At 45.0% G+C, this 57,671-nt stretch carries 57 protein-coding genes and 3 pseudogenes (1 of these 60 cut by a window edge); 20 read left to right on the top strand and 40 right to left on the bottom strand.

Translation table 11 applies throughout. The annotated features are described in order from the left end of the window. The 5 genes from guaB to AAHH42_RS06205 all read left to right on the top strand — a co-directional run. Positions 1–1,159: the 3' portion of an IMP dehydrogenase gene (gene guaB, locus AAHH42_RS06225; RefSeq protein ID WP_342221883.1), read on the top strand. 311 nt of this gene lie to the left of the window's left edge; 1,159 of the gene's 1,470 nt are visible here — the last part of the coding sequence; its start codon lies off the left edge, out of view; it ends in the stop codon at positions 1,157–1,159. A 17-nt stretch (positions 1,160–1,176) separates the two neighbouring features. Then, on the top strand, positions 1,177–2,757 hold the full coding sequence (guaA, locus tag AAHH42_RS06220; protein ID WP_342221882.1) for a glutamine-hydrolyzing GMP synthase: 1,581 nt from the start codon (positions 1,177–1,179) through the stop codon (positions 2,755–2,757). 13 nt (positions 2,758–2,770) lie between these two features. After that, positions 2,771–4,018: a membrane integrity lipid transport subunit YebS gene (yebS, locus tag AAHH42_RS06215; protein WP_342221881.1), complete on the top strand. Its 1,248-nt coding sequence runs from the start codon at positions 2,771–2,773 to the stop codon at positions 4,016–4,018. Beyond that, positions 3,987–6,329, top strand: a complete 2,343-nt coding sequence (locus AAHH42_RS06210; protein WP_342221880.1) for a PqiB family protein — start codon at positions 3,987–3,989, stop codon at positions 6,327–6,329. Before yebS ends, AAHH42_RS06210 begins: the two co-directional genes overlap by 32 nt. A 180-nt stretch (positions 6,330–6,509) precedes the next feature. Beyond that, positions 6,510–7,466: a hypothetical protein gene (locus AAHH42_RS06205; protein ID WP_072550328.1), complete on the top strand. Its 957-nt coding sequence runs from the start codon at positions 6,510–6,512 to the stop codon at positions 7,464–7,466. A 71-nt stretch (positions 7,467–7,537) separates the two neighbouring features. On the opposite strand, the gene AAHH42_RS06200 is transcribed toward AAHH42_RS06205, so the two are convergent. Next, positions 7,538–8,164 (bottom strand): hypothetical protein, encoded by a 627-nt coding sequence (locus tag AAHH42_RS06200; RefSeq protein WP_342221879.1) that lies wholly within the window; start codon positions 8,162–8,164, stop codon positions 7,538–7,540. A gap of 188 nt (positions 8,165–8,352) precedes the next feature. On the opposite strand from AAHH42_RS06200, the pseudogene AAHH42_RS06195 reads away from it, so the two are divergent. The 3 genes and pseudogenes from AAHH42_RS06195 to btuD form a co-directional block, all read left to right on the top strand. Next, positions 8,353–8,691: pseudogene (locus AAHH42_RS06195) on the top strand (iron chelate uptake ABC transporter family permease subunit); the annotation flags it as partial. A 22-nt stretch (positions 8,692–8,713) separates the two neighbouring features. Further along, positions 8,714–9,631 (top strand): annotated as a pseudogene (gene btuC, locus AAHH42_RS06190) (vitamin B12 ABC transporter permease BtuC); the annotation flags it as partial. Then, the gene (gene btuD, locus AAHH42_RS06185) at positions 9,609–10,400 is read left to right on the top strand and encodes a vitamin B12 ABC transporter ATP-binding protein BtuD (RefSeq protein WP_342221877.1); all 792 of its coding nucleotides are present in this window, start codon (positions 9,609–9,611) and stop codon (positions 10,398–10,400) included. The pseudogene btuC and the gene btuD, both read left to right, overlap by 23 nt. A 66-nt stretch (positions 10,401–10,466) precedes the next feature. Here btuD and recO read toward each other — a convergent pair whose 3' ends face one another. From recO to relA, 6 genes are all read right to left on the bottom strand, one after another. Next, positions 10,467–11,171 carry a DNA repair protein RecO gene (gene recO, locus AAHH42_RS06180; protein ID WP_342221876.1) on the bottom strand — a complete coding sequence of 235 codons (705 nt, stop codon included), beginning with the start codon at positions 11,169–11,171 and terminating at the stop codon, positions 10,467–10,469. A 3-nt stretch (positions 11,172–11,174) separates the two neighbouring features. Then, complete coding sequence (gene era, locus AAHH42_RS06175) at positions 11,175–12,086, bottom strand: GTPase Era (RefSeq protein WP_072550323.1); 912 nt, start codon at positions 12,084–12,086, stop codon at positions 11,175–11,177. After that, complete coding sequence (rnc, locus tag AAHH42_RS06170) at positions 12,079–12,765, bottom strand: ribonuclease III (RefSeq protein WP_072550322.1); 687 nt, start codon at positions 12,763–12,765, stop codon at positions 12,079–12,081. Before rnc ends, era begins: the two co-directional genes overlap by 8 nt. 193 nt (positions 12,766–12,958) lie before the next feature. Next, positions 12,959–13,936, bottom strand: a complete 978-nt coding sequence (gene lepB, locus AAHH42_RS06165; RefSeq protein WP_072550321.1) for a signal peptidase I — start codon at positions 13,934–13,936, stop codon at positions 12,959–12,961. Positions 13,937–13,944: 8 nt separating this feature from the next. Then, positions 13,945–15,744 carry a translation elongation factor 4 gene (lepA, locus tag AAHH42_RS06160; protein WP_072550351.1) on the bottom strand — a complete coding sequence of 600 codons (1,800 nt, stop codon included), beginning with the start codon at positions 15,742–15,744 and terminating at the stop codon, positions 13,945–13,947. Positions 15,745–15,892: 148 nt separating this feature from the next. Beyond that, entirely contained in the window at positions 15,893–18,124 is a 2,232-nt protein-coding gene (relA, locus tag AAHH42_RS06155; RefSeq protein ID WP_342221875.1) for a GTP diphosphokinase, read from the bottom strand. 735 nt (positions 18,125–18,859) lie between these two features. Here relA and cspE point away from each other — a divergent pair. Further along, positions 18,860–19,072 carry a transcription antiterminator/RNA stability regulator CspE gene (gene cspE, locus AAHH42_RS06150; protein ID WP_072550319.1) on the top strand — a complete coding sequence of 71 codons (213 nt, stop codon included), beginning with the start codon at positions 18,860–18,862 and terminating at the stop codon, positions 19,070–19,072. A gap of 349 nt (positions 19,073–19,421) precedes the next feature. Here cspE and AAHH42_RS06145 read toward each other — a convergent pair whose 3' ends face one another. From AAHH42_RS06145 to AAHH42_RS06135, 3 genes are all read right to left on the bottom strand, one after another. After that, positions 19,422–20,147: an amino acid ABC transporter ATP-binding protein gene (locus AAHH42_RS06145; RefSeq protein ID WP_072550318.1), complete on the bottom strand. Its 726-nt coding sequence runs from the start codon at positions 20,145–20,147 to the stop codon at positions 19,422–19,424. 66 nt (positions 20,148–20,213) lie between these two features. Next, positions 20,214–21,131 (bottom strand): kdo(2)-lipid IV(A) palmitoleoyltransferase, encoded by a 918-nt coding sequence (gene lpxP / locus AAHH42_RS06140; RefSeq protein ID WP_425286326.1) that lies wholly within the window; start codon positions 21,129–21,131, stop codon positions 20,214–20,216. 154 nt (positions 21,132–21,285) lie between these two features. After that, on the bottom strand, positions 21,286–21,909 hold the full coding sequence (locus AAHH42_RS06135) for a TfoX/Sxy family DNA transformation protein (RefSeq protein WP_342221874.1): 624 nt from the start codon (positions 21,907–21,909) through the stop codon (positions 21,286–21,288). A gap of 650 nt (positions 21,910–22,559) precedes the next feature. Between AAHH42_RS06135 and ompA the strand changes: the two genes are divergently transcribed. The 3 genes from ompA to AAHH42_RS06115 all read left to right on the top strand — a co-directional run bounded on the left by ompA (position 22,560) and on the right by AAHH42_RS06115 (position 27,099). After that, entirely contained in the window at positions 22,560–23,618 is a 1,059-nt protein-coding gene (gene ompA / locus AAHH42_RS06130) for a porin OmpA (protein ID WP_072550316.1), read from the top strand. A 169-nt stretch (positions 23,619–23,787) separates the two neighbouring features. After that, positions 23,788–24,453, top strand: coding sequence for a GTP cyclohydrolase I FolE (gene folE / locus AAHH42_RS06125; RefSeq protein ID WP_342221873.1), 666 nt, complete (start codon positions 23,788–23,790; stop codon positions 24,451–24,453). Positions 24,454–25,092: 639 nt separating this feature from the next. Beyond that, positions 25,093–27,099 carry an ankyrin repeat domain-containing protein gene (locus AAHH42_RS06115; protein WP_342221872.1) on the top strand — a complete coding sequence of 669 codons (2,007 nt, stop codon included), beginning with the start codon at positions 25,093–25,095 and terminating at the stop codon, positions 27,097–27,099. A 369-nt stretch (positions 27,100–27,468) separates the two neighbouring features. Here the strand turns inward: AAHH42_RS06115 and bla are convergent, their stop codons facing one another. The 3 genes from bla to AAHH42_RS06100 form a co-directional block, all read right to left on the bottom strand. After that, positions 27,469–28,356 (bottom strand): class A beta-lactamase, encoded by an 888-nt coding sequence (gene bla, locus AAHH42_RS06110; protein WP_342221871.1) that lies wholly within the window; start codon positions 28,354–28,356, stop codon positions 27,469–27,471. A gap of 142 nt (positions 28,357–28,498) precedes the next feature. Continuing rightward, entirely contained in the window at positions 28,499–28,969 is a 471-nt protein-coding gene (locus AAHH42_RS06105) for a DUF1456 family protein (protein ID WP_342221870.1), read from the bottom strand. Between the two features lie 185 nt (positions 28,970–29,154). Continuing rightward, positions 29,155–29,403, bottom strand: coding sequence for a GlsB/YeaQ/YmgE family stress response membrane protein (locus tag AAHH42_RS06100; protein ID WP_072550311.1), 249 nt, complete (start codon positions 29,401–29,403; stop codon positions 29,155–29,157). A 191-nt stretch (positions 29,404–29,594) separates the two neighbouring features. On the opposite strand from AAHH42_RS06100, the gene AAHH42_RS06095 reads away from it, so the two are divergent. Then, positions 29,595–30,197, top strand: coding sequence for a glycosyltransferase family 39 protein (locus tag AAHH42_RS06095; RefSeq protein ID WP_342221869.1), 603 nt, complete (start codon positions 29,595–29,597; stop codon positions 30,195–30,197). 5 nt (positions 30,198–30,202) lie between these two features. Further along, positions 30,203–31,045, top strand: a complete 843-nt coding sequence (locus AAHH42_RS06090; protein ID WP_240313842.1) for a hypothetical protein — start codon at positions 30,203–30,205, stop codon at positions 31,043–31,045. 21 nt (positions 31,046–31,066) lie between these two features. Here AAHH42_RS06090 and rhlE read toward each other — a convergent pair. Further along, a pseudogene (rhlE, locus tag AAHH42_RS06085) lies at positions 31,067–32,278 on the bottom strand (ATP-dependent RNA helicase RhlE); the annotation flags it as partial. A 479-nt stretch (positions 32,279–32,757) separates the two neighbouring features. On the opposite strand from rhlE, the gene AAHH42_RS06080 reads away from it, so the two are divergent. Continuing rightward, a protein-coding gene (locus AAHH42_RS06080; RefSeq protein WP_342221868.1) for an IS5 family transposase occupies positions 32,758–33,580 on the top strand; the annotation gives its coding sequence in 2 pieces (ribosomal slippage) (positions 32,758–33,240 and positions 33,242–33,580; 822 coding nt in all). Between the two features lie 82 nt (positions 33,581–33,662). On the opposite strand, the gene ftsH is transcribed toward AAHH42_RS06080, so the two are convergent. Both ftsH and rlmE read right to left on the bottom strand, forming a co-directional pair. Continuing rightward, on the bottom strand, positions 33,663–35,579 hold the full coding sequence (gene ftsH / locus AAHH42_RS06075) for an ATP-dependent zinc metalloprotease FtsH (RefSeq protein ID WP_342221867.1): 1,917 nt from the start codon (positions 35,577–35,579) through the stop codon (positions 33,663–33,665). A 57-nt stretch (positions 35,580–35,636) separates the two neighbouring features. Beyond that, positions 35,637–36,266, bottom strand: coding sequence for a 23S rRNA (uridine(2552)-2'-O)-methyltransferase RlmE (rlmE, locus tag AAHH42_RS06070; RefSeq protein WP_342221866.1), 630 nt, complete (start codon positions 36,264–36,266; stop codon positions 35,637–35,639). A 216-nt stretch (positions 36,267–36,482) separates the two neighbouring features. On the opposite strand from rlmE, the gene yhbY reads away from it, so the two are divergent. Continuing rightward, entirely contained in the window at positions 36,483–36,776 is a 294-nt protein-coding gene (yhbY, locus tag AAHH42_RS06065; protein ID WP_072551036.1) for a ribosome assembly RNA-binding protein YhbY, read from the top strand. A 137-nt stretch (positions 36,777–36,913) separates the two neighbouring features. On the opposite strand, the gene greA is transcribed toward yhbY, so the two are convergent. Continuing rightward, on the bottom strand, positions 36,914–37,390 hold the full coding sequence (gene greA / locus AAHH42_RS06060) for a transcription elongation factor GreA (protein WP_072551035.1): 477 nt from the start codon (positions 37,388–37,390) through the stop codon (positions 36,914–36,916). Positions 37,391–37,683: 293 nt separating this feature from the next. Between greA and dacB the strand changes: the two genes are divergently transcribed. From dacB to AAHH42_RS06045, 3 genes are all read left to right on the top strand, one after another. Next, a complete protein-coding gene (gene dacB, locus AAHH42_RS06055; RefSeq protein ID WP_342222026.1) occupies positions 37,684–39,105 on the top strand; it encodes a serine-type D-Ala-D-Ala carboxypeptidase in 1,422 nt (473 codons plus the stop codon). Between the two features lie 94 nt (positions 39,106–39,199). Next, positions 39,200–40,129: a murein hydrolase activator NlpD gene (gene nlpD, locus AAHH42_RS06050; RefSeq protein ID WP_083429664.1), complete on the top strand. Its 930-nt coding sequence runs from the start codon at positions 39,200–39,202 to the stop codon at positions 40,127–40,129. A gap of 56 nt (positions 40,130–40,185) precedes the next feature. Further along, a complete protein-coding gene (locus AAHH42_RS06045; protein ID WP_342221865.1) occupies positions 40,186–40,377 on the top strand; it encodes a hypothetical protein in 192 nt (63 codons plus the stop codon). Here the strand turns inward: AAHH42_RS06045 and AAHH42_RS06040 are convergent. The 3 genes from AAHH42_RS06040 to AAHH42_RS06030 all read right to left on the bottom strand — a co-directional run bounded on the left by AAHH42_RS06040 (position 40,372) and on the right by AAHH42_RS06030 (position 44,533). After that, on the bottom strand, positions 40,372–41,346 hold the full coding sequence (locus AAHH42_RS06040; RefSeq protein WP_342221864.1) for an IS110 family transposase: 975 nt from the start codon (positions 41,344–41,346) through the stop codon (positions 40,372–40,374). The genes AAHH42_RS06045 and AAHH42_RS06040 overlap by 6 nt on opposite strands. Positions 41,347–41,552: 206 nt before the next feature. Next, entirely contained in the window at positions 41,553–44,336 is a 2,784-nt protein-coding gene (locus AAHH42_RS06035; protein ID WP_342221863.1) for a phage tail tape measure protein, read from the bottom strand. Next, a complete protein-coding gene (locus tag AAHH42_RS06030) occupies positions 44,333–44,533 on the bottom strand; it encodes a DUF1799 domain-containing protein (RefSeq protein WP_342222024.1) in 201 nt (66 codons plus the stop codon). Before AAHH42_RS06030 ends, AAHH42_RS06035 begins: the two co-directional genes overlap by 4 nt. On the opposite strand from AAHH42_RS06030, the gene AAHH42_RS06025 reads away from it, so the two are divergent. Continuing rightward, a complete protein-coding gene (locus AAHH42_RS06025) occupies positions 44,484–44,624 on the top strand; it encodes a hypothetical protein (protein ID WP_342221040.1) in 141 nt (46 codons plus the stop codon). The two genes, AAHH42_RS06030 and AAHH42_RS06025, sit on opposite strands and share 50 nt — an antisense overlap. 19 nt (positions 44,625–44,643) lie before the next feature. Here the strand turns inward: AAHH42_RS06025 and AAHH42_RS06020 are convergent, their stop codons facing one another. The 20 genes from AAHH42_RS06020 to AAHH42_RS05925 form a co-directional block, all read right to left on the bottom strand. After that, positions 44,644–44,955 carry a phage tail assembly chaperone gene (locus AAHH42_RS06020; protein ID WP_072551181.1) on the bottom strand — a complete coding sequence of 104 codons (312 nt, stop codon included), beginning with the start codon at positions 44,953–44,955 and terminating at the stop codon, positions 44,644–44,646. Between the two features lie 11 nt (positions 44,956–44,966). Further along, positions 44,967–45,533: a phage tail protein gene (locus tag AAHH42_RS06015; protein ID WP_342221862.1), complete on the bottom strand. Its 567-nt coding sequence runs from the start codon at positions 45,531–45,533 to the stop codon at positions 44,967–44,969. A gap of 202 nt (positions 45,534–45,735) precedes the next feature. Further along, positions 45,736–46,086, bottom strand: coding sequence for a type II toxin-antitoxin system ChpB family toxin (locus tag AAHH42_RS06010; protein ID WP_162860101.1), 351 nt, complete (start codon positions 46,084–46,086; stop codon positions 45,736–45,738). Continuing rightward, a complete protein-coding gene (locus AAHH42_RS06005; RefSeq protein WP_119797406.1) occupies positions 46,083–46,337 on the bottom strand; it encodes an AbrB/MazE/SpoVT family DNA-binding domain-containing protein in 255 nt (84 codons plus the stop codon). Before AAHH42_RS06005 ends, AAHH42_RS06010 begins: the two co-directional genes overlap by 4 nt. 143 nt (positions 46,338–46,480) lie before the next feature. Continuing rightward, on the bottom strand, positions 46,481–46,888 hold the full coding sequence (locus tag AAHH42_RS06000) for a phage tail terminator-like protein (RefSeq protein ID WP_342221846.1): 408 nt from the start codon (positions 46,886–46,888) through the stop codon (positions 46,481–46,483). Then, entirely contained in the window at positions 46,885–47,340 is a 456-nt protein-coding gene (locus AAHH42_RS05995) for a hypothetical protein (RefSeq protein WP_119797405.1), read from the bottom strand. The genes AAHH42_RS06000 and AAHH42_RS05995 overlap by 4 nt, the downstream gene beginning before the upstream one ends. A gap of 144 nt (positions 47,341–47,484) precedes the next feature. Then, positions 47,485–47,835, bottom strand: a complete 351-nt coding sequence (locus AAHH42_RS05990) for a hypothetical protein (protein WP_342221845.1) — start codon at positions 47,833–47,835, stop codon at positions 47,485–47,487. A 4-nt stretch (positions 47,836–47,839) separates the two neighbouring features. Then, a complete protein-coding gene (locus AAHH42_RS05985; RefSeq protein ID WP_342221861.1) occupies positions 47,840–48,319 on the bottom strand; it encodes a DnaT-like ssDNA-binding protein in 480 nt (159 codons plus the stop codon). A gap of 1 nt (position 48,320) precedes the next feature. Continuing rightward, positions 48,321–48,494 carry a hypothetical protein gene (locus tag AAHH42_RS05980; RefSeq protein WP_342221860.1) on the bottom strand — a complete coding sequence of 58 codons (174 nt, stop codon included), beginning with the start codon at positions 48,492–48,494 and terminating at the stop codon, positions 48,321–48,323. A 513-nt stretch (positions 48,495–49,007) separates the two neighbouring features. Continuing rightward, positions 49,008–50,033: a P22 phage major capsid protein family protein gene (locus AAHH42_RS05975; protein WP_342221858.1), complete on the bottom strand. Its 1,026-nt coding sequence runs from the start codon at positions 50,031–50,033 to the stop codon at positions 49,008–49,010. A 34-nt stretch (positions 50,034–50,067) separates the two neighbouring features. Next, complete coding sequence (locus AAHH42_RS05970) at positions 50,068–50,820, bottom strand: DUF6651 domain-containing protein (protein WP_342221047.1); 753 nt, start codon at positions 50,818–50,820, stop codon at positions 50,068–50,070. A gap of 201 nt (positions 50,821–51,021) precedes the next feature. Further along, on the bottom strand, positions 51,022–52,116 hold the full coding sequence (locus tag AAHH42_RS05965) for a hypothetical protein (protein ID WP_342221048.1): 1,095 nt from the start codon (positions 52,114–52,116) through the stop codon (positions 51,022–51,024). Between the two features lie 94 nt (positions 52,117–52,210). Next, a complete protein-coding gene (locus AAHH42_RS05960; RefSeq protein WP_342221049.1) occupies positions 52,211–53,587 on the bottom strand; it encodes a DUF4055 domain-containing protein in 1,377 nt (458 codons plus the stop codon). Between the two features lie 42 nt (positions 53,588–53,629). Continuing rightward, positions 53,630–55,120 (bottom strand): terminase, encoded by a 1,491-nt coding sequence (locus AAHH42_RS05955; protein WP_342221050.1) that lies wholly within the window; start codon positions 55,118–55,120, stop codon positions 53,630–53,632. Next, on the bottom strand, positions 55,083–55,595 hold the full coding sequence (locus AAHH42_RS05950) for a hypothetical protein (protein ID WP_342221051.1): 513 nt from the start codon (positions 55,593–55,595) through the stop codon (positions 55,083–55,085). Before AAHH42_RS05950 ends, AAHH42_RS05955 begins: the two co-directional genes overlap by 38 nt. Next, positions 55,552–55,692: a hypothetical protein gene (locus AAHH42_RS14765; protein ID WP_425286293.1), complete on the bottom strand. Its 141-nt coding sequence runs from the start codon at positions 55,690–55,692 to the stop codon at positions 55,552–55,554. Before AAHH42_RS14765 ends, AAHH42_RS05950 begins: the two co-directional genes overlap by 44 nt. A 17-nt stretch (positions 55,693–55,709) precedes the next feature. Next, positions 55,710–55,922: a hypothetical protein gene (locus AAHH42_RS05940; RefSeq protein ID WP_342221131.1), complete on the bottom strand. Its 213-nt coding sequence runs from the start codon at positions 55,920–55,922 to the stop codon at positions 55,710–55,712. 376 nt (positions 55,923–56,298) lie between these two features. After that, positions 56,299–56,757, bottom strand: coding sequence for a lysis protein (locus AAHH42_RS05935; RefSeq protein ID WP_342221130.1), 459 nt, complete (start codon positions 56,755–56,757; stop codon positions 56,299–56,301). Beyond that, positions 56,750–57,268 (bottom strand): lysozyme, encoded by a 519-nt coding sequence (locus tag AAHH42_RS05930; protein ID WP_342221129.1) that lies wholly within the window; start codon positions 57,266–57,268, stop codon positions 56,750–56,752. Before AAHH42_RS05930 ends, AAHH42_RS05935 begins: the two co-directional genes overlap by 8 nt. After that, the gene (locus tag AAHH42_RS05925; RefSeq protein ID WP_342221128.1) at positions 57,265–57,468 is read right to left on the bottom strand and encodes a class II holin family protein; all 204 of its coding nucleotides are present in this window, start codon (positions 57,466–57,468) and stop codon (positions 57,265–57,267) included. Before AAHH42_RS05925 ends, AAHH42_RS05930 begins: the two co-directional genes overlap by 4 nt. Between the last annotated feature and the right edge of the window lie 203 nt (positions 57,469–57,671).

Below are 57,671 nucleotides of genomic sequence, written 5' to 3'. Positions count from 1 at the left end.
CACCCTGCGTCAAGTAAAAGAACGAACCGACCGTAACGGTTTTGCCGGTTATCCCGTGGTCACTAAAGATCGTGAGCTGGTAGGCATTATCACTGGACGTGATGTCCGTTTTGTTACCGATTTAGATCAACCCGTCACAGCAGTCATGACGCCAAAAGAACGCCTGGTCACCGTTAAGGAAGATGAAGCACGTGAAGTTGTTTTGCAAAAAATGCATGAAAAACGGGTGGAAAAAGCCTTGGTTGTGGATGAAAACTTTCATCTGCTCGGTATGATCACCGTCAAAGATTTCCAAAAAGCGGAACGTAAGCCGAATGCCTGTAAAGATGAACGGGGACGCTTGCGTGTTGGTGCTGCTGTCGGTGCTGCTGTCAGTAGTGATAATGAAAAGCGAATTGATGCGCTAGTGGCGGCAGGTATTGATATTTTATTGATCGATTCTTCCCACGGTCATTCAGCAGGCGTACTACAGCGTATCAGTGAAACACGTGCTAAATACCCTGATTTGCAAATTATCGGCGGTAATGTCGCGACCGCAGCCGGTGCGATAGCACTAGCCGAGGCGGGTGTTAATGCAGTGAAAGTCGGTATTGGCCCCGGATCAATTTGTACCACTCGAATCGTAACCGGCGTAGGCGTGCCACAGATTACCGCCGTTTCTGACGTAGTGGATGCACTGGCGGAAAGAGACATCCCGGTTATCGCCGATGGTGGTATTCGTTTCTCTGGTGATATTGCCAAAGCGATTGCTGCCGGGGCATCCTGTGTGATGGTGGGATCAATGCTCGCAGGAACAGAAGAATCACCGGGTGAAATCGAGTTGTATCAAGGGCGCTCATTCAAATCTTATCGTGGTATGGGATCACTGGGAGCGATGTCTAAGGGGTCATCCGATCGTTACTTCCAAACTGACAACGCAGCAGACAAACTGGTACCCGAAGGCATTGAAGGGCGTGTTGCCTACAAAGGTTTACTGAAAGAGATCGTTCACCAACAAATGGGAGGGCTACGTTCATGTATGGGGCTAACCGGTTGCGCGACCATCGTTGAATTACGTACCAAAGCGAAATTCGTCCGTATTAGCGGGGCAGGTATTCAGGAAAGCCACGTACACGATGTGACTATTACCAAAGAATCACCTAATTACCGTATGGGCTAATTTTGGAATACAGCAAAATGACAAAAAATATCCACCAGCAGCATCGCATTCTTATTCTTGATTTTGGTTCTCAATATACTCAACTGGTGGCACGTCGAGTGCGTGAGATTGGTGTTTATTGTGAGCTATGGGCGTGGGACGTAACTGAAGAAAAAATCCGTAGATTTCAGCCAAGCGGTATCATTCTCTCTGGCAGCCCAAAGAGCACGACTGAAGATAACAGCCCACGCGCACCAGACTACGTATTCACCGCAGGTGTTCCCGTATTAGGTATATGCTATGGCATGCAAACGATGGCGTTACAATTGGGCGGAAAAGTAGCAGGTTCCGAACAACGTGAATTTGGGTATGCTCAAGTTGAAATTAAAACAAAGTGTGCTTTGACCGATAATCTTCAGGATGCCCGCAACCCTGCCGGCGATCCATTACTGGATGTTTGGATGAGCCATGGAGATAAAGTGATCGCGACTCCGCCAGACTTTGTCACTGTAGCCAGTACGGATAGCTGTCCCTTTGCCATTATCGCCAATGAGACAAAACATTTTTATGGCGTACAATTTCATCCAGAAGTCACACACACCACGCAAGGGCAGCACCTGCTGAAGCATTTTTTGCTGCACATCTGTCATTGTGCAGCGTTATGGACACCTGCTAATATCATTGAAAATACAGTAGAAAAGCTGCGTAAGAAAATTGGGGATGACCAGGTTATCCTGGGTTTATCCGGTGGTGTTGATTCATCGGTGACGGCCATGTTGCTGCACCGCGCGATTGGTAAACGCCTAACTTGTGTTTTTATTGATAACGGTCTGTTGCGTCTAGGAGAAGCAGAGCAAGTACTGGCAATGTTTGGCGATCAATTTGGCCTTAATATTATCCCTATTGCCGCAGAAGATCTTTTTCTAGAGGCGTTGTCTGGCATTGATGATCCCGAAGAAAAACGTAAGACTATCGGACGGGTGTTTGTTGAAGTGTTTGATAAACAGGCCAGTAAACAACAAGGCGTCAAATGGTTAGCACAGGGCACTATCTACCCTGATGTTATCGAATCTGCAGCGTCCGCCACTGGCAAAGCGCATGTTATTAAATCTCATCATAATGTCGGTGGTTTACCGAAAGACATGAAATTAGGTCTGGTTGAACCGCTAAAAGAACTCTTTAAGGACGAAGTGCGTAAAATCGGTTTAGCACTGGGCTTACCGTATAACATGTTATACCGCCATCCCTTCCCTGGCCCAGGTCTCGGCGTTCGCATACTAGGCTCAGTAAAAAAAGAATACTGTGATTTACTACGACGCGCCGATGCTATTTTTATTGAAGAACTACATAAATCTGATTTATATGACAAAGTCAGCCAGGCATTTACCGTCTTTCTACCGGTACGTTCAGTCGGGGTGATGGGTGATGAACGCAAATACGATTGGGTCGTTTCTCTGCGAGCGGTGGAAACTATCGATTTTATGACAGCACATTGGGCACACCTGCCGTATGATTTTCTGGGTCGCGTTTCTAATAGAATCATTAATGAGGTCAAAGGTATTTCTCGCGTGGTATATGATATTAGTGGCAAGCCTCCAGCAACAATAGAGTGGGAATGATAGACAGAGGTTTATGAAAATAGCAGCTATTCAGCGACCATTATCCACAGAACGCATTCAGCGATGCAGCCAATGTGACCTGTTGCTTAGCTTGCCCGTTTTGCATAATAAACAAAGCGCTTATTGTCCGCGTTGTCGTGCAAAAATAGCCAGTGGACACGACTGGTCACTGATACGTTTGAGTGCGATGGCGGTGACAATGCTGTTATTAATGCCATTCGCTTTTAGCGAACCATTAATCAGTATTCGTCTGCTCGGTACCTGGATCGATGCCAGTTTGCTGACCGGCATTTGGCAAATATCTCGCCAGGGAGACCCGCTGACAGCTGGCATGGTTTTTTTCTGTACTATTGGTGCACCGGCGGTCCTGATATTTTCCATTCTCTATTTAAAGATTGGACGCCGTATTGGCCTCAATTTACGTCCGGTATTACTGATACTCGAACGGTTAAAAGAATGGGCCATGCTCGATATCTATCTTGTTGGTATCGCGATAGCTTGTATAAAAATAAAAGAATTTGCAGTTATTACCGCTGGTGTGGGTCTAATCGCTTATTTATTGTTGACACTACTGACTTTGCTGACGTTAATACATTTGAATGTCGAGCAGTTGTGGGAACGCTTCTACCCTCAGCGACAGGTTGACAGATCTGCAACGACCTTAGAGATTTGTTTGCCATGTCACCATACCTGCTGTCCTGATGAACGTGGCCGCTGCCCACGCTGTCATACCTCGCTACACCATCGTCGTCTTCATAGCTTGCAAAAAACCTGGGCGGCGCTGATTGCCGCGATGGTGTTATTACTACCCGCTAATTTACTGCCTATCTCAGTGGTCTATGTTAATGGAATGCGCGTAGAAGATACTATTTTCTCTGGCGTGGTTGCGTTGGCATCTGCGGGTCATGTGCCGATTGCACTGGTGGTTTTTATCGCCAGTGTGTTAGTGCCACTGACCAAAATTATCGTATTGGTCACGTTATTGCTCAGTATTCATCTAAAAACACAGCATAGCTTAAGAACACGGATGCGCTTGCTACGCGTGATTACCTGGATTGGTCGTTGGTCAATGCTCGATTTGTTTGTTATTGCGTTAATGATGTCGCTGATTAATCGCGATCAGCTGATTGCTTTTACTATGGGACCTGCTGCTTTTTATTTTGGATCGGCGGTTATTTTGACTATTCTTGCTGTTGAGTGGCTAGACAGCCGATTAATTTGGGATGCACATGCAACAGGAAACGCCGAATACACCGATTAAGGCTCAGATTAAGCATAAGAGCCGGATTTCTCCCTTCTGGTTATTGCCTTTTATTGCGCTTCTGATCGCGGGTGGACTAGTTTATAACAACTGGCAACAACGTGGTACAGAAGTCACTATCGATTTCCAGTCTGCTGCCGGAATTGTCGCCGGACGTACACCTATCCGTTATCAGGGGGTTGATGTTGGCGTGGTGCAATCTGTCAATCTGAATCAAAATCTGAGCAACATTGAAGTCAAGGCCAATATCAAAAATGACTTGAAAAACGCGTTACGTAGCGGTACCCAATTCTGGCTGGTGACACCTAAGGCCTCTTTGGCCGGCGTCTCTGGGCTGGATGCTTTAGTTGGCGGTAATTATATCGGTATTATGCCGGGTTCTGGCAAACTACAAACACATTTTACTGCATTGGATACCCAACCCAAATTCCATCAAAACACCGGTGAATTGATGGTTCATCTTTATGCTGATGATCTGGGATCACTGAATACAGGCTCGCTGGTTTACTATCGTAAAATTCCAGTGGGCAAAGTTTACGATTATAACATTGCACCACAGCCCCATTATCAGCAAGGCAATGATCAAAAGCACGGTGGTGTTATCATCGATGTCCTGATCGATCGCCGTTTCGCCAAATTAGTCAAAAGTGAGAGCCGTTTCTGGAATGTGTCCGGTTTTAAAGGCACACTCAGCTTGAATGGCCTATCGGTACAAATGGAAAATATGAGCGCGTTAGTCAATGGTGCTATTGCCTTTGATTCACCGCCGCACAGTAGCAACGCCGGTATGGACCAACAGTTCCAACTTTATGATGATTTAGCACAGAGTCAACGTGGGGTATCGATTACACTGGATTTACCCAATGCTAATAACCTAAATGAAGGGCGTACCCCGCTAATCTACCAGGGATTACAGGTAGGAACATTAACCACAGTTACGCTGCAAGCAGATAATAAAATCACAGGCGAACTCACCATTGATCCTTCCGTCGTTGATTTAATGCGCAGTGGTAGCCGTATTGAAATGAGAAGTCCACGTATCAGCTTTAATGAAATAAAATTAAGTGAGATCCTAACGGGTAATACCTTGGAATTATTCCCGGGTGGCGGTGAGCTGCAAAAACATTTTACTGTGCTCGATAGCATCAGTAGTTTGTTACAACAACCTAATGTGTTACAGCTACAATTGAACGCGCCGCAAAGTTATGGCATTGATGTCGGTCAGCCAATTACTCTCAACGGCATTAAAATTGGTCAGATATTGAGCCGTCGTTTGAATAATAAAGGGGTGATGTTTACTGCGGCAATCGAAGCGGCATATCGCCATTTAGTGCACCAGGACAGCAAATTTGCGGTCAATAGCCGAATTAGTGTCAAACTTGGCTTTAACGGTATCGATATTGAGGGAGCCAGTGCGCAGGAATGGATCGACGGCGGTATACTTCTACTACCGGGCAGCAACAGTGGCAAGCCATTGAAACAATATCTACTTTATGGCAGTGTGTCTAAAGCACAGCAGGGTTTGTTTGGTGCTACACCAATAACGCTCACTTTGGTCGCTAATAGCCTGCCAGACGTACAAACTGGCTCGGTGGTGTTGTACCGCAAATTTCAAGTCGGAGAAATCGTCAATATTCGTCCAAAAGCCGAGCAATTTGAAGTAGATGTGTATATTCAACCGCAATACAGTAACTTATTGACAGATAACAGTATTTTTTGGACAGAAGGGGGTGCAAAAATACAACTTGACACCAGTGGATTAAATATTCAAGCCTCGCCACTTAACAGAGTATTAAAAGGTGCTATCAGTTTTGATAATCTGGCTGGAATAACAACAAATAAAAGTGCTAAGCCCCTACTCTATATATCAGAGTCCGTTGCACGTGCCAGGGCGGTAAACCAGGCTACCGAAGGTTTAATTATCGTGCTCGATACAGTAGAAGCAGGGTCATTACAAGTTGGGACGCCGTTGCTGTTCCGTGGGATAGAAGTGGGTACGGTCAGGGCACTCAATCTAGGTGGCATGTCGGACAGGGTACAGATTACGCTATGTATCAGCCCCAAATATCAACACTTGGTGCGGCAGAATAGTGTATTTTGGTTAGCCTCTGGTTATAACCTGGAATTTGGTTTAACCGGTGGTGTATTAAAGAGTGGAACCTTTGGACAATTTATTCGTGGAGGCATTGCTTTTGCCACGCCCCCTACGGTTCCGTTAGCACCCAAGGCTCAAGTTAATCAACATTTTCTTCTAAATACCGAAGCACCTAAAGGTTGGAAAAACTGGGGGACGGCGATCCCCACTCTTTGAAATAAATACTCACTAGACTTCTTTCGAAACCGTAGTTTGTTATGTGAAGTCAAGGTACCCGGAGCACAGTAACTTTGGTTAACATATCAGTACATGGGAATTGCGAGCACCGCGTAACGCCGAATGCGTATCACGCAGTAGGTTTCTAAAGAGATCAATTAATCATCAAGGGATCATCGTATGAACTTATCACGATTTATAGGTATTAGTACCCTGTTATCTGTGCTTTCATTTTCTGGATTAGCGGCTGTACCACAAAATTATCTCTATACTGCTTCTGATGATTTAAAACAGCTTCAAACATTAATTACTAGACCTGATATTGTAGGTGTACAAATTGTTTACAATTGGAAAATTTTAGAAAAGGGCCAAGATGAATATGATTTTTCTCGTATCGAACAAGATTTAGCGTATCTCAATGGCCTGAATAAAAAATTAGTCATTCAAATCCAGGATCGTTTTTTTGAACCTGATGCTAAAAATGTTCCCGCTTATTTATTGCAACAACCCATTTATCAAGGAGGCGTAGTAGCACAATATGATAATCCGGGCGAAGGAAAGCCAATCGGTCAAGGGTGGGTGGCGCAACAATGGAACCCTGCAGTACAACAACGCTATCAAAAATTGATTGCGGCATTAGCTAAAAAATTTGATGGTCAAGTTTTTGCTGTGAATCTACCAGAAACTGCCATTGATTTGGATATCAAGCATGATAAAACCGGGTTTAGTTGCGATAAATATTTCCAGGCAGAAATAGATAATATGCGTTTTGCCAGAGAAGCATTTAAAAAATCTCACGTGGTGCAATATGTTAATTTCTGGCCTTGTGAATGGAATAATGATCATCAATATATGTCACGGCTTTTCGCTACCGCTGCGAAAAATAATATAGGATTGGGTGGGCCGGATATTGTTCCCAACAAAAAGGGTCAGATGAAAAATGCTTATCCTTTTTTTCATCAATATAAAGGAAAATTAAGCCTGGTCGCAATGGCAGTGCAAGAACCGACCCTGACTTATACTAATCCAGCCACTCAGAAACCCTTTACACGCGCCGAATTTACCGATTATGCCGAGCATTATCTTGGTGCGAATATTATTTTTTGGAGCACGTCATCGCCTTGGTTGAAGTACTAACCTGTGTAACAAAAATGTATTGTTATGCAGGTGTACACCTTTAACGGATATTTAAATATAATTGATATCTGTTAGAGTTTAGTTTCAAGTGTCTTTTCATTGTATATTTTATTTAGTTCATGAACTGTAAAGTCAATTCTTTTAACATTATTTTGCAATGTTTTTATTGCTTTTAGATCGAAAAGATTTCGTTTGTAGCTCGGAGAACCCTTTTCTGTCTTACCCCTATTTTTTATTTGCTTTTCAAGATGAATTATTTTATTTTCTAAATTTTTTTTACATTCGTCAAGTTGACTTATTGTATATTGTTTTTGTATAGTATCGATACTTCTATTTATAGTGCGACACTCATGAATCTCTTTAGTGAGTTGAGTGATTTTTCTTCCTGTGATAGTTGGATTTTGAATTTCATCTACTAATTTTTTAGTCTTAACTTTCATACTCTCTCTTAAATTATCAACCAATTTTTTTCTGTTTTCTCCAGTTTCTTTACTAGCAAGGTTGAGCTGAGAGATTGCTCTACCACCCGCTGCACGTACTTGTGTTATTCTATGATTTATGTGCATTATTGCTTGTGATTGATTTATGCTAAATAATCCTTTGATAAAAGTATCAGCTTTTGGATTCTTCTGCCGTAATAATCCTATACCATGCATTAATACAGGTTTTATTTGATTGTTTAAATTTATAATGCCCATGATTACCTCAATATTAATTTTTTTAAAAATCTAGACAATATTAAATTCAATTTCATGTAAAAAATATAAAAAAACGCCCATAAGACAGATAATAATTATTAAAAATAAAGAAAACACAGCTTTATTTTACTTATTTTTACAAATCTTTTAAAATAATAACCTTAATAGATATTGGGCAAAAAATAATTATGCAACCCCGTGAATTATTTATTTCATTGCACAAAGACCAGCGCAGACGCGATCAGCATTATCTTTGTTTATTATTGACAACAGCGATAATGACATTTTTGCTGCATTTATGTACGGGCGATGCCTGGATTTGGCCAACACAATGGTTTAGTGAACAAGGACGGTTGTTTATCTGGCAATTGCGGCTACCTCGAGCACTGGCAGTGATGATGGTAGGTGCGAGTTTGGCGGTATCTGGCGCGGTCATGCAAGCGCTATTTGATAACCCTCTAGCAGAACCTGGATTATTAGGGGTGGCTAACGATGCAGGTGTGGGTTTGGTTTTGGCGATTTTTATTGACAACAGCGATAATGACATTTTTGCTGCATTTATGTACGGGCGATGCCTGGATTTGGCCAACACAATGGTTTAGTGAACAAGGACGGTTGTTTATCTGGCAATTGCGGCTACCTCGAGCACTGGCAGTGATGATGGTAGGTGCGAGTTTGGCGGTATCTGGCGCGGTCATGCAAGCGCTATTTGATAACCCTCTAGCAGAACCTGGATTATTAGGGGTGGCTAACGGTGCAGGTGTGGGTTTGGTTTTGGCGATTTTGTTCGGTGGGAGTTTATTAACAGTAAGCCTACTCAGTACCAGTGCGGTTATCGGCGCATTATTGATGACGTTATTGTTATTAGCTTTTGCCCGATATCAGCTCACTAACTCGCATCTATTACTGGTAGGTGTGGCACTGGGCATTGTCTGTGGGGCTATCATGACTTGGGCAGTCTATTTCAGTAGCAGCCTCGATCTGCGCCAGCTCATGTACTGGATGATGGGTGGATTTGGTGGTATAGATTGGCGTCAACAAGGAGGGGTGCTGGCATTATTGCCGGTGGTTTTGTGGTTATGCTGTCAGGGACGGGCACTCAACTTCATTGCCTTGGGTGAACAACAGGCACGGCAATTAGGTATCCGCTATCATTTGTGGCGCAATCTATTGATACTGGCTATAGGTTTATTAGTAGGGATAAGCGTGGCACTGGCGGGTGTAATTAGCTTTATCGGCTTGGTGATTCCGCATATTTTGCGGCTAACGGGTCTAACCGATCAGCGGAGGTTATTGTTGGGTTGCGCCCTGGGTGGCGGTAGTGTGTTGTTGTTAGCCGATATCGTGGCGCGTGTTGCCTTATCCTCGGCGGAGATACCTATTGGTGTAGTAACAGCGACTTTGGGTTCACCGGTTTTTATCTGGTTATTAACGCGGGTACAAAATGGCAGCCAAAATACATGGTAGCACAACTGATTACAGAAATATTATGCAACTTGACAAGGTGGGGGTCCGCTCCCGTCTCGCACCTTTTTCTGCTCAAGTTGAAGCAGGGTTACAAATTCATCTTATTGGTGCGAACGGAGCGGGTAAAAGCACACTACTGGCGCGGATAGCAGGTCTGCTACCAGGAGAGGGAACCGTTCTTCTTGCGGGAAAATCATTACCAGACTATCAGGGGCATGAATTAGCGCGCTATCGAGCTTATCTCCCTCAACAGCAACCGGCGACGGCGGTAATGCCACTATTCCAATATCTTGCTTTACATCTGCCAGGCGGCACCTGTGTCGATCGGCCTACTGTAGTGGCCACTATCGGTTATCTATGTCAAAAATTACGTTTAGTAGGTAAATTGCCGCACAGGCTAAACCTGTTGTCTGGTGGTGAATGGCAACGAGTTCGGCTAGCGGCGATTTTTTTGCAGGTGTGGCCGGATATTAATAGCGATAGCAAAATATTATTACTCGACGAGCCTGCTAACAGCCTGGATGTGGGGCAAAAAGCAGCGCTGAACGACTTGGTAAGAAAATTTTGTCAGGCCGGACGCAGTGTCATTATCAGTACCCATGATTTAAATCATAGTTTGCAACAGGCCGATCAGATTTGGTTATTAGCTGCTGGTCGAGTTGTTATTCAAGGAAAGGCTAAACAAGTGATGCAGCCCAAAATCTTGTCTAAAATATTCGGCATCGAATTTCAACGACAACGTTTTCATCAACGTGATTGGATTATATAGCGGCTATTATCACCAATGGTAAATTGTCGGTCTAAATATAAATAGAATATTGACACGTACTTCGCTTTATAGAAATAACTCACGGCTTTTCAATGGCTTGTTGCCTAAATAAGGCCGCAACGCCATGCGAGTAAAACGTTTCGCGGCTCGTAAGGTTTCAACATCAGGAAATTCTCCACAAGCCAGAGCCTGTAGCTCTCGACCCGTAAAACTATCATTACTTATTACCGAACTAACGATAAAACCTTTCTTTTGTTGATAGTGGTAAATCATGCCCGCCTTCACCTTTTGTCCACTGAGTGCACAGTGAAGAAAATCGACGCCGTAACCCAGGTTGGCTAACGTCGCCAGTTCAAATTGACGTAAGGCATGTTCAGGTGATCCTTTGGTGAGGCTCTGTAAACTAAGATTTTTTAAACAATGGAGATAGGCAAAAAATAGCTCCGAATAATTGGTGCCAGGCTCCAAAAGACGCGATAATAGCTCATTTACATAGAAGCCACTGTATAACAGGTTGCCACTGAGGGGCAAAGCAAGAGAAATCGGTTCCGCATAACACAAGATTTTTATTTCTCCACGGCCACTCCAACGGGCTAATAACGGGACAAAAGGTTGTAAGCAACCTTTCAGATTAGAATTTCGTCCACGCGCACCCTTGGCGAGGACGGTTATCCGTCCTTCTTTTTCAGTGAAAAGATCCAGTAGTAAGCTGGTTTCACTGTAGGGGCGCCGATGTAAAACAAATGTGCGGTGCCAGGCTTCTCTTAGCACTGCTTATTTCAAATCATCGATGTAGCCTAGGCTACGTAATGCGCGTTCGTCATCTGCCCAGCCCGATTTCACTTTTACCCATAATTCAAGATGGACTTTAACCATAAACATCTGTTCCATATCTTGACGCGCTTCGATACCGATAGTTTTGATTTTTGCCCCTTTATTGCCAATAACCATTTTTTTCTGGCCTTCTCGCTCCACTAAAATTAAACCGTGAATGGTGTAACCACCGCGCGCATTGATTATAAATTGTTCAACTTCAACTGTTACGGAATAAGGCAACTCTTCACCCAAAAAGCGCATCAGCTTTTCACGAATGATTTCCGATGCCATAAAGCGTTGTGAACGATCGGTAATGTAATTTTCTGGGAAGTGATGTTCCGCTTCTGGAATATATCGGCGCACAATATTGGCGATAGTTGTCAGGTTTATGTTCTTTTCCGCCGCAATGGGAACAATATCAAGGAAAGACATTTGTTGGCTAATAAACTGCATATGCGGTAATAGCTTTGATTTATCGATGACATTATCAATTTTATTGATCGCCAACAATACTGGGCACTGTACATGACGCAGTTTATTAACCACCATTTCGTCATCAGCTGTCCAGTGGGTTCCCTCAACCACAAAAATCACTAATTCAACGTCTCCGATGGCACTGCTCGCTGCTCGATTCATTAACCTGTTGATGGCGCGTTTTTCTTCAATGTGTAGCCCAGGTGTATCAACATAAATAGTTTGATAAACCCCTTCAGTATGGATCCCCATAATGCGATGACGTGTAGTTTGTGGTTTGCGCGAAGTAATGGAAACTTTTTGCCCCAGTAACGCATTAAGTAGAGTGGATTTCCCAACATTCGGGCGCCCAACAATAGAAATAAACCCACAGTATTTTTTTGGTACTTCACTCACCTTGCAGCTCCAACTTTATTAATGTTTGTTCCGCTGCTGCTTGTTCAGCTTTACGGCGACTTGATCCACTCCCCACCACAGGTTCACTCAAGCCACTGACGTGGCAGTGGATAGTAAATTTTTGATCATGAGCCTCACCGCTGACCTGGGTAATCAGGTAAGAAGGCAAGGACCTATGCAAACGTTGCAGGTATTCCTGCAAACGTGTTTTTGGATCTTTCTGTTTTTCACCGGGGCTGATTTCTGCTAAACGCTCGGCGTACCAGGTTAGAACTAACTGTCCAACCTTTTGTATATCACTGTCCAAAAATATGCCGCCAATAATTGCTTCCACGGTATCTGCCAAAATAGATTCGCGGCGAAAACCACCACTTTTCAGCTCGCCAGGCCCCAGGCGCAAACATTCACCCAGGTGAAATTCACGCGCCATTTCAGCCAAGGTACCCCCCCTGACCAAGGTCGCACGCATTCGGCTCATATCACCTTCATCTACCAAAGGAAAACGTTGATAGAGTGCATTAGCAATAACAAAATTCAAAATAGAATCACCCAGAAACTCTAAACGTTCATTGTGTTCACTGTCGGCACTACGATGCGTCAACGCTTGCAGTAAAAGTGCCTGTTGCTGAAAAGTGTAGCCCAGCTTGTGCTGTAGCCTATCTATTACGATGGGATTCATGAGTTACCAATAGTTCAACAATACGTTAGAAATAAGACAAATCTCTTTCATTCGGCTTCTTGCAAAACCATAATTCGTTATGTGAAGTGAAGTCAAAGCGCCCGGAGCACAGCAACCGACTGTAGTACATGAGGATTGCGAGCTCCACGTAACGCAGAATTTGCAGCACATAGTAGGTTTTGCAAGAAGCCTATTAATGAATGCCGCCAATACGGTTTAGACGTACTCCCGTTGGCCATTCACCTTCCTGCTTATCAAAACTCATCCAGATAGCCGTTGCTTTACCCACCAGGTTACGTTCAGGTACAAAGCCCCAATAACGGCTGTCTGCACTGTTATCCCGATTATCACCCATCATAAAATAGTGACCTTCAGGCACCACCCACACGCCAAAAGACTGACCAGGTTGTTGATAATAGGAACTTAGCTGATCGTGAGCACCCGGAACGGTTAAAATAGGATGCGTGACTGAACCAATGCGCTCATCACGAGTACGCAGACGTATCCCCTCTTCGGGTATTTCCCGATCCAGTGGGATCTGAAAAAAACCTGCTGATGACTCGCTGTTACCCAGAAAACGGAACGTCTGTACGAGTTCACTCGGTAAGAGTGTACTGTAAGTCATCACCAGTTTACTCTCACAAGTATTGCCACTGCTGCAGGACGGCTGTACCGTGACTTCTTTGCTGACAGGATCATAGCTCACTCGATCACCGGGTAAACCAATAACACGTTTAATATAGTCGAGTCGCGGATTTAACGGATATTTAAAAACGGCAATATCACCACGTTTAGGATGACCGGTTGGGATCAGTGTCGTTAAGCTGATAGGATCTTTAATGCCATAAGCATATTTCTCCACCAAAATAAAATCACCTATCAATAATGTCGGCATCATTGAACCCGAAGGGATCTGAAAAGGTTCGTAAATAAACGAACGCATGATGAATACCAGTGCCAATACGGGAAAAATCGAGACAGTATGCTCGATCCAACCAGGTTGTTTGGCTGCTTTTTGCTGCGCATTATTATCCAGCAGATCACCACCAGCGGTATCAATAGCGGCAACTTTTGCCTGACGAGCCGGTGCCCATTTTAAGCGTTCTAAACACCAAATAATCCCTGTCACCAGCGTTGCTATAGCTAAAAGCAAAGCGAACATGTTAGCCATACGATCTCCTATTTGCTATTTTTACCCACGTGTAAAATGGCCAAAAAAGCTTCTTGTGGAAGTTCAACGTTCCCAACCTGCTTCATCCGTTTTTTGCCTTCTTTCTGTTTCTGCAACAGTTTCTTTTTACGACTGACATCGCCACCGTAACATTTGGCAATGACATTTTTGCGCAATTGTTTTACTGTCGATCGTGCAATAACCTGATTACCAATAGCAGCTTGAATCGCAATATCAAATTGTTGACGTGGGATAAGTTCTTTCATTTTTTCCACTAAATCACGACCACGGTATTGCGCGTTATTACGATGAGTAATCAATGCTAACGCATCGACACGCTCGTTATTGATCAACACATCGACCCGCACCATATCCGCAGTTTGGAATTTGCTGAAATTATAATCCAGAGACGCGTACCCACGAGATGTTGATTTCAGACGATCAAAGAAATCCAGCACCACTTCTGCCATTGGAATATCGTAAGTTAAAGCGACTTGATTACCGTGATACACCATATTGGTCTGTACACCACGTTTTTCGATACATAGCGTGATCACATTACCCAGGTATTCCTGCGGTAACAACATATGACATTGAGCAATAGGCTCGCGCAATTCTGTAATATTGTTTAACGGAGGGAGTTTCGATGGGCTATCAATATGCAGGGTTTCTTTGCCTGTAGTCTGTACTTCATACACTACTGTTGGTGCGGTGGTGATCAGATCAAGATCGTATTCACGTTCCAAACGTTCTTGAATAATCTCCATATGTAATAATCCAAGAAAGCCACAACGAAAGCCGAAACCCAGTGCAGTGGAACTCTCGGGTTCATAAAAGAGAGAAGCATCGTTCAAACTCAGTTTACCCAGTGCATCACGGAAAGTCTCATAATCATCAGAACTGATCGGGAACAAGCCCGCATAAACCTGAGGCTTAACTTTTTGAAAGCCAGGCAAAGCGCTTTCTGCCGGTTGGTGGTTCAATGTCAATGTATCACCAACCGGTGCGCCAAGAATGTCTTTGATGGCACAAACTACCCAACCCACTTCACCGCAATTGAGCTTATCACGATCAATACGTTTCGGAGTAAAAATGCCCAAACGATCCGCATTATAACTTTGACCCGTACTTATTACTTTAATTTTATCACCTTTGCACAGAGTGCCGTTTTTAATACGAATTAAAGAAACAACACCTAAATAATTATCAAACCATGAATCGATAATCAGTGCCTGCAACGGGGCACTGGCGTCTCCTGTTGGAGGGGGAATATCACGAACCAGGCGTTCCAGTACATCGCTGACACCCACGCCCGTTTTTGCTGAACAACGCACGGCATCAATTGCGCTAATACCCACGATGTCTTCAATTTCTTGTGCGACGCGATCGGGATCAGCAGCCGGTAAGTCAATTTTATTCAGCACTGGAACCACTTCTAGATTCATTTCCATTGCGGTATAACAATTAGCTAATGTTTGCGCTTCTACCCCTTGACCGGCATCAACCACCAACAGTGCTCCTTCACAAGCAGCCAGTGAGCGGGAGACCTCATAAGAGAAATCAACATGTCCGGGGGTGTCGATAAAATTAAGCTGATAGCTTTGACCATCCTTAGCGTGGTAATCCAAAGTTACACTTTGTGCTTTAATAGTAATACCGCGTTCACGTTCGAGATCCATCGAATCAAGAACTTGTGCTGCCATCTCACGTTCAGCTAAACCACCGCAAATTTGGATAATACGGTCGGATAGTGTCGACTTGCCATGATCGATATGGGCAATAATGGAGAAATTTCGTATGAATTTCATTTGTAAATTTTTTCTCTTAAGAGGCTGTTCAGAACTCAAAAAAACCACCCTGCAAATTTGCCTGCATATTACAGCTTTATCCGATAGGTAGAAAGGACGCAAAACAGAGTGAATGAAGCAAACCGACCAAAAATAATCCAAGGGCTGTTCAATCACCATGTAAACGCCGAGCATCAATCACATCCGGCAACATCTTGAGTTTGGCTAATACGCGCCCCTGTACTTCTGCATTATAGATTTCAATATCCATATCGAGGGACGCTAATTGTTTTTTGACATCACAGTGGCTGCTAATCCGCAAAACATTCACTTTCTCATTAGCCAAGACTGTGGTGATATCACGTAATAATCCGCTGCGATCATTAGCGATAACTCGTACTACTAAAGAATAACCGTTCGAGTAATTGTCTCCCCATGTTGCTTCTATGATACGTTCAGGTGCATGAGATCTCAGCTCTGCCAGTTGCTCACAAGCGACCTGGTGAATGGAGACTCCCCGTCCTTGGGTGATAAAACCAACAATTTCATCTGCGGGTATTGGCTGGCAACAACGGGCGATATAGTGCATTAGATTACCTATTCCTTGCACAATAATACGCCCGTTGTCTTTGCTACTGGTATGTAAAGAGTGCTGAGTCTTATGGGTTAGCTGATGTAGAGCCTGCTGATCAGCTTCTTCCGCACTGGGTTTCTTAAACGTGCCCTGTAAGAAATTAACCATTTGGTTAACACGGACATCACCACTGCCAATAGCTGCCAATAATTCATCCAGTGAATTGACGTTATAACGTGAGATCAACAGTTTTTCGGCTTTTTTCAAGCTAATATTGAGTTGTTCCAACTCATTGTCCAATATCTGACGTCCAGCCAGGATGTTTTTATCCCGATCCTGTTTGCGGAACCAATAATGAATTTTAGAACGTCCACGGTGAGTAGTGACATAGCCTAAATTAGGATTCAACCAGTCACGGCTCGGATTCGGTTGCCTTTGAGTAGTAATTTCAATCTGATCACCCATTTTCAGGTGATAGGTAAAGGGGACGATGCGACCACCCACTTTAGCGCCAATACAACGATGCCCAATATCACTATGGATATAGTAAGCGAAATCCAGTGGTGTAGAGTTGACTGGTAAATCAATCACATCACCTTTCGGTGTAAAAACGTAAACTCGATCATCAAATACTTGGCTGCGTACTTCGTCAAGCATCTCTCCTGAATCTGCCATTTCTTCTTGCCAGGCAATCAGTTTACGCAACCACGCGATCCGGTTTTCGTAGCCTGAATGCCCGACCGCGGCCGCACCTTCTTTATATTTCCAATGAGCGGCAACGCCCAATTCGGCATCTTCATGCATTCGTTCAGTACGGATTTGGATTTCTAACGTTTTTCCCTTGGGTCCCAGTACCACGGAATGAATCGATTGGTAGCCATTGGGTTTAGGATTAGCGACATAATCATCAAACTCATCCGGTAAATGGCGGAAATAGGTATGGACCACGCCTAATGCCGCATAACAGTCTTGCAGGCGTTTGACGACGATGCGCACTGCGCGCACATCAAAAAGTTCATCAAAGGTGAGCGACTTTTTCTGCATTTTGCGCCAAATGCTATAGATATGTTTGGGGCGGCCATAAATTTCCGCCTCTATGTTTTCATCCGCCATAGCACTACGCAACGTGGTGGTAAAATTGTCAATAAACTTTTCACGATCAATACGCCGCTCATGAAGTAATTTGGCAATTTGTTGATATCGGGCAGGATGCAAATAGCGGAAGCAGAGATCTTCCAGTTCCCATTTGATTTGACCGATACCCAATCGATTCGCCAGAGGAGCATAAATATTGGAACATTCTTTAGCGGCCAAAACCCGTTCATCTTCTGGAGCATCTTTCACTTCCCGCAGATGTGCGATTCGTTCTGCCAGCTTAATCACTACACAGCGAAAATCTTCTACCATCGCGAGTAACATACGACGAACATTGTCCACTTGTTCGCAACCCATCGTATCATTGTGGGTTGCTTTTAACTGGCGAATCGCGTCCATATCACGCACCCCACGGATCAGTGTCGTGATGCTTATGCCCATATTTTCGTTAAGGGTTGCTTCCTCTACTAAATTGGCATCCACTAACGGAAATAGCAACGCGGCACGCATACTGTCGTTATCCATACTGAGAGTGGCAAGAATTTCTACCATTTCCAGACCACGCCACAGCAACAGAGAAGCATCTGGATGATTTTTCGTCTGCTGTTCACAATAGTGCCACGTTTCAGCCAGTCGCTCGGACGACTGAGGATTCAGCCGTAGATTGGCGATCCACAGATCAAGAGCAAATTCACCCGCCGGGTTCAAATGTGTATTTCTGACAGCAACCATAATTTCCCCGTTATTAAGCGGCCTGTTACCGTTACTTATCTTTGATGGTTTATTACTGACTATGCGAGGCTATTCGAAATCTATGGAGAAACATGTTGCGTGACGTGGATCCTATGTTGCGCGGTGCTCACAATAGACTTCAAACAGATCCTTACTCACCCAAACAGTGGTATATACCCAATGAATTTCGAGTTACGGCAAGGCGGCAATCAATCGAATCCCAAGCGTGTACAAGTAGTACATGACTGGGATGAGTGCGAGCAGCCAACGCCGCCGTAACTTGAAAGGCGAAGGGTATATCTGTATAGAAAACCTCGCCGGATTTTAGTACAACATAAGCCAATGGAGAATACAAATTTCTCGCCTTGACTTCACCCCCCTCGCTACGGTTTTGCAAGAAGCCTAATGATAAAAAATGCTTTTTTTCGAAAGGATTTTTTCCTAAATTAGACTAGAATGCCCAGCCGGTAGCGATTTTGTGTAACCACACTGACATGAGCCTAGAAGAAAAAAATATTGCTATTAAAAGCAGTTCATGAGTTAATGCGCCCCAGCCTGTGGTACAGATCTGCCTATTTATGCACGACATCTTGAGTAAAGTAGTTCATATTTAAAGCGTTATCGTTGATAGCCCTTCACTGACGAATTTTCTTCAATAAATGCCTCCATAAGTAACGACTGATAGCTGGCTATAACACGCCCGTGGCGGCAAATTTTTTAATAAAGGAAATACACATGTCTGATACAAAAAAAGGCTCAGTAAAGTGGTTCAACGAGTCTAAAGGTTTTGGTTTTATTACACCAGAAGACGGTAGCAAAGATGTCTTCGTGCACTTTTCTGCAATCAAGAGCGATGGCTTTAAAACCTTAGCTGAAGGGCAACAGGTACAGTTTACTATCGAAAACGGTGCTAAAGGTCCATCTGCAGCAAACGTCACTACTGATTGATATTTAATCATTTTGCTTTGCTGATGCTATGAACCCGCTGATAGGCGGGTTTTTTGAAGCCCCTCACCCAAGTAACCTGTTCGAAATCTCTTGTGCTCGCCGTGTTTTGGTTAAGTCACTCGTCAAAAACAATCTCAAAATGTTCACTTGTTACCTTGTGTTGTATATGAAAAACGCAACTACGCTTTCTCGCCTATTTTTCCCTATCTGAGCGTCACACATGACGATTCCGAATAAATTCTAATATCACTGCATATTAAATGATTTTACTCATCCGATACCTACAGGAATGCTATCATTCGGTGAAAAAATAAAAAGGAGCTGTAGGTTAATACGGATAATACGGAAATTAATGCAAAATCTTCGCCAAAAAGTCTTTAGCACGATCTGATTTGGGATTAGTGAAAAAGTCATCTTTGTTACTGTCTTCGAGGATTCTCCCTTCATCCATAAAGATTACCCTGTCAGCCACTCTACGTGCAAAGCCCATCTCATGAGTAACCACCATCATGGTCATACCCTCTTCAGCTAATTTCGTCATTACGTCCAGTACTTCGTTGATCATTTCTGGATCGAGAGCGGAGGTGGGTTCATCAAATAATATGGCAACAGGATCCATACACAGCGCCCTTGCAATAGCTACACGCTGCTGCTGACCGCCAGATAACTCGGATGACAATTTTTCTGCATGCGCAGTAAGCCCAACACGTTGTAACAATTGTAGACCTTTTTCACGAGCTGTCGTTTTATCACGCTTGAGTACTTTCACTTGTGCCAACGTTAGGTTTTTAATGATAGAGAGATGCGGAAATAACTCAAAATGTTGGAACACCATACCAATTTTTGCACGTAATGCAGCCAAATTGATATCCTTATCATTCACTGCAATTCCGTTAACTTTAATATTTCCCTGCTGAATGGACTCCAGGGCATTAACTGTCTTAATCAAGGTGGATTTCCCTGAACCTGAAGGACCACAGACCACCACAACTTCACCTTTTTTCACTTCAATGGAACAGTCGTGCAAAACTTGAAAATGGCCGTACCACTTAGACACGTTTTTCAAGGAAATCATAAAGTTATCCTTTGTATGTTAAAGAGTCAATCAGCATCACAAAAGAAATCAGCGAATGCAAGAGATTTAATAAAGCGACTCAGCCCCAAGCGGACGTGTTTTAAAACGACGATGCAACCACAAGTATTGTTCTGGTGCACGCATAATTTCTTTTTCAACCACTTTATTCATAAAACTCGCGGCAGCTACATTATCATCCACTGGATATTCCTTCAGTGCTGGCTGGATCAATAGCTCGTAACCACAACCATTTTGTTTTCTGATCAACACCACGGGTACCAAAGCAGGATTTGCCATCCTCACTAACATAAAAGTACCGTTGGTAGTAGCAGCGCGATCAACCGCAAACAATGGCGCAAATACACTGCCTTTGGCGCCGTAATCCTGATCAGGGGCAAACCATACCGCTTCACCTTTCCTCAGGGCATGTACCATACCACGTAGATCTTTACGCGCCAACATAGCCTTATTGGAACGCATACGCCCCCAAGTTTGTACAAATTCCAGTGCCTTATTGTTGTGAGGACGATACATTGCCATCATTGGCTGACATTGTCCCATCACTCTTCCTCCCAACTCTAATGACATAAAATGTATGCCGATCAGTAACGCACCACGATTATTTTCTTGTGCATGCTGTAAATGATGTAAACCAGACACCGTAAACCAACGTTGAATTCGGGCGTTCGACCAGAACCACGCCATACCTGTTTCCAACAACCCCATGCCAAGTGATTCAAAATTGCTTGTAATAGTCTGTTCCAAAAGCTGTTTATCCATTTGAGGAAAACAAAGTTCCAGATTACGCCTGGCAATAAAAACACGCCTTTTAAGGAACCGCATGGATAAACGTCCCAGGTAGACACCGAGCCTAAGCAGCAGTGGATAAGGAAGCTGGATTAACAAAAAAAGGATACCCAAACCAAACCAGGTCAACCAGTAATAAGGATGCAATAGCAAAAACTTAAACCTTGGTGATCTCATCACATGTAGCCCCGTTTTCATCTATACACTTATACGCTTCCAAGAAAACCTTATCGTGCCATGCGCCAGGCGGGGAAGAGGAGATTTTTTCAGTTAATTTGAGCATGGCAGCTATTTTATTGAAACAAATGAAAATATTTGTAGTGTAAAACCTTTAGCGCCCACCATTCATGGGGCCTTTTATCTCTTCAAACCACTCAAGTAATTCATGACGCAAAACCTTTGGTAACACCGCATGATGATAACCATTGATGGCACCCGCCAAAGCTAATAACATATTAACACCCAACGAACTCTTAAGCGCGCGTAGTTGCAAATAACTGCATTTTTCCCCTTTGAGTCGCAGTTCATGAACATTTTTGATGCCCACTTTCCATAACAACCGCTCAATACCAAGACTTAAATTAGGCAAATCTTTCAATCTAATAGCTTTTTTTTTCTTCCTTAAGGCTTCTGCCTCAGCTCCCTGATGGGCAAGATGAACAAAATGGGTTAAGGTCTCCTTTTCTTGCCACAACGTTTGATCGACCCAGTAGTATCGTAAGAAAACTGGTATACCTCGTTTGTAATAAACCAGATTTGTCATTTTCCGTGCCTGGAAAAGATGTTCAACATTATCATTAGCCCGTAAATACAATTCACCGTCAGAAACCAACGCAAACATAATGCCATTAGATAACAAACCATATCCACCGAACTGTGAACGAGAAGTGATAGGTTTTAGGAAGGTAAAATAATCCTGAACCTGAGCTATTTTTTTTTCTGATAAATGCTTCATTACTGCTCCTTTAGTAAAAGCCAGATCACTATTCCGTTGCAATAAGTATTAGAGGAACAACTAACTAGAAAATACGCAATATATATCGAGGATCCAAACACAAAATGAATTTGCATTGGCTTACATCACAATTCTGCGAGGCGCCTTGAAAAATTCTGTTGATCTTCTATCTGACATTAGAAACTGTGCTTAAATACAGCATGGGTAACACAATTTTCCTAAATAGAGGGGTGGGTGACGGTAAAAACAATAGAAAAACTTGATTAACAAGGAATTTCACAATATTTTTTAAACTTTCAGCCGATTCATTATGCAAATTTTAACACGCATTCCAGATCCACCTTGTCACACTGCCAAGCCAGGTAGAATGCGATTTGTCGGTTAGAATTACGCTGTAATATGGAGCCATTTATGACCATAATTGTTAAACGTCACATACAATTTTGCTTTTTTTTCGGGCACTTTATCACATCATACTTGTAAGTTTTCTACTACGTTGTAGACTTTACATCGCCAAGGTTGCTTTAAAATGCCAAATTAAACTGGCAGCGTCATGAACGGAAGCATAAAAATCTTGGCTGAGAATTTTAACCAAGGGCTTAAAAAGCTTTTAAGGCTCATTGCCTATTTGGATGATAACGAGGCGTAAAATGAAAAAGACAGCTATCGCATTAGCAGTGGCACTGGCTGGTTTCGCTACAGTAGCGCAAGCCGCTCCCGCAGATAATACTTTGTACACCGGTGGTAAACTAGGCTGGTCGTGGTATAGCGATACAGGTATGACTAATGCCTATCAAGGTGTCGGTAACGGGCCTACTCATCAAAGCCAATTGGGTACAGGTGCGTTTGTGGGCTACCAGGTAAACCCATACTTCGGCTTGGAAGGGGGCTATGACTGGCTTGGCCGCATGCCTTACAAAGGCGATGTCAACAATGGTGCCTTTAAGGCACAGGGCGTTCAGCTTTCTGCCAAGCTGAGTTACCCCGTTGCTCAGGATCTGGATGTTTATACGCGCCTGGGGGGCATGTTTTGGCGTGCCGATTCTAAGGGCAATTTCGCTAATGGGTCTGCCGGTAGGGTAAGTAACCACGACTACGGCATCTCTCCACTGGCCGCCGTCGGTCTTGAGTACGCACTTACCAAAAACCTGGCTACCCGTGCCGAGTACCAATATACTAACAATATCGGTGATAAGGGTACTGTTGGTGCTCATCCAGACAACGGCCTGTTGAGCCTAGGTCTTGCTTACCGTTTTGGTCAGGATACACCTATACCCGTCGCACCCATCGTCCCCGCCCCAGTGGTTGAAACCAAGCGTTTCACCCTGAAGGCTGATGTTTTATTTAATTTCAATAAGGCAGAACTCAAACAGTCAGGTCAGCAAGCACTGGATCAACTTTATGATCAGTTAAAACAGATGGATCCTAAAGACGGTTCTGCTACGATCGTGGGTTATACTGACCGTATTGGTTCTGAACAATACAACCAAAAGCTGTCTGAAAAACGTGCCCACAGCGTGATGAATTATCTGGTATCTCAAGGTATCCCAGCAGAGAAAATATCTGTGCGTGGTATGGGTAAAGCAAACCCAGTGACGGGTTCTACCTGTGATAGATTAAGAGGAGCAGCTGCACAAGATTGCTTGGCTCCAGATCGTCGCGTAGAGATCGAGGTGAAAGGTATCAAAGAAATTGTTGTACAGTCATAATCTCAACATATTGCTTACGTACCAAACCCCGCACAGCGGGGTTTTTTTAATAGACTTCTTGCAAAACTACCGTTTTCACAGCAGATTATGCAAAAAATCTCATGAGCGTTGATTGGATAAAATTTAGCTATGATTGGGCCGAGGGAACATATGTCCGTTGGAGAAAATAATGTCAGTACTGAGTGAAGAAGCCAAGCTGGTTTATGCAGCGTTGAAAGCCAAGGGCTTTGAAACGCCATTGTGTGGGGAAATGTTAGATGTCAAAACGCGTAAGACACGTATTCAGCAACATATTACCGAGATTATGAAATTACTCAATCTTGACTTAACCAACGATAGTCTAGCGGAAACACCAAACCGTATTGCGAAAATGTATGTCGATGAAATTTTTTCTGGGCTGGATTACACGAATTTTCCCAAAATTACCGTGATTAAAAATAAAATGAAAGTTGACGAAATGATTACGGTGCGCAACATCACCATGACCAGCACCTGCGAACACCATTTTATTACCATTGATGGTAAAGCAACCGTGTCTTACATTCCAAAAGAACATATCATTGGTTTATCAAAGATAAATCGCATTGTGCAGTTTTTTTCCCAGAGACCACAGGTGCAAGAGCGGCTTACCCAACAAATTTTGCTGGCATTACAGACTTTGCTTGAAACCAATCATGTAGCGGTATCCATTGATGCTATTCACTATTGCGTAAAAGCCCGGGGTATCTGTGATGCTACCAGTACCACCACCACCACATCTTTGGGAGGGTTATTTAAATCCAGTCAGAATACACGTCAGGAATTTCTGCGGGCTGCCACCTATCATACTAACTAATACGTATGAAATTGAGATCCTGTTGGTTATGAAATAATTAAAATCCACAATTATTACGTAAAGAATTAGCCTCAATTTGCGTGCTGATTTAATCGGCACACCCGTACGCGTCACCAACGCGGAACCGGCTCTCTGCGGCGATATTGAATTTTCCAAAGTACGCTATCTATTATCAATCAACGGTATTGACTCACAATACCGTTATTCACTATGGAAAAATTTACTCGCAATCTACGATCTAAATTTGCAGAGATAGTATGTGTTACTCTGGATATAAATTGTTACAATAGGTAAATTTATGTTATAAATATGTAAACATATAGTAATTATCTACAATGTAGCAACATTAGGTTAGACCTGAAAGATCCAGGCCATGACGACTGCTGTCATATTCTTGGCATGCTTGATTTTCTACATTTCGTAACAATCCTACATTAACCTGAGTTCGGGATAAATATGAAACTAACTGATTGAAATTATCCTGATATTAAAAATATCCTGACAAAAGGAAGCAGAAAAAATAGCTCTGTATATTTCCAACATTTATTTTTTTAATTATCCAATGGATATTTCCATTGGGTATTTTAAAAAATAGTTATGCAGTTTCTTATCCCACACTAAGGTTATATTAAAAATACCATGCAAAACAATTCTTCTGATCAATATCGCGCTCTGTTTAATGATATCAAAGCAGGTAAGACAGACAAGTTATCAACGCATTACGCTAATGGCGGTAAAGGTGTTCAAAAAAATGGTCAGACTCTATTGATGTGTGCGATTGATGCCGGGAACCAGGCAGCGATCAATATGATATTAAAAACCCCTGCAGGTCAATGGGGATTAAAAAATCTGGTTGATAAACAAGGTAATACTGCGCTCCATTATGCTGTTGCCGCACGCAACCTCACCCTGGCACAGTATTTAACTTTGAAGGAAGGAGTCGATCCACAGATCGCTAACCATAACGGCGAAAAACCGGCTGATTGGCTACAACAGTATCAAATTAATCTTCATATTCAACAGGATGAATTGCCTCAAAAAATCGCCACAGGGGATCTGTCTGCCATCACTGCGCTATTGAAAATGGGAGGTTCTGTCACATTACCCTATAACGGAGGCAATACCGCGCTCCATTTGGCTATTATTCATAACCAGACTGAAATAGTCAGAGAGCTCCTGAAATATTCTGACAGTACTGCACTGACGAAAAAGAATTTTGCCGGTCAAACTCCTGTTGAGCTTGCGCAAAATATACAACCTGCTGAGCACAGTGAGGGTAACACTATCAGGCAATTATTGCTTGATGCTGAAAATGGAAATTTTCCTTCAGGGCGTGTTCAATTACCCACCTTATTAGAAATTGATTCACAAAAAGTGACTGAATTATCCAGACTGATTGTTCAAGGGGTGTCAGAAAATAGTTTATCCACATTAGAATCCTATTTGCCCACGCTAGTGACTTTAGCCCAAATCGCTTGCCAAAAAAGCATCCAGATACTTAATATGCTACGCACGACTGATGGTCATCTTTCTGAACTATACCCTTCTTATAATAAGTTACTGACCAAGCTTTTTGGGGAAGATTATAATCGCCGTGATTTAGCAGAATTAGAAAGAAAAGCCAGTAATGTTGCACATTATTTAAATGAGATCCAAAAAGGTCATCATAAAATCGTATTGGAATACAAATCTGGAGTATTAGGGCAAGCATCAAAATACACATATAAAACAGTTTCTTTAGATATAGGAGCTGGCACTCTTGAAAAGTTAGTCTGGACTCTGATCCATGAATCTTCTCATCAAGCGAATGGTAACCTGGATTTCTGTTATACCTCGGGAGAGGATTTACAAAATTTACAACGTTTAGCCACTCAGGGAGTACTGCAATATCCGGACAGCACTGGATACTATACACAGGATATCGTGAGAATATTATCTACTCAAGCGTTGTTATCAGGTAACTTCCATAGAGAAAAACTGCCGGAATTAAACACTCTCTTGAATGAGTACGAACAATTTTATCTGCAAAAGGACAGTTTAAACACACAGCTGGCAGAATTAAAAGAAAAATCCGATCAATTATTTGAACAATTTGAGGCACAAGAAAAAAAATTATATGCACAATCAGATAAATCTGATAGTGAAATTAATATTGAAATTGAGGAAATTACTGAGGAACATGATGCAGCTCAAGAAGTATTGAAAAATAAAATCAAGGATGTTGAAAGCAAAATTTATGGTGACTATGAATCAGATATTAATGTATTGATAATCAAAGAAACTAGAAAATTACAGCCACTCAATAATACCGATACGATATCAAGTGTTATTACATACATGCCAGCTATTGAAAGTGGTAGTCTTTATTTTGATCAACAGGATCAACTAGTCCGTAGCAAAGCATTTTTATATAGTCCCCCACAGTCGCAACTCAACAGCAGTGAAAGTGAATTGCTCGATACTGCTGATAATCAAAGGCAGACTTCAACAATGAATAGCAATCAGGATGGAGAGATAGCAACCTTAAAGCATTCAATGGCTGCTATGGTCACTGATAATAAAACAGTGATATCAGGTAATCAGATCGGCGATAATATGTCTGGCTCTCCTTTATTCTCAGGTATTACTCACAAAACATTAACTTAATTAGATAGTAAACTGGTTGCTTAATAGTATCCTATTACATTCTCGATAAGATTGGAGAAAATAATAAATGTATTGATTCGATGGCATTGGCGATATAAATAACCCGACGTATCGGTCCCATTCCAGGCTATCACATGCACCATTTGGTTTCAGCTCGAATGTTTTGTTACCTACGCTTCACCCTCCAAGTTACCCGGAAAGGCACAAGACTTACTACTCGGTGGTGCTAGCTTCACCTTCCGAGACAAGACGGTAGCTTTCACCTGCAAGATAGGTGCGGCTTTACCCAGCGCACCCTACCGCAAGAGAACAAAATCGCCACTGTTGCAATAGATTTTCTGCAAAAACAGAGCAAATGCTGTGGTACCGTCAATCGAACGCACTGATCAGTATTCGAGTCGCTGATGCGATCACGTCTTTACGTGTCTGAGCATCTTTTTCATTTTGTGTGAAGTAAATAGCGACGACGATAGGTGCTGCCGTGGGCGGCCAAAGCACGCCAATATCATTGGTGGTGCCATAATCACCGCCCCCGGTTTTATCGCCAACAACCCAGCCTTCGGGGATCCCTGCACGAATACTCGCATCACCGGTAGTATTGCCTTTGAGCCAAACCTGTAGTTTTTCACGCTGGGCAGGCGGCAGAGCATCACCTAGTACCAGGCGCTGCACACTTTTTGCCATTGCTACAGGCGTGGAGGTATCACGCAAATCACCCGGGATTGCCGAATTTAAATCCGTTTCCCAACGGTCGAGTCTGAAAGTATGATCACCGATTGAACGTGCAAACTCAGTCACTGCTTTTGGTCCACCGAGTAATTTCATCAAAAGATTAACTGCAGTGTTATCACTGTATTGAATAGTAGCAGCACAAAGCTCCTCAACGGTCATACCAAGATGTTTCTCAGTAATCGGCGAATAAGAAACGAGATCTTTAGGATTATAAGTAATACGTTGTTGCAGTAGCTGGCGGTCTGTAACACTTTGTTTTAAAATTGCCGCAACAGCCAATACTTTAAAAGTACTGGTTACAGGAAAACGCTCTACCGCGCGATATTGGACCGTTAAATTATTCGCCGTATTTATCGCAAACAAGACAAGTCGTCCGCCGGAGATTTTTTCCAATTCTGACAGTTTTTCTTGTATAGATGCTAGGTTAACACCTTGATTACCTGCAAATAAAAGCGGGCAAACACCAACAAAAAGCACAATAATAGTAGCGAGGAACAATGAACGCCGAAGTAGAGAGTGAATCATATATATTTATCCTAATCTTTGAAAAGAACATCATAACTAATGTGATATAACACTCAATTTTTTCGGTCAAAAGAGACGTAGCATCGAATGTTTCAATAAATTGGAAGACTTTCCCTATCTTCAGCTCTTATTAATTCAAACGTTATTTTTTAATGACACGGGTGCGTAAAGTTAGCCCTTTTAAAAAATTGCGTAATAGTTGATCGCCACATAAACGAAAATTTTTGCTACCCTCTTTACGAAAGAGTGCATTTAATTCAGGTTTCGTTACCGGAAAACCAACCGAAATAAAAATATCATGCATATCTGTATCTCTTAGCTCAAAAGCCACGCGTAATTTTTTTAACACAATATTATTGTTTAGTGGGATCTCAATGGCAGGAGCAGGAAATTTATCATCTTTACCACGCTTAAAAAAAATCAGACCATTTAAAAAATGTGCCATCACTTCATCAGGGCAATGCTGATAATTTTTTTCGTCATCTTTTTTAAGAAAATTAATAACATCTGCATTGTTCACTCGATAATTGGTTAATTTAATAATTTCGGTTATTTTAGCATCGTTCACATCAAGCATATAACGAACACTACGGAGTACATCATTATTTATCATTTTTTACCCTATTTTTGCTACGTGCATAAAAACGATCCATTTTAACAGCTAACTAGGGTAGTATAATAATTAATGATTATTTTCTCAATATAAAACAACTAACAATCTGTCTATTATCTAATAGATACAGCAAGGTGGCAATGATTGCCACCTTTAAAAAAAATAAAAAAATATAACAAATAAAATTAACCTTTTATTTTTCGGTAAACAAATAATATAATTAAAGCACCGATTACAGCGACAATAAAACTACCAAAGTTAAATCCATCTACCTTCCCCATTCCGAAAAAGGTACTGATATAGCCACCCACCACGGCTCCAACAATCCCTAAAATGATAGTGATAATAAGCCCACCATCATTTTTACCTGGCATAATCCATTTAGCAAGAATACCCGCTATCAAACCAAAGATAATCCACGATAGGATACCCATATAAGACCTCCAGTTAAAAGCACATTATTAGACAAGCAGGTTATTTTTATACAACTCTCCCTAAGTTAAGACCCTATTAAGTAAATACGCAAATTTGAGTTGCAGTTACCCTCATCTTGATGATGGTAAGTCGTCACCTTCTACGTTAAAATCAAGCGGACATGACGGAAAAAAATTGAGGCATTTGATTGATGAGAGTACCTAATACGAGAAAATTTCGGGTTCTAGCCATTCTTTTTATTGTTCTTTATGCCATGGTATGGACATTCGTTTCTTATTCTTTTGATCCCACAGTACCTTATGATGCTGTTGAAGCGTTAAATTGGGCAAATAATCTGGAATTTGGTTCACCCAAAAATCCTTATATGGTCGGGGCAGTGATGCTCCCAGTGATATTGTTTAGCAAATTCATCCCATTCGATTTCTATTGGTATGCGACACATTTTATCGCGGTTTCTATTGGTATGCTGGGTATATGGCTGCTCAGTCTACGCGTTTTTAGTTGTCATATTATTGCTTTCTTTTTGCTGATGAGTCTAAATTTAAGTGGTGTGATTAATTTTGATATTATTTCCTATAATGACAATTACCTACTAATTATGTTTTGGCCATATTTATTTCTCTTTTTTATCAAAGCACTTTATGACGATAAAAAATATTGGTTATTACTCGCGTTAGTCTGTGGCCTAGCCGTAATGTCAAAATATTCTTCATTGTCTTTCTTGCCGTTTATGCTGTTTTATACACTGATTACTAAGGAAGGAAAGCATTTAAATATAAAGAATTCTATCTAGCCATTTTGCTTTTTTCCTGCATTATTGCACCTAATGCTTGGTGGCTTTATCAACATGATTTTGCAGCATTTGGTTGGGTAGACTCACAAATAAAACCAGGGCTGAATAGCAAAGTTATCGTCGCTTTTTTGTCCGTTTTTTACCCGGTTGTTTTAATAGGATTAATTTTACTGCCACTCGGTGCCCAAATAGCTTCACCACAGACAGCAGAAAAAAAGGCGGTTATCGCTATTTTATTACCCCCTCTTCTGATCATTTTTCTTTATTTTCTTTTTAACAGTGGTGGTCGTATTACAGAATGGTTACAACCTTTTTCATTATTAGCACCGGTGGCAACATTATTATTTATCAATGTAGATAAAATAAAAAATTGGCGAAAAATTAATTTATCCTTATTATCTGTGGCTATCCTTATTTGTTCTGGTTACACCCTCGTATTAGTAAAAAATATTCGTGGAGCAGGGACAAAATTTTATTATATAAAACCCATCAGCCTTGAACTAAATAATTTATGGCAACAAAATTACCATGTTCCATTAAAGTATGTAGGTGGGGGCTATCTGTCCCAATGGTTGACATTCTATGCGCCTGATCATCCGAAAACTGCAACCCAGTGGTCAAATGAACAAAAACCCAATATTTATAATGTACATCTCACGGAAAATAATATTATTACTGATGGAGGCTTATTTCTTAGTGAACGTGGGGTCGATTGTACTGAAGCCGACTTTGGTGGTGTAAAACAATCTTTTCCAACTATCAATTTGTCAAAAAAACATGACTACAGTTTTACAACGGAGCAGGGCGACACCATCAAACTGTGTTTAGCCTTTGCTCCGCCAAAATAATCCTCTGAGTTACACCACACGCCGCTTTTTACTCGGGCGTGAGGTGCTGCTACGCCCTTGGCGTCCATTTTGAATCGGAGCAGCTTTAATTGTTGGATCTGGCTGATAACCTTCAATAGTGATACGTGGGATCTCACATTTGAGTAAACGTTCAACATCTCGCAATAATTTATGCTCATCGACACAGACCAAAGAAATAGCTTCGCCGGTACAATCTGCACGCCCAGTACGACCAATACGATGCACATAATCTTCAGGTACGTTTGGCAGCTCATAGTTAACAACATGAGGCAATTGATCGATATCCAACCCTCGAGCAGCAATATCTGTCGCTACTAGCACGCGAATTTCACCATTTTTAAAATCAGCCAGTGCACGTGTGCGGGCACCTTGGCTCTTATTCCCATGAATAGCAGCGGTAGTAATACCGTCCTTATTCAATTGCTCGGCCAAATGATTAGCGCCATGTTTAGTACGATTAAACACTAATACTTGCTGCCAATTCTGACTACCGATCATATAAGAAAGCAGTTGCCGTTTACGGTTTTTATCCACAAAATGGACGCTCTGCTTGATCCGCTCAGAAGCAGTATTACGTGGAGCTACTTCAACAGAAGCTGGATTATGTAATAATTTATTGGTTAATAACTTTATTTCATTTGAAAATGTTGCAGAAAATAGCAAATTTTGGCGTTTTGTTGGCAATTTAGCTAACACTCGGCGAATATCATGAATAAAACCCATATCTAGCATACGGTCAGCTTCATCTAACACCAATATTTCAACTTTTGATAAATCGACAGCATTTTTCTGTTCCAAGTCCAATAAACGACCTGGAGTAGCGATTAAAATATCAACACCACCACGTAATTTCATCATCTGAGGATTGATATTAACGCCACCAAAGACCACCAACGAACGCAGTTTAAGACATTGACTGTAATCTCTTACATTTTCAGCAACCTGTGCCGCTAATTCACGTGTTGGCGTAAGGATAAGTGCACGCACTGGACGACGTCCCTTAATTGGAGACTGATTATGACTCAGCAATTGCAGCACCGGCAGGGTAAAAGCTGCCGTTTTTCCCGTACCTGTTTGCGCACAGGCCATTAAATCACACCCCGCCAATACCACGGGGATGGCCTGCTGTTGAATTGGCGTTGGCACAAGATAGCCTTGTTTGGTAACAGCATCCAGGATATTAGCGTTTAAGCCGAGAGAATCAAATGACATAATGATGAAAAGCTCCAAATCTCCCTTTCCCAACGACAATATCAGGGGCAGTTTTTAAGGAGGATTGTCAGACGAGGGATTACCACGAGGGATCGGTACAAACTGCATTGTACTATTTTGAGCAACTGTAACAGATTTTTAGCAGGAAATGATATTTTTATTGATTAGACTTCTTGCAAAACCGTAGTTCATTATGCAAAGTCAAGGCACTAGAGCACAGCAGCCCTAGTAACATAACGAATACATGAGGATTGCGAGCACCAGGTAACGCGGAATTTACAGCACCTAGTAGGTTTTGCAAGAAGTCTATTAGACCTCTTCGGAAACTATAGCAGGCGCCATGTAACGTGATCACTTTTGTTAATAAATATTAATTAATATCAATATGTTATTTCTAATTTTCATAATCAACTGATACGGCGCCTGCTATAGCATTCATGTAGGAATGTTGTTAAAAATCTCCTGAACAAGGAGCCCCCATGAAATATGAACAAATAAAGGTATTGGAAGAGGAAAAATTTCGGCGCTTAACCGGAGTTAAACGCAGTACATTTGAAAAGATGATAAAGATATTGAATGAAGCAGATAAATGTAAGCAAGGGAAAGGAGGTCGGAAACCCAAGCTGGGTTTAGAAGATCGCTTATTAATGGTACTTGAGTATCTACGAGAATATCGCACTTATTTTCCTGTCAGCCAAAGCGATGGCGTGAGTGAGAGCACCTGCTATGAAGCGATTAAATGGATAGAGAATACGCTAATAAAGCATCCTGATTTTGCCCTCCCTGGACGCAAAGCTTTATTAAAAAGTGATAGGGAGTATGAGCTCGTTCTTATTGATGCCACAGAAACGCCGATTGAACGTCCAAAAAAACAAAAGCAATTTTACTCAGGAAAAAAGAAACGACCCACCTTAAAAACCCAAGTGATCGTCGATAAAAAAAGCAAAGCAGTCATCTGTACAACCATTTACTCATGGGAGGCGTCATGATTTTAGGTTGTTCAAAGAGTCTGGCGTGCGAATACATCCTGAAATCAAAACAGTGACAGATACAGGTTACCAAGGGCTTGGCAAGATCCATTCAAACTCGGCGTTGCCTAAGAAAAAGACAAAGAAAAATCCCTTAACAAAAGAAGATAAACGCAACAATCGTGAGTTATCAAGCCAGCGTGTATTAAACGAAAATGTCCTTGGTATGATTAAACGATTTAAAATCGTATCAGATCGTTATCGAAACAGGCGAAAACGGTTTGGATTACGATTTAATCTGATTGCAGCAATTTATAACATGGAAATTAGATAAATCAGAGTTTCCGAAGAGGTCTATTGTGAAAATCCAAACAGCCTTGGGGCTTTACCCAAGACTGTGTTTTGTTACGTTATTTTTATGAAGCAGTATTACTCGCATTTGGTGTAGCAGAGTCGTCCATTGGAGTCGGTGCTTGTGGTGTCGCATCATTATCAGACGAATTATCCTTCACGACATCGTCCCAACCGGCAGGAGCTCGGACATCTTTACGGCTCATAAGATCATCGATCTGAGGGGCATCAATAGTCTCATACTTCATTAACGCGTCTTTCATGGTATGTAAAATATCCCTGTTTTCCATGAGCAGATCACGCGTACGCTGATAGTTACTATCTATAATAAGTTTGACTTCCTGATCAATAATACGTGCGGTTTCATCGGACATATGCTTAGCTTTGGCTACAGAACGCCCCAAGAATACTTCGCCCTCTTCCTCGGCATACAACAACGGGCCCAATTTTTCGGAAAAACCCCATTGCGTCACCATGTTACGCGCGATAGACGTGGCTACTTTGATATCATTCGAAGCACCGGTAGAAACTTTTTCCACACCATAGATGATTTCTTCAGCAAGACGACCACCATACAATGTAGAAATCTGACTTTCCAATTTCTGACGACTCGCACTAATCGCATCACCTTCCGGCAAGAAGAAAGTCACCCCGAGTGCACGTCCTCGGGGGATAATGGTGACTTTATGCACTGGATCATGCTCTGGTACTAAACGACCAATGATTGCATGACCTGCTTCATGATACGCCGTCGATTCTTTTTGTTCCTCGGTCATCACCATAGAGCGCCGCTCGGCACCCATCATAATTTTGTCTTTAGCTTTTTCAAATTCAACCATAGAAACCGCACGTTTGTTACCTCGGGCAGCAAACAACGCAGCTTCATTAATCAAGTTAGCTAAATCAGCCCCAGAAAAACCAGGAGTACCACGGGCTATAACAGAAGCATTGACATCAATCTCAAGTGGTACACGACGCATATGCACCTTTAGGATCTGTTCACGACCGCGAACATCAGGTAAACCGACCACAACCTGACGATCGAAACGCCCCGGACGTAGTAGCGCGGGGTCTAAAACATCAGGGCGGTTTGTCGCAGCGATAACAATAATACCTTCATTGCCTTCAAAACCATCCATCTCAACGAGCATTTGGTTTAATGTCTGCTCACGCTCATCATGACCGCCGCCTAAACCTGCACCACGCTGCCGCCCCACGGCATCGATTTCATCGATAAAAATGATACAAGGTGCCGTTTTCTTGGCTTGCTCAAACATGTCTCGGACACGGGAGGCACCGACACCAACAAACATCTCGACAAAATCAGAACCTGATATGGTGAAAAAAGGAACTTTTGCTTCTCCGGCGATGGCTTTCGCCAACAACGTTTTACCGGTTCCTGGCGGCCCTACCATCAATACGCCTTTAGGAATTTTACCGCCTAACTTTTGGAAACGAGCCGGCTCACGCAAATACTCAACCAGTTCACTGACTTCCTCCTTTGCTTCGTCACAACCTGCAACATCCGAAAAAGAAGTTTTTATCTGATCTTCTGTCAACATTCGCGCTTTGCTCTTGCCAAAGGACATGGCTCCCCCTCTGCCACCGCCCTGCATTTGACGCATGAAGAAGACCCATACCCCAATCAACAGCAACATTGGGAACCAAGAAATAAAGATAGAGGCCAGTAAACTGGGTTCTTCCGGTGGCTCGCCGACAACTTTTACATTTTTTGCCAATAAAGTGTCTAACAACTTAGGATCATTCACCGGAATGAAAGTTGTATACCGACTATTATCCTTTTTGTTGACGCTGATTTCACGCCCATTTATCTGTGTTTCACGAACCTGATCCTGGATCACGTCGGACATAAAAGTAGAGTAGTCTACTCTACGGCCGTTTGATTCGCTGGGGCTAAAACTCTGGAATACAGTCATCAATACGACTGCGATAACTAACCAGAGAATTAGGTTTTTCGCCATGTCACTCAAGGGATTAGCCTCATATTACAACTGTGTTAACAAACAGCGGTTAGGGTACTATAGTTTTCGTCCCGTCGCTACAATGTACACTTCACGCGATCGCGCACGTGAAGCATCTGGCTTACGAACTTTTACTTTCGTAAACAGGGAGCGAATTTCCCGGAGGTATTCATCAAAGCCATTTCCCTGAAACACTTTCACCAAAAAACTACCACCTGGCGAGAGTACATAACGACACATATCTAGCGCTAATTCAACTAGATACATCGATCTTGGTATATCAACTGCTGGAGTCCCACTCATATTCGGAGACATATCAGACATCACCACCTGAATTTTTTTATCCGTTATCCGATCAAGTAAAGCCTGCAATACACGCTCATCACGGAAATCACCTTGAAGAAAATCGACACCGACGATGGGATCCATCGGCAGCACATCACAGGCAATGATGTGTCCTTCCTCCCCGATTTGCTGAACGACATATTGTGACCAACCCCCCGGTGCGGCGCCTAAATCGACAACTGTCATCCCAGGCTTAAAAAGCTTATCACTTTGCTGTACTTCATCAAGTTTAAACCAGGCACGCGAACGTAGCTTCTTTTTCTGTGCCTGTAGTACATATTTATCGCTAAAGTGTTCTTGTAACCAGCGACTAGAGCTAGCTGAACGCCTTTTATTAGCCATATCGTTTTCCAATTATTGCTTTTCAGCTACTCTTTTCAACTCATTGTTTTAAAAAAATTTATTTTCATATTGTCCGTTCTCAGAACATCATGATAAAACCGGTGTAGACCGTTTGATTCCCATAAGGCTTCACATCAGAAGTTAAGTGATTTGGTGATACCTACAAGATGGCGTTAGAATGCGTGCTTTTCAATCCCAAGTTAAGTAAAAAAGAAAATGGACCTTAATAATAAACAAAAACAGTACCTAAAAAGTTTAGCTCATCCGCTAAAACCGGTGGTTATGCTGGGCAACAACGGCTTAACCGCAAAGGTACTGGCAGAAATCAATCAGACACTGGAACATCATGAAGTTATCAAGGTCAAAATTGTCACTGAAGAGCGTGAAGCTAAATCCTTGATTGCTGATACCATAGTTCGTAAAACGGGCGCAAGTAACGTGCAAATGATCGGTAATATTTTGGTGCTTTATCGACCTGCTAAAGAACGTAAAGTCATTCTACCTCGCTAGTGGTCCTTACCTATTTTTTAATCCAGTATTCTGCTAGATCCTCAGACATACCCCAGCCCACCATCCTTGGCGGGCCTTCTGGGTGTTACATAACACCCGTTGAGAAATAGAACATAAGCATGCGTGAGCAAAAGAAATTATAAATGCTCCACTTTAAGAATTTGATACGTAACCTCGCCACCAGGTGTTGCAATGATCACCTCATCGTTGATTTTTTTACTCATTAAGCCTCGTGCTATTGGTGAACTAACCGAAATCAAATTTTGTTTAAAATCGGCTTCATCATCGCCGACAATACGATAAACCAATGTCTTATCTGCATCCACATTGCGTACAGTAACGGTGACACCAAAAATAACACCACCAGTAGGCGTGACTTTAGTAATATCAATGACAGCAGCATGGGAAAGCTTGGTCTCAATTTCTTTAATACGACCTTCACAAAAGCTTTGCTGCTCACGCGCAGCATGATACTCCGCGTTCTCTTTTAAGTCACCGTGCGCACGGGCATCTGCAATAGCCGTAATAATTTCAGGACGGCGTGTGCTTTTTAAATATACTAACTCTTTATTTAGTTTATCGGCTCCATAAACCGTCATCGGGACCTGTTTCATCAATAAATACCTCTAACATTTGTTCTGTTTACATAATCGCCACTAGACCTGTTGTGTAACCTCTTTACATTTTAACGTAGAGTTCCCTTTCGATCATCGTTTACTTTCTCTTGGTTGCACCCTACTATTTGTTGTGGCTTATTATTTATTGTATTTTTACTATTTGTTGCACTTTCCCATTTATTGCTCTTTACTATGGCCCCCTGACTATGGCAGCACCCTATTTGGCAATGATGCGAACTACGTATTTATCACGAATTGTTAGTAGACTGATTTATGCTATTACTCTCACTATGACGCCCAGCATTGGCATTGTAAGCTCTCATGCTGTACCGGTTGCAAGTTATATGCAATCTTTGCCCGATGGTGCGAACCTGGCGTTAGTGGTACAAAAAATAGGTGCCAGCACGCCATTAATAAATTACCACGCTGATCAAATGGCGCTGCCTGCCAGTACTCAGAAAATATTAACCGCTCTGGCAGCTTTATTGCAACTCGGGGCAGATTTTCGTTTTAATACGACGTTAGAAAGTACGGGAACTGTGACCATGGGTGTGCTGCACGGCGATTTAATTGCCCGCTTTGGTGGTGATCCTACTTTAACCCGTCAGAAATTACGTAATATGGTGGCGATGCTCAAAAAAAACGGTATCCATAGAATTGCTGGCGATTTAATTATCGATACTGCTATTTTTTCTAGCCACGATAAAGCACCTGGTTGGTCATGGAACGATATAACCCAATGTTTTAGCGCCCCTCCGGCAGCAGCTATTGTTGATCGTAACTGTTTCTCCGTTTCACTTTCTAGTGCGCCCACAGTGGGTGATATGGCCTTTATTCGTGTCGCTTCCTATTACCCGGTACAGATGTTTAGCGAAGTTCGTACACTGGCTAAAGGTTCAGCAGATGCACAATACTGTGAGCTAGATATTATACCTGGTGAACTAAATCGTTTTACTCTTAAAGGATGTTTGACACAGCGTAACGAACCTTTGCCACTTGCCTTTGCTATACAAAATGGTGCCAGTTATGCCGGTGCCATTCTAAAGGATGAATTGCAAAAGGCAGATATTGACATCGATGATAATTTGCGACATCAAACTGTGTTGCAAACCTTACCTACATCAACAAATACTATATTGGCACGAGCTCAGTCTGCACGTTTGCATGATTTGCTAAAAATCATGTTGAAAACATCAGATAACCTGATCGCAGATACCGTTTTCCGCACCATAGGCCATCAACGTTTTAATGTACCGGGAACCTGGCGTACGGGGGCTGATGCGGTTCGGCAGGTACTAAGGCAAAAAGCGGGATTTGATCTGGGTAACAGCATTGTAGTGGATGGATCAGGGTTATCACGTCATAATTTGATCTCACCTGCGACCATGATGCAAGCATTGCAATATATTGCGCAACACGATAAAGAACTTGATTTTATCTCTATGCTACCTTTATCCGGCCATGATGGTACCTTGCTTTACCGGAGCAGTTTACATGAAGCAGGAGTGACCGGTAAAGTATCGGCAAAAACGGGGGCGTTGCAAGGTGTTTACAATTTGGCGGGTTTTATCACCACCACCACTGGGCAACGTATGGCGTTTGTCCAGTTTTTGTCAGGTTACGCTGTCTCTCCCGGGGAGCAACGTACTCGTAGGGTACCGTTGCTTCGTTTTGAGAGCCGTCTATATAAAGACATTTATAAAAATAACTAATTTTTGCGCTAAACTTTCTGCAAAAGCACAGTGTGTTATGTAAAGTGTATTCGCACCTGTCTCACTAGGGGAAAATATGAGCACGGAAAACCCCATGATTATTTTACGTCGGGTTGTAGTATGTACGGTTATTAGTCTATGGTTGGTCGGTTGTAGCAATGATACGCCAACCTCCGCACCGATCAGCACCGCAGGAGGCAAAACTTTCGGAAAAAAATCGGGTGATAAGAAAAACGCCACTGCTCCTATAATTTATAACCGTAGCTATAATAATATCGCCAAGGGAAGCTACAATGGCAACGTTTATACCGTTAAGCGGGGTGATACTTTATTCTATATCGCATGGATTACCGGTAACGATTACCGCGAGTTGGCAAGTAAAAATAATATCCCCCAACCTTATAGTCTCAACGTAGGACAATCTATTCAATTGGACAACGTATCCGGTCAGAGTATGTTGACAGCCGGTAACACAACGACCAATAGAATAGCCATACCACCATCGGATAAGGCGATGCAAACCAAGCCGGTTGATTTTAAAGTAACGAGCGAGTATTCTCCTTACCCAGGTAAACAAAATGTTAGTAAAATGTTGCCAAAAATTGATACAACAGCGTCGGCTACTGCTCAGGGGGGCACCCGTGGCGCTTTTGATAATGTCAGTCCAGTTAAGGAGTGGAAATGGCCGGCTGATAATTTCCGAGCTGTTCGAGAAGGCAGTAAAGGGATTGAAATCGAGGGTAAACGTCAGCAACCAATATTTGCGACTGCTCAGGGTAAAGTGGTGTATTCCGGCAACGCGTTACGAGGTTACGGCAAGCTTATCATTATTAAACATAGTGATGACTATCTGAGTGCTTATGCTCATAACGATACTATACTGGTTCAGGAACAAGAAGAAGTGAAGGCAGGGCAAAAAATAGCGACTATGGGTAGCACCGGAGCTGATTCAGTTAGATTACATTTTGAAATTCGTTACAAAGGGAAATCCGTTAATCCGCTGCGTTACCTTCCGCAGCGATAAGTGGGACGGAATACGTTGAAATTCTGTTCTCGGTGTCACCGGAGTAGGAGCTGCATATGAACCAAAACACGCTGAAAGTCGATGAGTTGCTAGATGAAGACGCAGATTTTTATGAGGGTAGTTCGGTAGAGGTAGAGGATGATTCGGTAATAGAGATTTTTGATGAAAAATCATCCCTAGATGAAGTTATTGAAGACGAACTGGCGGAAGATGATCTGCTGCTGCAGATACCGTCTTGCCCATCATGATGCAAGTGCTATTTTTGTATCGAATGGGATGCCTGATTTCAGCACACCATACGCCAGTTGGAGTAATTTGCGCATTGCTGCACAGACGCCCATTTTACCCCCTTTATGGCATGATACGAGTCGTTGCCACTGTGCTTTCACTATCGGATTACAAGAAAGGGCAGCCAGAGCGGGCATATACAACGCTTTCCTGAGCTCGGTATGACCCCGTTTTGATAGGCGGCTCCGTCCTTTAAATAAACCTGATTCACAAAGTTTTGGGTTAAGCCCGGCATAGGCCACCACTGCCTTACTGTTAGTGAATTTTGACACATTACCCACATACGCCAGCAAACTGGCACTTAGTATTTCACCGATACCAGGAATACTCTCCAGCAACGCTTTATTTTTCTTTAAGTCAGGATCGTTATCGATATGGTTTTTTATTTTTTCTTTGGTGGCCTGGATTTGTTGTTTAAGTGCAGAAATGATTTCAAGCAGTGAGGATTGAACGACATCGTCAGCCACTGATTGCCGATTTTCTTGCATTTGCCTCATTTCCTCTAAACTCTTTAGATGGCGTACTAGCGCGGTTAATTGACGTTCGCTCAAGGGAGGAGGAGTCCAGAGGACAGGTGTATGCAGTGCGCAGTAGCGCACTATCATTTTTGCATCCCCCTGATCCGTCTTGTTCCGACTCAGTTCACTCTCACCAAAGGCATGAATACGTGATGGGTTTTCTAGGCTGACGTCAATGCCATTATCAACTAAGAACATAGCCAGTGGAACACTGTAACTCCCTGTGGCTTCGAGACAAATATGACAATCCCCGTAAGGGATAAGCCATTTCAGTAGTTGGCTAAATCCAGAGGGGGTATTCGGGAATGCTTTTGTTTTATACTTTTTTCTCTCTACCCACACTGCAACATCGAATTTTAATTTGGCAACATCAATACCCACTGCGGTCTTGTCCATGGCTGATTCTCCCATGAAAAACAGATAATTAAATGATCGCCCCGACCTTCCTTATAAATACGTGCTCTTAGCACAAGATACCGTTCGGTCTTACAGGCGACGATAAATATGTCACCGGGGTTTTATCTGACTGCACAAGCTTTAAGCCTAAGGGCGCAAACAAACTCTCCGGTGACATCCCAATGATCAGTTGGGGATCATCAACCTTTGAAAGTTAATAATCAAGATATAAGGGCATAAAGATTATCGACGCCAATACGCTCGGTGGCGTCTTTAGTCATCACAAATTCGCCTTTGTGGACGATACCCGCAGGCTGGTATTTGTCGCCTTCACCGGTGTAGCCACCGCTCGCATGGCTGGGCACGGTGCTTTGCCAGCGGGTGTTCATGCCCATTACACCGGTTCCCATGGCGCTGTGACTGGTTGCATTTACAGGGTTCGTGGTAAACGACCCCCCTATCCAGCCCATGGCTGCCTGTATTGCTTGAGCAATCAGTAATCGATTAATGATATCGACGATATTTGTCAAAAATGCCGTGGCAAAGCTTTTTAGATTGGCCTGACCGGTGGTGGTCAATTCGGTCATCATCGAGGACAAGTTGCCCAGGGTGTGATTGGCGAGTTTTTGTGTTGCCGCGAAGACGTGAGTGGCGGTTTCACCGTATTCGGTTATTCCTTGTTTCATGCCCGCCAGCCAGTTGCCCTCGTTCATTTTTTCCTGATGAAAACCGGTATGTAATTCTTGTTTTGCCCTGAGATAGGCGGCGGTGATTTTTTCTAGTTGCTCGGCATCGGTGATGCCTTCTTTTTGTTTCTGATAGGTATTATCCAGCTGAAAGGTCTGGTCAACGCGTTTTGCCTGTTTATCGGTGAGTCCAAATCTAGCCTGCTGCTGAGCGTTACGACGGGCAAGAGACTGGCTGGTGTCTTCCATCTGTTTGAGTGCGGCGAGCGCTTTTTGGCGCTGGCTGTTCTCACGGGATAACTGAGCTTCCAGTTGCAGGCTGGCATTGATTTCTTTGGCACGGGCTAACAGAGATTGTTGGTCAGCAGTCAATAACGATTTGGTTTTTAAATCCGCTATCTGCTGTGTGAATCTCACCTGCTGCTTTTCCTGCTCATTCATTGAAGCCGTGAGCGTTGCCTGTTCACGTAACATCGCGACCCGCTGACGGCTTTCCAGTAAAGCACGGGTGGCAGCATCATCGCGATAGACTGCGGCTGGACGGCCTGTTGCCTGGCGGATGTTGGGTGATTTTTTGCGCTTCTCGTCGGGAAATCGTGCTTCGATAGCCGCACGGATACGCACTTGTTCCTGCGGGCTGAATCGGGTAGCAATCTCGTTAAATTTTTTCAGCTCTTTGCTGCGCTGCTGGGCTTGGTTGGCATAGCGTTCACGCCAGTGGTCACGGCGTTGCAGCGCCGCTTTTTCGATTGCTTCGGTGGTGTGATGGGCTTTTTTACGCGCCGCGGTTAATTCATCCTGAAATTGCTTTTCCAGTAAGGCCGTTTTTTTATTTTCCAGCTCTTTGATACGGGTGCGATTAAAAAACCCTTTGCGCGCCGCATTTAAATGCGCCTCCGCCAGGGCCAGTTCATCCTGTATCGTTTTGTCTCTGCCGATATCCAGCATGGCATTCCAGGCGCTCTTGGCCGTGTTTTTCAGGCTGTACCAGGCTTTTTCCATCGTGCCCAGATTAGCGACGATGTCATCCGCCCGGGTTTTCAGGGCATTGGCATAGGCCTCCATCGCCAGACGTGCGGCACCCAAGGTATTGCCCGCGCGTTCCAGGGCGGCTATCTGTTCATACTCGGAAGCCGTCAGAAAATGCAATTGCTTGTCTAATGCTTTGACCGCAGTAAGCGGTTCCTCCTGTAAGCGGGTAAAATGTTTGACGGTGTCATCGACGGATTGCCCCGTTGCCGCGGCCATTTTGGCGGCCGCCACGCTGACCTGTTCAATTTGTGTGCTGTCAAACGCGCCGCTGCCCACCACCTGTGCCAGAGCTGCCGATAACGCCGATTGGGTTAACCCGTCACCGGAGAGTCGTTTAGCCAACTGTTGTAATTGAGTGGCGGTTTTGCCCGCATACTGGCCGGTCAAAATCAGCTGCTTATTGAAGGTGCTGCTTTCTTGTGCACCCCGGTAGTAGGCCAGTCCGACGCTTGCCAGCGCGGTCGCGGCGCCCCCGAGCAGGATTTTGGTCGGTGTCAGCCACTGTCCCATGGCTTTGAGTGCATTGGCGATGCCACCAAAGCTGTCCCGGATTTGTCCTCCTTGCTGAATGGCAATCAGGTACAGCGGCATCCCCCCGGCAATCGAGGTCGCAATGTCGGTAAACTGCATCGGCAATTGACGTAATGCCATCCGGTATTGACCCGCCGATATCGTGCCTTTTTTCCAGCTGTTTTCTTGTTCCCTGAGTGTGGCAATGAAAGGTGCAGCCTGTTGGGTGACGCCCAATTGTGCGGCTTTGTAGGCCAAAATCTCCGCAGTGGTTTTCCCCTGACATTCACTTTGTTCACGCAGTTTAGCAATAAAGGCGTTTTTTGCCTGAGCGGCGACTTTGTCTGCAGCGGCTTGCGCCGCCGCGGCACGACCTTCAGCGGTTCTCGCTTGGGCAGCTTGAGCGAGTTCATCACGCGCCTGATGAATTGCCCGGGCGGCTTGGTCAAAGGTGTCCTTGTCAAGGAACGGCAAGTTTTTATACCGCCTGAGCTGCGCTTCCCTCTCATCAAGCTTGCCAAAGGCCGCGGTGACCGGATGAATTTTACCCAATAAGCGGTGCAGCTCATCACGCTGTTGTTGCAGGCTAAGATTGGCTTGATGTGTTTGATGGCCGAACGCATTGAGCGTACGGGTGGCCGGTGTAAACGATGAATTGAAATCCTCGGCTTGCGCGGCAGTACGCGCGGCCGTGTCGCCAAAGTGAGCCAGTGCCCTGTCCCCTTTTTCCAGGTTTGAGGTGTCGACACGTAGCGAAATCGTTGCAATCTCTGTCATGTTGAATGCCTCTTGTGAATAAGGGACAAGGCGATACTTTTCAGGGTGCGGATATCGTCAAAAACGGTTGCGCGGGGTTCTACGCCTAGTAGAGTCATCACGTGGAGTAGGCAGCCATAATCCAGGCCAGTCGGACCCGCCATCCCCGTGCGCCATTGGGTCGACATCGCCCGCATGACGAGGAAAGACGGCCAGATGTCAGGCCAGACTTCAATGCACTGTGCGTTAAAATCCTCAGGGCGTAAGCCTGCGCTGGCTAATTCTTCCGCACAAGGCGCTGGGGTGTAGAGCGCCGTCGCAACCGCCCTCAGTTTTTTTCGCGTTGACCCAAGAGCTCACGGTAAAAGGTGTGAATGATAGCTTCAATGGCTTGGGGATAGTTATTCGCCAGCTTGGTCAGATTGTCACGATTTAACTCATCGGGCAGCGCCCAGGCGGCGGTAATGTGCTCAACAAAATCCAATCCCGTTTGGTTTTTGCGTTTTTCCCGCTCCGCCATCTCGTTGAGTGGCACATGTTTGAAGGTAAAGGTCACGATACCTGCCTCCAGGCCCGCGCGTGGAATCGCCACATCGGCTTTAAATCTGGGCTGAGGTTGCAACGTAAATTCGATCGACATACGGTGTCTCCTTAAGCGGGTTCTTTGTAAAATGTCATGGCGGGACTCTGCATATTCAGTACCAATGAGACCGTTTCCACGGCGTTAACTTCAGTATGAGGCACCTCGTTAAAAGCCACCGTCGCTGACCAGTAGCGCTTTTCTTTGGCCTGCGGCACGAACATCGAGAAGGCGACCACGTCCTGACGCTGATCGGTCTCCCGTAATAGCGGATAAATCGCCAAAGCAGGATCATGTCCCAAGGTATAGGTCAGGGTGCGCGGGGCTTTCACGGTGTTGATATTGCGTTGCACGGTATCGGATAAAAATTGCAGGCTGACCGTTTGTTGATCGCCGCCAGAACTGGCAACCTCTTTGATTTGCGGGATTTCTGTCCAGGTTTTTATTTTGCGCAGACTGCCCGCGCCGCCACCGGCAACAAATTGTGTGGTCTGGCGGGTGTCGATATTTTCCAGGGTGAGGCTGGTTGCCGTCGCCGCCGACACGCGAGCAACCCGTTCATTGAGCCCCGTCCAGCCGGAAGACAGGTGAACAAGGTCATCCTTTTTAATTTTGTCGTTGCCGACCACCGTGAGCACCGCATGGGCAGCATTCGTGATAGCCGTAAACGGTAGCGCGGTTTCGTAGTCTGAGGCCAGGTAAACCTGGGCACCATTTGGTAAGGCAAAGCCCATAAGCTGTCTCCGAGTGTTGAGAGAATAAGAGGATGTTTAGAAATAAATTGATAACGAAATAATTTTCGAGGGCAGTTGATCAAGATAAGGTCGCTGTCCGACTTTTTTATTCGATGAGGGTGTGTAGTTTAATGAGCGCTTCTTCAATCACGATGTGATCAGCTTTTTCAATGAATTCACCGTCTCGGGCAGTGATATCAACCATTCTGCTTTGATTTAATAACACGACGCCTTGGGTTTGCGCGCCACTCCCTGATAATGTTACCGTGAAACCCTGATACCTTGAGAAAGCACCGCCTTGTGTGATCGGGGCAATCAAAACCATGCCAAGATCATTGAAGTTTTTAGGAGAGAGTACCAATACTGGTCGTCTGTCACCTTGCTGTTCTTTTCCTCGAGTCGGGTTGAGTGTTAACAATACGATATCACCGCGCGAAAATCCTTTTCTACGTGTCACCATATTTCTTCCCCTACGGGGGAGTGATCGTCACCCCATACACTTTCTTCCGTTTCAAGTGGGGCACTGGCATCACATTGTTTAATCAGTTCGGCCAGGGTGTAACGCTTAGGTTTGGGCGTCAGAACCAAGGTGCCGTCTTTGATTTCCAGATCCAGTTCTTGACCTACAGAGACCCCAATTTTTTTCAGAAAGAGCGCCGGTATGACGATACCGTTGCTATTGCCCCATTTTTTGATGGCTACTGTCATAAGACCTCCGAACATTGATGTTTATACAGCGTATAATAGTGACAGAAGAAGTCAATAATTATATTTAGTCTATACATTATATGTGAAGATACCCTCTGACAAATGTGAAGCACTCTAACAATTCACTACGGGGTAGTCGCCGATCAAATCATATGCGCCCGATAGCGCAGACTGAGGGGCAGACTGTAGGTGTGACAGTGCGTGATACCCGCAAATACTGTGAGGACACTAATGATTGCACAGCGGATAAGGCCATCGGTTAACGTGGTGCCCAAATCAAACAGATTGATGAGGTCATCAGCGACAGCTTGAACTTGAGCCTGGCCGCTACCCGTCGGGACACAGAGGGTCATTTGATAGACCCCGTGATAAACCCGGGAAACTTGCGCTAAATCCAGGCATTCTGTGGTGGCAGGCAAGAGATACGATTGCAGATACAGGCTGCCGGTGTCACTAAACTGCACGTTTTGACTGGCGACGGGAACCCCTTTTTTTGCTGCCCAGGTGCCCAGATGGTGCTCAAGTAGCGCCATGATACGTCCCGTGCTCATTTTTTCATCTCCTTAACCGCCTGGTTAAACAGCGTCTGGAATGCTTCCGCGGTGACACGAACCATACCGTTGGGCGCCTGTTTCGAGTGACCGAACTCCAGCCGATAGGCATAGGGCACGGTGTTGCTGAAATAGATGGCCTGCGTACCCGGCGTAAACTGCGTTAATTGCTGCATTCCCTCCGTTAGCGTCAGATTGCCACGGGGGTCAATGCGTCCGGTTTCTGTTTCTGCGGGCACATCAAAGGTCACCTGCCAATTGCCGCGAAATCGACCACCGGTATAGCCGGGTGGCGCTTTGCCTTGCCAGGTGTCCGCGTTACCCACTGGCGACATTGTCACCAATCTTGCCAATATTTTCATGCCCAGCACCTGGGGGAGTGCCTGATGCGCCTGTTTACTCTGGTTAATAAAGGCAGTCATGGAGGCCATAAAAGGTTTGTTATCCGTCATCTTAGAGCCTGTTCCAAATCTTCTTGAGCGACGCTCAGACGAGGAAAAAACGTGTGAAAAAGCGCAGTTTACAGAGAGTAAATGAGCATTTTGAGCGCGTTTTTGACGAAGTATCAGCAAGCACAAGAGATTTAGAACAGGTTCTTAGGCTCTCAGTTGCAATTGATAACACAGCAGCAATGCAGCAGGTTTCACGGGAGTGACCTGTATCACCCGATGGGCTTTGCCCTCGATAAGAAGGCGATCGCCCTGATAAATTTCCGTCTCAGCGGTTGCCATCATTTTACTGTCACCTTGTTGGATAAGCGTGCCATCAATTTCACCGGTGGTGTAACGCGCCATGACACCCGTCAGCCTGTGATTTTCTAGCGGAACAGCGATTTCAACGCCTTTGATGACCTGAACACCCCCGCCTCGCTGTAGGGTATAAGGGACACCATTGTCACGCAATAAACGGTCGGCAGCACGGCGTAAGCCTGCATCATTGATCGCCATGTCATCACCCCCTGACGAGCTGGATTTGGCAGCTGCTGATGAGCAGGCCGTGCAGTAAGCCAGGCAACCAGCTAAAATGAGGTGACGAAGCAGACCCCGACGCATAGGTCACACTGATTGCCCCTGAAACACTTTCCTGAATAACTTCCTTGCCACCTGAAAACGACGGCGTCAAATCGATAGCCTGTGCGGCCAACGCCAGACGGCATTGCGCCTGAAGGACTTGTGATGGAATGCACTCTTTGGGCAATAAATAGCCATCGAAGATAACCCCTGAGCGCGGCCAGGCCAGGGGCTGAGAAGCGGTGGTCCGTTCGCCTTGCCAGTTCAGTCCCGCCAGGTAATCCAGAGCTTTTATCAACAAGGTTTCACAGGCAATGTCCTCCTCGGGGAGCGGCTCACCTCGTTTGCTGGCGAGTCGTCGCAAATCGGCGACACGGGCATAACTTTCCCTTTCGGGTGAATTGATATCCGTGATGAGCATGTTATTTTTCCTGTTCACTGTGTTGCCAGCCTTCATCCAGCCAGCGGGTGATTTCATCGGGATGCACATTGGCGGTTATCGGATCATCAGGGTGAAGAGGGGAAGGATGCATCATCGGGATAAGTGCTGAAGGCGGTGGTGTTACTGCTGTATTGTCTTTTTTGTTTTTCGTCATGCTTTTTTCCTAACATAACCTCGATTCGGGATAAGCATAAGCCTCACTAAGTAGACCACATATTCACACAAAATATACTTTACAATCAATATGTTAGTCGTGTATTTTAATTACGTACCTTTACTTGCAACCCTGTTTATATTGCATCATGGTACAGTGACATTAAATACAACATTTGGATTGTTACGGAAAAAAAGGATATTTACATGAAAAGGACCAAGAAACTTTTGACACTATTACCAATTTTATTATCGCCAATGTTTACCTTTGCTTCCCCTGCTGCGGTTCCTGCGGGTTGTAAAGTTTGGATGGTACCTGAAGGTCCGTGGCTTTCACGCCTGCTCGTTTGTTCTCAACAGAAAACAACCCCCTCGTGTCCTTTATCTCAACAGATTACTGATCGACAGGATATCATGATGCCCCCAAGAATCGGGTGACCCGCTTTTTTGTATATGAGTTAGACTTATGCTTATCTCTATTCAGTTAAAATAAAGCGGCTATCACGCCGCTGTCTTAGCCTAAAATCAGCGCACTGTGCTCCGGTTTCACTGCCGCGACACCCCAGGCTAGCCCGACTTCATAGCGTATCTGATGATACTGACGGTAGAGCGCCACCTGGAAAGTCATGCCGGAGACCGGATCGGTGACATTCATCACATCATCGGCGATATCCCCGCCTTGAGGCATCGCCGGTGTCCGTGACGCCAGCAGGAATGCATTGCGATCGAATGCCATGTTAGCGGTGTAGTGACCAACCAGCGTGACAGCGGTGTTGTCCGCCAGGTCTTGCAACAAGCCCGGTGCAGACAAGGTGATAGTCGAGGCGCTGGCTGCTGCCACCACGTATTGATGCGTATCGCCGGTAAAGGTGACAATATCCCCTCGGTTTATCGTGCCGCTTCCACTGTCTACGGCAATGAGCTGATTGCCGACGTGATAACCGCCCGCTTTGTTGACCAGAAACCCGCTACCCGTCCCTGCTGTGACCCGTTTGATGCCCGCGGAATTGTGCAAATTAAAGCCTTCGATACGCCCGATGGTGCCTTCACGTAACAGGGCTTCGCTGCCCGCTTCGTTGACTTTAAACAAGACGGATTGTTTGCCACGAATGTTGGAAATAGCCGCTGACCCCAAGACCATTTGCAAATCGGTGGTCGGGGCCCCGTTATCTTCCAGCACGCGACGCGCATCGGCAAAATCGGCCAGGTCTTCTTTGACGCCAAAGGGAGTGCTCCCTGCCTTTCCGACAGCCAGTTGTTCTTCCCCGTTCCATTGCACGGGCGCCATTTTGGATTTGCTGATTTTAACTTCCACCGTACTGAGTGTTTGTTCCGCACTGCCTGCCGCCGTGGGACCGGGCACGATGTCCACCGTTTTAGCGATGGGGGCCACCGGTGCGGTGATATTTTGATCGAGGGCGGCGGTTTCCGCTTTGCTGTTACGGGCGACGGCGGGAATAAAACCGACTTGCTCACGGGAAACGCTGTCTAATGCGGTATAAATGGTGGGGATCAACCCCGTTAAGGTATTGCCTGCCATGCTGTTGCTCCAGGGTTAAGGGTAAGGTGTGTAATTAATCGACGATCGAGATACCGTCTTTGAGTGCGGCCTGTTTGCTGCCGATGTCCAAGGCATCAAAGGCGCTGCGTTTGAGTGTTTTGTGTCCGTGCTGCTGGGGTGTGGGTTGTGAACCGCCGCCACGGTGGCCGGAGGCTTTCAGAATGTGGTCTTTGTGCGGATACTGTTCGATGAGGTATTCTAAGGCTTCCTCAAACTCCGCGATTTCCCCGGGCTGACGGCGTGAGAATACCTTGTTGCCTGCCGCATCCGTGGCGACCACTTTACCTGCGTCAATGCTGAATGCGTGACCGAACCGGGCTTGCACCAAATCCGCCGGGATCGCCAGGTTATCCTGGATAAACGTCGAGCTGCTGAAACGTCCGCCAATCATCTCTTGATACAACTGGGCTTCCAGGGTTTTATTTTTGCTGCTGGCCTCGTCAAGCTGAGTTTGAAAAGCTTGAGTGATTTGTGCTTTCACCTGGTCGACCGCACCGGCCTCGATTAATTTCTTTTGATCGATGTGGGTGAGCGTTTGCAGTGCTTCACGGGCTTTCGCTGGGTCGTCAATGCCGGCAAACGCCTTGAGCTTGGCTTCGAGTGCTTCCTTGGCCTCACGGTGGCTTTTGGCTTCCCCATTGAGGGCGCTAATTTTGTTCAAGGCTGCCACCGCATCAAAGGGGATCGCTTTGCCGTCCTCATGCAAATACACCGGCATGCCGTTTTCCAGTACCGCTTTTCCTTCTGTATCGAGGTGCAATTTCATTGCTATTGTCTCCGCCCGCAGGCTGGGTTAACCGGTCATCCGACCCGGGCGCTGTGTCGCTTCCGCTCACAGCTGTTCATAAAAAAAGCCACCCTGGGGTGGCCTGTGTGAAGTTGGTTATCAACGCTATTTTAAAATGTCCAGTTTTTGCTACTTTACGTGATGAGAGAACATGTTAAGTTGTGCTGACATGTTGATTTTTTACTCTATATGGAGGGTTTCGCGCAGCTGTTCTAACGTGAGCCATTCCCCTTTGTCGCTAAAAAATGCGTCGGGACGCCGTCCCTCCTCTCGCAGCATTTTAGCGCGGGTTTTACCCAGGACTTGGATTTGCCGCGCGTAAGGTTGTTGCTGTAACCAGTCAGAATACGTGGTATCCGCAGGCACTTGCCCGTCCAGGCTGGCGCGTGTGCCCGGGTCCAGCTCATCTAAGTCAATGCCCAGGGCGCGCCAGGATTTGATGACCAGTGTCTCCGTTGAGCGACAGCAAAAGTGCAGGCGTCCCGGTCCTTGCAGATAGGGGATTTTGTGGCCGAGTGGCTGGCCGGCTAGGGTGTAGCACAAACGGTCACGGATAACACAGGGTGATGAGGTTTTGTTATCCAGCGTACTGAGCCACTGTTTTCTGTCTATCATTGCGGCGTTATTTTCAGCAAATTTATCCCGTGCTACCGCTGAAACATGGTTAACAGCGGTTTTGACCACACTGGTGAGATTTTTGCGACTGATGTCCAGTACCCCATCTTGATACTGTTTTGCCCTGCTCCCGCGTACTTTGCGTGTAATTTGCTCGACGGTATCACCCAAGAGAAACCCGTTTTTTACCGCGTTGTTGATACGCTGAAAGCGATCGCTTTCCAGATGACTGACCCAGTCGCGCAGTAAACGCCCTTGAAAGGGCTGCGCCATCGCTGCCGCGTAAACCTGTTCTGCGGTGATAATCGCTAAGGGATAGCGGTGTAGCACCCCATCAGGCAGCAGGGTATCAAAGAGACGGCAGTGATAACCCGCTTCGTGCTCAGCAAAGGCTAGCAATTCCTCGCTGAGCGATAAATACAGGGTACTCATTGCCTGCTGATTCACCTCTTGGACACAGGCTAACAAGCGGGCTAACTGTTTGACTTCGATGTGTTGCGGATTAACCTTCTCCAATTTCCCGAAAAGTCGGGCGGTTAGTTCAGCATCATATTGGTTGAGTAGTGCCACCTTTTCTTTAACCACCCCGAGAGCATAGCGTGATTGAAACAGACTGTGTGCCAGGGCTTCATCACGCAGACGTTGGTTGACTGTGGACATGGTAACCCCTTAATAGAAAAACCGGTTTGATGGCATGAGGATAACGGGGTGTTTTTATACAGCCTGCGCGTCACCTCACGATGCCACGCGGGCGTTACAGTAAATCCGGTGGCAAATTGTTAAGTTCATCACACAGGGTTTCCGGGTTGGCATCGGCATCAATAAGGTTCAGTGCCTGTAAGGCGCGGATGGCATCCACCTGACGAATATCCCCGCCTTGCCGCAGTGCCTGTATCGCCAGGGCGGCCGGGGCATTGAAGGCTTGCTGGGTGGTTTCAAGCTCGGTGCGAATGTCCACCTTGCCGCCGTCTTTTTCGCCTGACCAGTCTGCCATCAGTTGCAACAGGGTATCGAGGGCATCTTCTAGCGAGTTAGACAGGGTGTAGAGCGGGGATTGTTCTTGTAGGCGCTCTTCGCTCACTTGGTCGAGGGTCTTGGTGCTACTGTTTTGACTGCGCAACAGCTTGCCACCGGCTTGACGCATCTGCTCGACCAAATCCGTCAGTGCCTCTTTGCCTGCTCCTACGGCGGCGCCCGAATGTTCGGTGTACGCACTGCCCTGTTTGGTGCGGTCAGTAAAGTGTGTCGCGCTTGAGGCACCAATGGTCAACTTTTCGCCGGTTTCAAGACCAAACACATTGAGGATGGGCACCCGGGCCACATGCAAAATATTGTCTTGCTCACTCTGGCTTTGCCAATGTTTGATATTGAGTAACGCCAGATTCAATAGCGGCGGGGCGCCACACATAAAACCGGTGCGTTTGCTGTACAATGTCACCAACGGAATGCGAGGGCAGGAGGTTGCCCAGCTGTCGTGCAGTATCCAGGTTTCCCTGCCATCGGCTTGCCTGATTTTACGGTAGAGTTCAACCCGACCGGGCGTCAACTTGCGGATTTGCGCGATTTTCTGTTGGCGGTAAGGGGCGGTCTCGACGACAATCTCTTCTCTAATTCGCAATTCTGTCAGCTGGACCGGCCCTCCTTGGTGGCTGGATTGCCAGCCGATGACCTGGCGGGGGTTAATCAACACCGCATAGGGACGGGCGCCACGGGCTTTTTCCTCAGCACGGGTTTTCAATGCTTCCACACGGGGGTAGTCAACCAGCGCATGCGCCACGCCGTATTGCAGCGCCAGGCTGAAATACGCTTGCGCCCAAACATCCAGCCGGTTGCCCAGCAAATCCATATCCTGGCAGTACTCGACAATCACGGCGGGGGTGGACTCACTCAATTGGGTCGGTTCTGAAAAGACACGACCTAAGTTATTTTTGAGGGTTTCCTCGTAAGCCGGCAGCAGCGTGGCGACGGAGAGACGTTGCTGATAGCTGTGTTTATCTTCATTCGTCCAGCGCGGTAAATAGGTTTCGCCCTGTTGCCGTAGGCATAAGGTGCCGCCCATCAGGGCGTCATTGATGTCCCAGGCAGCTAGCAGGCTGTTGTAGTCAAGATGGGGCGTGGAAATATCGGACATGGTTTGACTCTCATGGGTTGTTAACGCGACTGTAGAGGGCCGTTACAGTCTTAAGGGGGTTACCTGCCCCCGAAGCTGACGGTGATTTCTTTTGGCGACGGCAAAATAACGAAAGGCATCGGCGGCGTGGGAACTGGCATCGTGCAGCGGTTTGTCTTTCCAGCAGCCGTACTGGTTATCCCAGGCTTTGCGGTAGCGCTCCAAATGACTGAGGCCTTGTTCACAGGTCACGCTATCAAAGGCACAGCGCGGCAGGATTTCCCGTACCGACTCAATGCCTTCATCGACACGCAATCGGGGGACCACCTTGAAATTGATGCGGTAAATGTCACCGTCCAGCGCATAACCTTCATAAGCCAGTTGCCGACGGCTTTTGCCGTCGCCCGCTAATTCTCGATTATCAATATCGTGCGGGGCCCAGTGTTCGCCATAGTGATAGGCGCGGGCTTTCAATACCTGCATGTAATGCCGCAGGCCTTCGCCACTGTTTTCGTAATAATCCATCAGGTGAAATTCACTGCCGACCTCACGGACAAACCAGATAACCGTGGCATCGCCTACTCCTAAATCCCAAAAGGTGTGCACCGGCAGGTGCGGATTAGCCGGTAAGGTACCAATGCGCTGATTCTCATAGAGATAACGGAACTGATTGGCGTAATATGCGCCCTCAATCGATTGCTGAAAGGCCTCGCTCGGGATTGACGGATACTCGCGTTTCATGTCGTCACCCAGTGTGCTTTCTTTGGCGTAATACCAGGCTTTTTGTTCCGCCGTTAGCCTAATCGACTGTTTGGTTTGCAGCTCGCTAAAGTAGGCTTGCAAGCGCGGCGGCAACGGACTGCTCACCGGCAAGGCATACTGCGGATTGTTCCACCAGGAAAAGAAGAAGAACTTCCAATCCAATGGGCCTAAGGGTTTGTTGCTGAGTAAGGCTTTTTCCGCCGTTTGGCAGTAATCGAAAAAATACCCCGCACGGCCCTCTGCCGTCGATTCAATGGTGACCACGCAGTCTGTGGCGACCGCTTCAAAGGCACCAGTGACGATTTCACGGGCTTTCTCAGGAAATTTGGCACACAGCTTGCCGAATTCGGAAATATGCAAATAGCGCAAGGTGCCACCGCGAAAGGAGGTGCTGATGTACAGTGAGCCGCCGTTGTGAAACACCAATTCGCCTGCGGAATCATTGCGGGCGGGATTAGCACGTTTAAGAAGGTCAGGCAAATGGTCGTAGGCGTATTTCACTTTCTCGCGGAACAGGCGTTTGGCATCGTTTAAGGTATGTGCAATCAAGGCACATTTGGCTGACTCAAAGAGTGCGGCATCCAGTTGGATAAGGCACACCTCGGTGGTAAAGCCCAGCTGACGGGCTTTCAAAATCAGATTGCGTGTATGCATCCCCGTGAAATAGGCACGCTGCTGCGCCGTCATCGTAAAACGGATTTTACGTCCGTGTTTATCGGTAATAAAATACAGGTGGTTTAAGCGCCAAAAGCGATCAGCTAATTTTGTTTTCAGCGTTGGATCGAATGCCATGGGCGTTGCCTTCCGCGAGGTCTTTCATCCATTGTGCCAACTCTTTCTCGGCCCCTGGCGCCGTCTCGTTGTTCAAGCCATAGGCATCGCGCTCACCTTTAATCAATTTCAGTTGCGCATCCACCCCGGCGCTGAGCGTTCTGGCAAGAGCAGCATGGTTGTCTTCGGTGATAACGGTACTGCTGAGGAAGGCTTTCAGATGGTTAGCAATCTGCCGCCAACCGGCTAAGGCCACACGATGGGATAAAACGACAGACAAAGCTTCATCCGAAGCTTGTTCAATAATATCGTGGTCGGTGCGCACAGTATTTTTAGTAGAAAAAGTGCGCACAGCCGCACTGCGCACCACTTTATCTTTTGTGGCCGCCGCCACTTTCTCGGTCAGGTCTCTTTGCCACGCGTTTCTTACTGCAAATTTCCTGAGGGTCGATTCAGGTACCTGATAGCGTTTTGCTATCGCACGGACAGACAACACACCCGCGCGGTAAGCCGTAGCGTTTTGCTATCGCACGGACAGACAACGCACCCGCGCGGTAAGCCGATTCGATGGCCTCCCAGTCAGGCTTTGCCATGATGAGAATTCCTTGGGTTAGGGGGATTTATCGAGATGGGTATAGGTCGCTACCGTCTGGCCTGCGGCGTTCAGCACAAAGGCAGTATCTGAGGGGGCAAGATGAATGGCATCACTGATACCGTTGGAGGCGATATCAAGGCGTTGAGCATTGCGGTTCCAGCCCCAATGGGCGCTCGGATAGCCAACTTCACCTTGACCGTTGCCGAAATTAACTTTGATGGTGTACATAGGGTGCTCCTGTGTTGATGCGATCGACATGTCGTCGCGTTATGTCGATAAAAGTGAATAAAATGAATAGGAAGAAACAGCGTGTGGCAGTGCTAACTGGTGGATTTTATTCCAGAGTGTGATTTTGCATTCTGAACATTATCCATAAAATCAATTTATTAAAAATTGAGCAGGGTAAGTTCATCGAAATATCAATGCAATCCGCCTCCTCAACATTAAAGCGAGCAGTTGTCTTCATAATGAAGACAACTTACCTCTATTTAATTTACGGATTTTAAATCCGAAAGTGACGAAGACTCCCAAGGGTCGCATTTCAAATGCGCATGGCACTGCACACCCTGAGTCTACATACACCCAATTTCATCTTTTCGATTATTTATTGCGCCAAACAGACTTGGGTAACGTACGCCTGCAAGCCTGCAATTTGCTGCGTGACTATTTCAATGCCTTTTCGGAGACGGAAATAATCGTTGACAACGGCGTCGTCAAGTCGGGCACCGGCAGCATCATCCAAGCGGGTGGCCGTGGGGGTGGCGGGCAATGTTTCACAGCGGGCAGCGAGCTGCACCCGACGCTTGCCAACAAGAACATCATGTTCAAGGGCAGCGAGCTGAGTTTTTGCATCGGTTAATTCCTGGGTGTGTTTGTTATCGAGCACGGCTATTTGTTGGTATTGCTTTTGCCTTGTTTGGAGCGTGATAAAGAGGTTATCGCGCTCATCCCTTATTGTTTTGATGACGCTGTCTTTTTTTGCTGATTCAGTGTGATAATAAACCGCCACCAGACTGACGAGCAGAATGAGACTCATCAGGATAAAAAATAAGCAATTAAACATCGAGTCCCCAACAGGTGAGTTCACTTTCTTGCGCGCGTCTTATTACTTGACCCGCACAGTTATTGGCTCGAATGCGGCAATCTTTACCGCCGTCAAATAGCCAACGTTTAATTTCAGTACAAGCACCGAGGTAGTCACCGGCATTCAATTTTCGATAAAAAGTCGACGAGAAGCATTTGCCTACACCGATGTTATACGGACAAAACGAAGCAATACCGGCTTTCTGGGTATCGGTTAACGGTACCTGAACATGACGTTCTACCCAGGCAATCGCGTTATCTACCTCAAATTTGTTAACTTGCTCGCATTTCTCTGCACTGAGTTGCAGGCCTTGCATTACCGGCTTGTCATCAACTCGTGTCGCACCGCTGCAAATTGTCCACACGTTAGCGCCGTCTCGGTAAGCTGTCAGCCGATTGCCTTCTTTTTCATGCAGAAATTGTGCAAGAATGGCGGTCGCTGTCGTCCCTGCCAAAATCAGTCCCAGCATGGGTTTGCTTAGCTTGCTCATTGGCTTGTTGCGCTCTTACGCCGGTCTTCTTTAATCTTGAAATACAGATTGGTCAGATAGGTCAGTACCGCCAGAGAGACGCCAGCCAGTACACCAATGGCGTTCCATTGTTCCGGGCTGTAGCTGTTTAGCAAACCATTCAGGATGCTACCGGCGGAAGCACCATAGGCAACGCCGGTGGTCAGTTTTTCCATGCTCATTCTCGTCTCTGAGTGGGGATACCGTTTCCCGCTAGGGGTCGGGGGGGGGTGTCATAGAAATAGTGTCTCTTCGTTAATAAAAATAATTGTTATTGACAAATGATAATATTTTCCGAAAAGATCATTATGGGGCTTACTCCATCGTTTTATTGGCACGGATAATTAATACACTTTAGACATACGATTGGAATGATAGGCATTGG

The organism is Candidatus Fukatsuia endosymbiont of Tuberolachnus salignus, assembly GCF_964030845.1.
In the GTDB taxonomy this organism is placed as follows: domain Bacteria; phylum Pseudomonadota; class Gammaproteobacteria; order Enterobacterales; family Enterobacteriaceae; genus Fukatsuia; species Fukatsuia symbiotica.
This window is presented reverse-complemented; position numbering and strand designations above follow the sequence as displayed.

Bases quoted from the DNA above. Each gene is read 5' to 3' on its own strand.
- guaA (WP_342221882.1), top strand. From the start codon at position 1,177: ATGACAAAAAATATCCACCAGCAGCATCGCATTCTTATTCTTGATTTT.
- yebS (WP_342221881.1), top strand. From the start codon at position 2,771: ATGAAAATAGCAGCTATTCAGCGACCATTATCCACAGAACGCATTCAG.
- AAHH42_RS06210 (WP_342221880.1), top strand. From the start codon at position 3,987: ATGCAACAGGAAACGCCGAATACACCGATTAAGGCTCAGATTAAGCAT.
- AAHH42_RS06205 (WP_072550328.1), top strand. From the start codon at position 6,510: ATGAACTTATCACGATTTATAGGTATTAGTACCCTGTTATCTGTGCTT.
- AAHH42_RS06200 (WP_342221879.1), bottom strand. From the start codon at position 8,164: ATGGGCATTATAAATTTAAACAATCAAATAAAACCTGTATTAATGCAT.
- btuD (WP_342221877.1), top strand. From the start codon at position 9,609: ATGGCAGCCAAAATACATGGTAGCACAACTGATTACAGAAATATTATG.
- rnc (WP_072550322.1), bottom strand. From the start codon at position 12,765: ATGAATCCCATCGTAATAGATAGGCTACAGCACAAGCTGGGCTACACT.
- lepB (WP_072550321.1), bottom strand. From the start codon at position 13,936: ATGGCTAACATGTTCGCTTTGCTTTTAGCTATAGCAACGCTGGTGACA.
- lepA (WP_072550351.1), bottom strand. From the start codon at position 15,744: ATGAAATTCATACGAAATTTCTCCATTATTGCCCATATCGATCATGGC.
- relA (WP_342221875.1), bottom strand. From the start codon at position 18,124: ATGGTTGCTGTCAGAAATACACATTTGAACCCGGCGGGTGAATTTGCT.
- cspE (WP_072550319.1), top strand. From the start codon at position 18,860: ATGTCTGATACAAAAAAAGGCTCAGTAAAGTGGTTCAACGAGTCTAAA.
- AAHH42_RS06145 (WP_072550318.1), bottom strand. From the start codon at position 20,147: ATGATTTCCTTGAAAAACGTGTCTAAGTGGTACGGCCATTTTCAAGTT.
- lpxP (WP_425286326.1), bottom strand. From the start codon at position 21,131: ATGAGATCACCAAGGTTTAAGTTTTTGCTATTGCATCCTTATTACTGG.
- AAHH42_RS06135 (WP_342221874.1), bottom strand. From the start codon at position 21,909: ATGAAGCATTTATCAGAAAAAAAAATAGCTCAGGTTCAGGATTATTTT.
- ompA (WP_072550316.1), top strand. From the start codon at position 22,560: ATGAAAAAGACAGCTATCGCATTAGCAGTGGCACTGGCTGGTTTCGCT.
- folE (WP_342221873.1), top strand. From the start codon at position 23,788: ATGTCAGTACTGAGTGAAGAAGCCAAGCTGGTTTATGCAGCGTTGAAA.
- AAHH42_RS06115 (WP_342221872.1), top strand. From the start codon at position 25,093: ATGCAAAACAATTCTTCTGATCAATATCGCGCTCTGTTTAATGATATC.
- bla (WP_342221871.1), bottom strand. From the start codon at position 28,356: ATGATTCACTCTCTACTTCGGCGTTCATTGTTCCTCGCTACTATTATT.
- AAHH42_RS06105 (WP_342221870.1), bottom strand. From the start codon at position 28,969: ATGATAAATAATGATGTACTCCGTAGTGTTCGTTATATGCTTGATGTG.
- AAHH42_RS06100 (WP_072550311.1), bottom strand. From the start codon at position 29,403: ATGGGTATCCTATCGTGGATTATCTTTGGTTTGATAGCGGGTATTCTT.
- AAHH42_RS06095 (WP_342221869.1), top strand. From the start codon at position 29,595: ATGAGAGTACCTAATACGAGAAAATTTCGGGTTCTAGCCATTCTTTTT.
- ftsH (WP_342221867.1), bottom strand. From the start codon at position 35,579: ATGGCGAAAAACCTAATTCTCTGGTTAGTTATCGCAGTCGTATTGATG.
- rlmE (WP_342221866.1), bottom strand. From the start codon at position 36,266: ATGGCTAATAAAAGGCGTTCAGCTAGCTCTAGTCGCTGGTTACAAGAA.
- yhbY (WP_072551036.1), top strand. From the start codon at position 36,483: ATGGACCTTAATAATAAACAAAAACAGTACCTAAAAAGTTTAGCTCAT.
- greA (WP_072551035.1), bottom strand. From the start codon at position 37,390: ATGAAACAGGTCCCGATGACGGTTTATGGAGCCGATAAACTAAATAAA.
- dacB (WP_342222026.1), top strand. From the start codon at position 37,684: ATGACGCCCAGCATTGGCATTGTAAGCTCTCATGCTGTACCGGTTGCA.
- nlpD (WP_083429664.1), top strand. From the start codon at position 39,200: ATGATTATTTTACGTCGGGTTGTAGTATGTACGGTTATTAGTCTATGG.
- AAHH42_RS06045 (WP_342221865.1), top strand. From the start codon at position 40,186: ATGAACCAAAACACGCTGAAAGTCGATGAGTTGCTAGATGAAGACGCA.
- AAHH42_RS06040 (WP_342221864.1), bottom strand. From the start codon at position 41,346: ATGGGAGAATCAGCCATGGACAAGACCGCAGTGGGTATTGATGTTGCC.
- AAHH42_RS06035 (WP_342221863.1), bottom strand. From the start codon at position 44,336: ATGACAGAGATTGCAACGATTTCGCTACGTGTCGACACCTCAAACCTG.
- AAHH42_RS06020 (WP_072551181.1), bottom strand. From the start codon at position 44,955: ATGTCGATCGAATTTACGTTGCAACCTCAGCCCAGATTTAAAGCCGAT.
- AAHH42_RS06005 (WP_119797406.1), bottom strand. From the start codon at position 46,337: ATGACAGTAGCCATCAAAAAATGGGGCAATAGCAACGGTATCGTCATA.
- AAHH42_RS06000 (WP_342221846.1), bottom strand. From the start codon at position 46,888: ATGAGCACGGGACGTATCATGGCGCTACTTGAGCACCATCTGGGCACC.
- AAHH42_RS05995 (WP_119797405.1), bottom strand. From the start codon at position 47,340: ATGACGGATAACAAACCTTTTATGGCCTCCATGACTGCCTTTATTAAC.
- AAHH42_RS05990 (WP_342221845.1), bottom strand. From the start codon at position 47,835: ATGGCGATCAATGATGCAGGCTTACGCCGTGCTGCCGACCGTTTATTG.
- AAHH42_RS05985 (WP_342221861.1), bottom strand. From the start codon at position 48,319: ATGCTCATCACGGATATCAATTCACCCGAAAGGGAAAGTTATGCCCGT.
- AAHH42_RS05980 (WP_342221860.1), bottom strand. From the start codon at position 48,494: ATGACGAAAAACAAAAAAGACAATACAGCAGTAACACCACCGCCTTCA.
- AAHH42_RS05975 (WP_342221858.1), bottom strand. From the start codon at position 50,033: ATGGCAGGCAATACCTTAACGGGGTTGATCCCCACCATTTATACCGCA.
- AAHH42_RS05970 (WP_342221047.1), bottom strand. From the start codon at position 50,820: ATGAAATTGCACCTCGATACAGAAGGAAAAGCGGTACTGGAAAACGGC.
- AAHH42_RS05965 (WP_342221048.1), bottom strand. From the start codon at position 52,116: ATGTCCACAGTCAACCAACGTCTGCGTGATGAAGCCCTGGCACACAGT.
- AAHH42_RS05960 (WP_342221049.1), bottom strand. From the start codon at position 53,587: ATGTCCGATATTTCCACGCCCCATCTTGACTACAACAGCCTGCTAGCT.
- AAHH42_RS05955 (WP_342221050.1), bottom strand. From the start codon at position 55,120: ATGGCATTCGATCCAACGCTGAAAACAAAATTAGCTGATCGCTTTTGG.
- AAHH42_RS14765 (WP_425286293.1), bottom strand. From the start codon at position 55,692: ATGGCAAAGCCTGACTGGGAGGCCATCGAATCGGCTTACCGCGCGGGT.
- AAHH42_RS05940 (WP_342221131.1), bottom strand. From the start codon at position 55,922: ATGTACACCATCAAAGTTAATTTCGGCAACGGTCAAGGTGAAGTTGGC.
- AAHH42_RS05935 (WP_342221130.1), bottom strand. From the start codon at position 56,757: ATGTTTAATTGCTTATTTTTTATCCTGATGAGTCTCATTCTGCTCGTC.
- AAHH42_RS05930 (WP_342221129.1), bottom strand. From the start codon at position 57,268: ATGAGCAAGCTAAGCAAACCCATGCTGGGACTGATTTTGGCAGGGACG.
- AAHH42_RS05925 (WP_342221128.1), bottom strand. From the start codon at position 57,468: ATGAGCATGGAAAAACTGACCACCGGCGTTGCCTATGGTGCTTCCGCC.